Annotated in this window: 52 protein-coding genes and 1 other annotated feature (1 of these 53 running past the window's edge); of the genes, 10 read left to right on the top strand and 42 right to left on the bottom strand. The window is 28.6% G+C overall.

Going from position 1 to position 57,671, the window contains the following annotated elements; translation table 11 throughout:
- The 9 genes from L3B96_RS15480 to L3B96_RS15440 all read right to left on the bottom strand — a co-directional run.
- Positions 1-47, bottom strand: partial view of an NAD(P)-dependent oxidoreductase gene (locus L3B96_RS15480; RefSeq protein WP_238948016.1) — the 5' end (the start) only. It extends 1,195 nt beyond the left edge of the window; 47 of the gene's 1,242 nt are visible here — the first part of the coding sequence; it begins with the start codon at positions 45-47; the stop codon falls past the left edge of the window.
- 190 nt (positions 48-237) lie between these two features.
- Complete coding sequence (locus tag L3B96_RS15475; protein ID WP_017210043.1) at positions 238-783, bottom strand: histidine phosphatase family protein; 546 nt, start codon at positions 781-783, stop codon at positions 238-240.
- A 45-nt stretch (positions 784-828) separates the two neighbouring features.
- A complete protein-coding gene (locus L3B96_RS15470; RefSeq protein WP_238948015.1) occupies positions 829-2,610 on the bottom strand; it encodes a bifunctional homocysteine S-methyltransferase/methylenetetrahydrofolate reductase in 1,782 nt (593 codons plus the stop codon).
- A 190-nt stretch (positions 2,611-2,800) separates the two neighbouring features.
- On the bottom strand, positions 2,801-3,919 hold the full coding sequence (locus L3B96_RS15465; protein ID WP_238948014.1) for an anti-sigma factor domain-containing protein: 1,119 nt from the start codon (positions 3,917-3,919) through the stop codon (positions 2,801-2,803).
- A gap of 27 nt (positions 3,920-3,946) precedes the next feature.
- Positions 3,947-4,612, bottom strand: coding sequence for an RNA polymerase sigma factor SigI (gene sigI / locus L3B96_RS15460; protein ID WP_236894596.1), 666 nt, complete (start codon positions 4,610-4,612; stop codon positions 3,947-3,949).
- Between the two features lie 591 nt (positions 4,613-5,203).
- Positions 5,204-5,707: a J domain-containing protein gene (locus tag L3B96_RS15455; protein WP_236894598.1), complete on the bottom strand. Its 504-nt coding sequence runs from the start codon at positions 5,705-5,707 to the stop codon at positions 5,204-5,206.
- Positions 5,708-5,828: 121 nt separating this feature from the next.
- Positions 5,829-8,279, bottom strand: coding sequence for a DNA helicase RecQ (recQ, locus tag L3B96_RS15450; protein ID WP_238948013.1), 2,451 nt, complete (start codon positions 8,277-8,279; stop codon positions 5,829-5,831).
- Positions 8,280-8,362: 83 nt separating this feature from the next.
- Positions 8,363-9,232, bottom strand: a complete 870-nt coding sequence (locus L3B96_RS15445; RefSeq protein ID WP_238948012.1) for a methionyl aminopeptidase — start codon at positions 9,230-9,232, stop codon at positions 8,363-8,365.
- Positions 9,233-9,544: 312 nt separating this feature from the next.
- Positions 9,545-10,987 carry a DEAD/DEAH box helicase gene (locus L3B96_RS15440; protein ID WP_238948011.1) on the bottom strand — a complete coding sequence of 481 codons (1,443 nt, stop codon included), beginning with the start codon at positions 10,985-10,987 and terminating at the stop codon, positions 9,545-9,547.
- Positions 10,988-11,302: 315 nt separating this feature from the next.
- Here L3B96_RS15440 and L3B96_RS15435 point away from each other — a divergent pair, with 315 nt between their 5' ends.
- Both L3B96_RS15435 and L3B96_RS15430 read left to right on the top strand, forming a co-directional pair.
- Positions 11,303-12,511 carry a DEAD/DEAH box helicase gene (locus L3B96_RS15435; RefSeq protein ID WP_238948010.1) on the top strand — a complete coding sequence of 403 codons (1,209 nt, stop codon included), beginning with the start codon at positions 11,303-11,305 and terminating at the stop codon, positions 12,509-12,511.
- Positions 12,512-12,971: 460 nt separating this feature from the next.
- Positions 12,972-13,550: a hypothetical protein gene (locus L3B96_RS15430; RefSeq protein ID WP_238948009.1), complete on the top strand. Its 579-nt coding sequence runs from the start codon at positions 12,972-12,974 to the stop codon at positions 13,548-13,550.
- 136 nt (positions 13,551-13,686) lie between these two features.
- Here L3B96_RS15430 and L3B96_RS15425 read toward each other — a convergent pair whose 3' ends face one another.
- The 8 genes from L3B96_RS15425 to hisC all read right to left on the bottom strand — a co-directional run bounded on the left by L3B96_RS15425 (position 13,687) and on the right by hisC (position 22,435).
- Positions 13,687-14,430 (bottom strand): membrane protein, encoded by a 744-nt coding sequence (locus L3B96_RS15425; protein WP_017210052.1) that lies wholly within the window; start codon positions 14,428-14,430, stop codon positions 13,687-13,689.
- A 52-nt stretch (positions 14,431-14,482) separates the two neighbouring features.
- Positions 14,483-15,481: a permease gene (locus L3B96_RS15420; protein ID WP_011969141.1), complete on the bottom strand. Its 999-nt coding sequence runs from the start codon at positions 15,479-15,481 to the stop codon at positions 14,483-14,485.
- On the bottom strand, positions 15,478-16,146 hold the full coding sequence (locus L3B96_RS15415) for a GTP-binding protein (protein WP_238948008.1): 669 nt from the start codon (positions 16,144-16,146) through the stop codon (positions 15,478-15,480). Before L3B96_RS15415 ends, L3B96_RS15420 begins: the two co-directional genes overlap by 4 nt.
- A 42-nt stretch (positions 16,147-16,188) precedes the next feature.
- Entirely contained in the window at positions 16,189-17,151 is a 963-nt protein-coding gene (locus tag L3B96_RS15410) for a GTP-binding protein (RefSeq protein WP_238948007.1), read from the bottom strand.
- Positions 17,152-17,454: 303 nt separating this feature from the next.
- A complete protein-coding gene (locus L3B96_RS15405; protein WP_238948006.1) occupies positions 17,455-18,930 on the bottom strand; it encodes a leucine-rich repeat domain-containing protein in 1,476 nt (491 codons plus the stop codon).
- Positions 18,931-19,059: 129 nt separating this feature from the next.
- A complete protein-coding gene (locus L3B96_RS15400) occupies positions 19,060-19,716 on the bottom strand; it encodes an HAD family hydrolase (protein ID WP_238948005.1) in 657 nt (218 codons plus the stop codon).
- Between the two features lie 387 nt (positions 19,717-20,103).
- Positions 20,104-21,141 carry a M42 family metallopeptidase gene (locus L3B96_RS15395; RefSeq protein ID WP_011969136.1) on the bottom strand — a complete coding sequence of 346 codons (1,038 nt, stop codon included), beginning with the start codon at positions 21,139-21,141 and terminating at the stop codon, positions 20,104-20,106.
- A 229-nt stretch (positions 21,142-21,370) separates the two neighbouring features.
- Positions 21,371-22,435, bottom strand: a complete 1,065-nt coding sequence (gene hisC, locus L3B96_RS15390; RefSeq protein ID WP_238948004.1) for a histidinol-phosphate transaminase — start codon at positions 22,433-22,435, stop codon at positions 21,371-21,373.
- A 229-nt stretch (positions 22,436-22,664) separates the two neighbouring features.
- Here hisC and L3B96_RS15385 point away from each other — a divergent pair, with 229 nt between their 5' ends.
- A complete protein-coding gene (locus tag L3B96_RS15385) occupies positions 22,665-23,291 on the top strand; it encodes a VTT domain-containing protein (protein ID WP_011969134.1) in 627 nt (208 codons plus the stop codon).
- A 396-nt stretch (positions 23,292-23,687) separates the two neighbouring features.
- Positions 23,688-24,311: a manganese efflux pump gene (locus L3B96_RS15380; protein ID WP_238948003.1), complete on the top strand. Its 624-nt coding sequence runs from the start codon at positions 23,688-23,690 to the stop codon at positions 24,309-24,311.
- 93 nt (positions 24,312-24,404) lie between these two features.
- On the opposite strand, the gene L3B96_RS15375 is transcribed toward L3B96_RS15380, so the two are convergent.
- From L3B96_RS15375 to L3B96_RS15320, 12 genes are all read right to left on the bottom strand, one after another.
- A complete protein-coding gene (locus L3B96_RS15375; RefSeq protein WP_238948002.1) occupies positions 24,405-25,874 on the bottom strand; it encodes an ABC transporter permease in 1,470 nt (489 codons plus the stop codon).
- Entirely contained in the window at positions 25,865-26,602 is a 738-nt protein-coding gene (locus L3B96_RS15370) for an ABC transporter ATP-binding protein (protein ID WP_077854176.1), read from the bottom strand. Before L3B96_RS15370 ends, L3B96_RS15375 begins: the two co-directional genes overlap by 10 nt.
- A gap of 13 nt (positions 26,603-26,615) precedes the next feature.
- Positions 26,616-28,091: an efflux RND transporter periplasmic adaptor subunit gene (locus L3B96_RS15365; RefSeq protein ID WP_238948001.1), complete on the bottom strand. Its 1,476-nt coding sequence runs from the start codon at positions 28,089-28,091 to the stop codon at positions 26,616-26,618.
- Between the two features lie 2 nt (positions 28,092-28,093).
- On the bottom strand, positions 28,094-29,338 hold the full coding sequence (locus tag L3B96_RS15360) for a TolC family protein (RefSeq protein ID WP_171788470.1): 1,245 nt from the start codon (positions 29,336-29,338) through the stop codon (positions 28,094-28,096).
- Positions 29,339-29,657: 319 nt separating this feature from the next.
- The gene (locus L3B96_RS15355) at positions 29,658-30,356 is read right to left on the bottom strand and encodes a response regulator transcription factor (protein ID WP_065416538.1); all 699 of its coding nucleotides are present in this window, start codon (positions 30,354-30,356) and stop codon (positions 29,658-29,660) included.
- Between the two features lie 41 nt (positions 30,357-30,397).
- Positions 30,398-31,843 (bottom strand): HAMP domain-containing sensor histidine kinase, encoded by a 1,446-nt coding sequence (locus L3B96_RS15350; RefSeq protein WP_236894611.1) that lies wholly within the window; start codon positions 31,841-31,843, stop codon positions 30,398-30,400.
- Entirely contained in the window at positions 31,840-32,169 is a 330-nt protein-coding gene (locus L3B96_RS15345) for a hypothetical protein (protein WP_238948000.1), read from the bottom strand. Before L3B96_RS15345 ends, L3B96_RS15350 begins: the two co-directional genes overlap by 4 nt.
- A 217-nt stretch (positions 32,170-32,386) precedes the next feature.
- Positions 32,387-33,232, bottom strand: a complete 846-nt coding sequence (locus L3B96_RS15340; protein ID WP_238947999.1) for an RNA pseudouridine synthase — start codon at positions 33,230-33,232, stop codon at positions 32,387-32,389.
- Between the two features lie 48 nt (positions 33,233-33,280).
- Positions 33,281-34,036, bottom strand: coding sequence for a YdcF family protein (locus L3B96_RS15335; RefSeq protein ID WP_238947998.1), 756 nt, complete (start codon positions 34,034-34,036; stop codon positions 33,281-33,283).
- 140 nt (positions 34,037-34,176) lie between these two features.
- Positions 34,177-35,058 carry an Hsp33 family molecular chaperone HslO gene (hslO, locus tag L3B96_RS15330; protein ID WP_041895814.1) on the bottom strand — a complete coding sequence of 294 codons (882 nt, stop codon included), beginning with the start codon at positions 35,056-35,058 and terminating at the stop codon, positions 34,177-34,179.
- A gap of 26 nt (positions 35,059-35,084) precedes the next feature.
- Positions 35,085-35,822, bottom strand: a complete 738-nt coding sequence (locus L3B96_RS15325) for a class I SAM-dependent methyltransferase (protein WP_011969122.1) — start codon at positions 35,820-35,822, stop codon at positions 35,085-35,087.
- Positions 35,823-35,923: 101 nt separating this feature from the next.
- Positions 35,924-36,142, bottom strand: a complete 219-nt coding sequence (locus L3B96_RS15320; protein ID WP_011969121.1) for a small, acid-soluble spore protein, alpha/beta type — start codon at positions 36,140-36,142, stop codon at positions 35,924-35,926.
- Positions 36,143-36,584: 442 nt separating this feature from the next.
- On the opposite strand from L3B96_RS15320, the gene L3B96_RS15315 reads away from it, so the two are divergent.
- From L3B96_RS15315 to dapB, 3 genes are read left to right on the top strand one after another with little or no spacing between them, the layout of a single operon-like run.
- Positions 36,585-37,577 (top strand): aspartate-semialdehyde dehydrogenase, encoded by a 993-nt coding sequence (locus tag L3B96_RS15315; RefSeq protein WP_011969120.1) that lies wholly within the window; start codon positions 36,585-36,587, stop codon positions 37,575-37,577.
- A gap of 29 nt (positions 37,578-37,606) precedes the next feature.
- Complete coding sequence (gene dapA, locus L3B96_RS15310) at positions 37,607-38,485, top strand: 4-hydroxy-tetrahydrodipicolinate synthase (protein WP_011969119.1); 879 nt, start codon at positions 37,607-37,609, stop codon at positions 38,483-38,485.
- A 9-nt stretch (positions 38,486-38,494) separates the two neighbouring features.
- Positions 38,495-39,250, top strand: coding sequence for a 4-hydroxy-tetrahydrodipicolinate reductase (gene dapB / locus L3B96_RS15305; protein WP_238947997.1), 756 nt, complete (start codon positions 38,495-38,497; stop codon positions 39,248-39,250).
- Between the two features lie 234 nt (positions 39,251-39,484).
- Here the strand turns inward: dapB and L3B96_RS15300 are convergent, their stop codons facing one another.
- The 3 genes from L3B96_RS15300 to L3B96_RS15290 all read right to left on the bottom strand — a co-directional run bounded on the left by L3B96_RS15300 (position 39,485) and on the right by L3B96_RS15290 (position 41,654).
- Positions 39,485-39,793, bottom strand: a complete 309-nt coding sequence (locus L3B96_RS15300) for an MGMT family protein (RefSeq protein ID WP_077854189.1) — start codon at positions 39,791-39,793, stop codon at positions 39,485-39,487.
- A 302-nt stretch (positions 39,794-40,095) separates the two neighbouring features.
- On the bottom strand, positions 40,096-40,413 hold the full coding sequence (locus tag L3B96_RS15295) for a pyrimidine/purine nucleoside phosphorylase (RefSeq protein WP_238947996.1): 318 nt from the start codon (positions 40,411-40,413) through the stop codon (positions 40,096-40,098).
- Positions 40,414-40,508: 95 nt separating this feature from the next.
- Positions 40,509-41,654, bottom strand: coding sequence for an aminotransferase class I/II-fold pyridoxal phosphate-dependent enzyme (locus L3B96_RS15290; RefSeq protein ID WP_238947995.1), 1,146 nt, complete (start codon positions 41,652-41,654; stop codon positions 40,509-40,511).
- 155 nt (positions 41,655-41,809) lie between these two features.
- On the opposite strand from L3B96_RS15290, the gene dapD reads away from it, so the two are divergent.
- Positions 41,810-42,520: a 2,3,4,5-tetrahydropyridine-2,6-dicarboxylate N-acetyltransferase gene (dapD, locus tag L3B96_RS15285; RefSeq protein ID WP_011969114.1), complete on the top strand. Its 711-nt coding sequence runs from the start codon at positions 41,810-41,812 to the stop codon at positions 42,518-42,520.
- A 226-nt stretch (positions 42,521-42,746) separates the two neighbouring features.
- Here dapD and L3B96_RS15280 read toward each other — a convergent pair whose 3' ends face one another.
- Both L3B96_RS15280 and L3B96_RS15275 read right to left on the bottom strand, forming a co-directional pair.
- Positions 42,747-43,397 (bottom strand): single-stranded DNA-binding protein, encoded by a 651-nt coding sequence (locus L3B96_RS15280; RefSeq protein ID WP_011969113.1) that lies wholly within the window; start codon positions 43,395-43,397, stop codon positions 42,747-42,749.
- Positions 43,398-43,592: 195 nt separating this feature from the next.
- Entirely contained in the window at positions 43,593-44,378 is a 786-nt protein-coding gene (locus L3B96_RS15275) for a polysaccharide deacetylase family protein (RefSeq protein ID WP_077829203.1), read from the bottom strand.
- Between the two features lie 167 nt (positions 44,379-44,545).
- Between L3B96_RS15275 and L3B96_RS15270 the strand changes: the two genes are divergently transcribed.
- Positions 44,546-45,070 carry a DUF4364 family protein gene (locus L3B96_RS15270; RefSeq protein ID WP_011969111.1) on the top strand — a complete coding sequence of 175 codons (525 nt, stop codon included), beginning with the start codon at positions 44,546-44,548 and terminating at the stop codon, positions 45,068-45,070.
- Between the two features lie 243 nt (positions 45,071-45,313).
- On the opposite strand, the gene L3B96_RS15265 is transcribed toward L3B96_RS15270, so the two are convergent.
- Positions 45,314-46,192 carry a YncE family protein gene (locus tag L3B96_RS15265; RefSeq protein WP_238947994.1) on the bottom strand — a complete coding sequence of 293 codons (879 nt, stop codon included), beginning with the start codon at positions 46,190-46,192 and terminating at the stop codon, positions 45,314-45,316.
- 226 nt (positions 46,193-46,418) lie between these two features.
- Between L3B96_RS15265 and L3B96_RS15260 the strand changes: the two genes are divergently transcribed.
- A complete protein-coding gene (locus tag L3B96_RS15260) occupies positions 46,419-46,676 on the top strand; it encodes a TIGR03905 family TSCPD domain-containing protein (RefSeq protein ID WP_011969109.1) in 258 nt (85 codons plus the stop codon).
- Between the two features lie 128 nt (positions 46,677-46,804).
- Here L3B96_RS15260 and L3B96_RS15255 read toward each other — a convergent pair whose 3' ends face one another.
- The 7 genes from L3B96_RS15255 to L3B96_RS15225 all read right to left on the bottom strand — a co-directional run bounded on the left by L3B96_RS15255 (position 46,805) and on the right by L3B96_RS15225 (position 57,306).
- Positions 46,805-48,784: an HIRAN domain-containing protein gene (locus tag L3B96_RS15255; protein WP_238947993.1), complete on the bottom strand. Its 1,980-nt coding sequence runs from the start codon at positions 48,782-48,784 to the stop codon at positions 46,805-46,807.
- A 102-nt stretch (positions 48,785-48,886) separates the two neighbouring features.
- Entirely contained in the window at positions 48,887-50,200 is a 1,314-nt protein-coding gene (locus tag L3B96_RS15250) for a folylpolyglutamate synthase/dihydrofolate synthase family protein (protein ID WP_238947992.1), read from the bottom strand.
- 216 nt (positions 50,201-50,416) lie between these two features.
- Positions 50,417-51,268, bottom strand: a complete 852-nt coding sequence (locus L3B96_RS15245; RefSeq protein WP_238947991.1) for a TerC/Alx family metal homeostasis membrane protein — start codon at positions 51,266-51,268, stop codon at positions 50,417-50,419.
- Between the two features lie 271 nt (positions 51,269-51,539).
- Entirely contained in the window at positions 51,540-54,185 is a 2,646-nt protein-coding gene (locus L3B96_RS15240) for a valine--tRNA ligase (protein ID WP_238947990.1), read from the bottom strand.
- Positions 54,186-54,449: 264 nt separating this feature from the next.
- Positions 54,450-54,801 (bottom strand) — a binding site (T-box leader).
- Between the two features lie 379 nt (positions 54,802-55,180).
- Positions 55,181-56,371: a MalY/PatB family protein gene (locus L3B96_RS15235; protein ID WP_238947989.1), complete on the bottom strand. Its 1,191-nt coding sequence runs from the start codon at positions 56,369-56,371 to the stop codon at positions 55,181-55,183.
- A 40-nt stretch (positions 56,372-56,411) separates the two neighbouring features.
- Positions 56,412-56,792, bottom strand: coding sequence for a VOC family protein (locus L3B96_RS15230; RefSeq protein WP_011969103.1), 381 nt, complete (start codon positions 56,790-56,792; stop codon positions 56,412-56,414).
- 136 nt (positions 56,793-56,928) lie between these two features.
- Positions 56,929-57,306: a phage holin family protein gene (locus L3B96_RS15225; RefSeq protein ID WP_238947988.1), complete on the bottom strand. Its 378-nt coding sequence runs from the start codon at positions 57,304-57,306 to the stop codon at positions 56,929-56,931.
- Between the last annotated feature and the right edge of the window lie 365 nt (positions 57,307-57,671).

Here is a 57,671-nt window from a genome sequence, read left to right as displayed (position 1 = left end):
AGCAAGCATCTATTTGCTTCACCAATCAAATTATTATTATTTATCATATTTGTCTTCCTCCTTATCATCATTTGTATATAAAGTATACTAACTTAATTTAGTATTTATTTCAATAATATATATCAAAAAATATGCTATACTTTTTATAATAAAATATAGCATATTTTATTGACTCTGTCCTTATATTTCTTTATATTACATAAAGTTTTGTTCAAACATAAATTTATAGTTATTCTATTATTTTTTATATAAATATAGGATTCCATTTTTAGGGCTGTATATTAACTTGCCCGTAAAGCTCCTTTTCTTCAATTCTTTCTGAAGACTATACATAAAAAAACCATGCGTAACAATTAAAATGTTTTCTGTACCTTCTTTTCTCGCTTCATTTAATAATAAATCAACAAACTTCTCAGCTTTCTCTCTTGTAATAATCTTATTTTCTTGTTGAGATTTATGGTTGAAATACCACGCTATTCTTCCACTAATCGCCCAAAACCAATACGGAAGCTTTAAATTACTTTTAAATATTGGATCAATGATAGTTTCTCTAATTAGATCATTTTGAATTATATCATCCTTATATACATGTTGTGCTGTCGTTATTGCTCTTATAAGCGTACTAGAATAACATTTATCCCAATTTATCCCCATAAGCTCTACATCTTTTCTAATCACACCACTTATATTGTAATTTTCTTCCCAATTTTTAAATTCTTTTGATGTCATAAAAAAACTTTTACGGTAATCAACTTTAAAATGTCTGATAAGACCAACATTCATAAAAATCCCTCTTGTCTTTTATTATTCATATAAGAACTATAATGATTAGGCATTAATCTGCTTAATAATTTCAATTAACATATTAACCCTATTAAAAGGAGTAATGAAATATAATCCATCTGCAATACCTTTTAGTTTCTTTCCTATTTCCACAGTAATTTTTACACCGATTTCTTGCGCCTCTTCTTTGCTCATATTTTCTGAAAACATTTGTACATATTTATCTGGTATAGTTACTCCAGGAAGCTCATTATTTAAAAACATTGCGTTTCTATAACTTACAACGGGAAGTAATCCCGCTAAAATCTTTACATTATTCCTCTCTTTAATCATTTTCAAGAACTCTATAGCATTGTCATCATAGATAGGTTGCGTTAAAAAAAACTTTGCACCTTTTTCTATCTTCTTCATCATTCTATTATATTCTACTTCTTTATTTAAAACATTCAAATTCAAAGCACCACCTACATAAATACTATCTTCTTTGAATATTTCTTCATTCATGCTTTCTATTAATTCTATTAGCCTAAATGAATTTAAATTAAATACGCTTTTTGTTTCAACTTTACTAGCATCAGATATAGGGTCACCAGTAATTGCAAGGATATTTCTTATATTTTCAATATGAGATCCTATCAGACTCGACCTTATTGCATTAGTATTTTTATCTCTACAACAAACATGAGGCATAGCTTCAATTCCTATTTCTCTCTTGATTTTAGATGATATAATAGTTGAATCTGCCCTAACCTTCGACATTGGTGAATCCGGAACTGTTACTAAATCAATATTGTTTTCTTTACATATCTTAGCTCCATCTATAATTCTTGATATATCGGTATCAATTGGTGCCGATAATTCTATAGCTACAACAAACTCACCATTTTCGAGCTTATCTTTAAAAGTATTCTTAGCCTTTTTCTCAAAACTTTTAACTTTTGGCTCAGCTTTAGTATTAGCATTGACTACTTTAGAATTCTCATTAACTATTTGGGTTAGTTGTTTAATGTAGCTTGGATTTGTTCCACAGCATCCTCCTATAATAGAAACTCCAAAAGACCTTATTTCATTAACTTTTTTTGCAAAATATAACGGATTGTTTGGATAAACTGTTCTTTCGTGAATTATCTCTGGATAACCTGCATTAGGCAGCACCGAAACAATTTCATTTTCTATATTAATTTTTTTAACCATTTCCAATATATGTGCTGGGCCAGAACCACAATTAAACCCAAATGCATCTATATATTTTGTATTTCGCACTTCTTTAATCAATTTAGCTGCACTTAACCCATCTCTTGTAAATCCATCTGGCTTAACAGCAAACTGAGTAAGTATGAAACTATCTATATTCTTGTACTTAATATACTCGCCTATTTTTTTCAGGTAATTATAGTTGCTAAAAGTTTCGAATATAAAAATATCTATACCATTTTTTAAAAAGCAATCTACTATGTATTTATATTCTTCTAAAACTTCATTGCTAAATTCATCTAAATTATCTGTTTTAATAGGTCCAATACTTGCACCTATTAAAACAGAAGTATTTCTTGTTACTTCTTTAGCTAAGTTTATTCCTGACTTAATTATGTCCATTAATGTTTCTAACGATACTCCAAGATCATATGTATTAGCAGAAAAAGTATTTGTTCTAATTAGTTTAGCCCCTGCTTCAATATACTCTTTATGTATTCTTTTTATAGTTTCTTTATCATTTAAGTTACCAAATTCACAATAGGATACATCATTACCTGTTACTTCTGAATAATATGTTCCCATTGCTCCATCACATATTAGTATATCATTTTTTAATAGCTCTTTTATCATTTTTAATCTCCCCAAATCCTTGTTAATAATGCTTACTAGTAAGTATACTATAATTTTTTATTCTAGTCCTCTTTTTTAATACGATTTTCCTATTGATAAATTTATTTTTTAGCCAAATTACATGTAAAAATAAAAAGTAGATCTATCTTTGATACTATGCATCTAGATAAATCTACTCTTAAATAACTCATTAATTTTTAACAGTCTTATTAGCTGTATTCTCGTCAGTTTTTGGTACTTGTATAGTCTTATTAGGATCTTCCTGAATTTTTCCTGACGTAGGATTATTTACAATAGTTCCGTTATCTGGACCTATATTAATAGTATTGTCATCCTTTGTAGGACTTGTCACTGGTGTATTTCCCTTGTTATCATTCTCATTTTGTGCAGGAACCTCTGGTTGTAAATTTAACACACCATCATCCTTTTGTTCTTTTTTAGGGTTATCTGTAGCTTTCCCCGAATCCACATTAGGTAATGAATTATCAGCTGCTCCATTTATTACAGGCTTATCTACAGTTGTTTTTTCATGTTTTGCATCTGAATTTGAATTAGTAGCTGGAGTAACGACATCACTATTTTTTTCATCTTTTGCATCCCACTGAGTTACATTTTCTTTATCTTTTATACTTGCAGTAATTTCTTTTACTGGTGCTACATCTATTTTATTCTTTGTACTGTCATCTACCACTAGAGATGCTTCATATCTTCCTAAGCTTATTCCTTTTGTCTTAGCTTCATCAACATCTTCCTTATCACCTTTAACATAAGTAACTTTTTCCGTATTAAAGGTAGATTGAATAACATCCTTTATATCTTTCTCATAAGCACTGTTATCTTCATTTTTTATAAATGCAAATCCAACCAATACTTCCCTATTAGTATCTAAATATTTTTTTTCTATAAGTTTTTCCTTTATTTTTTGTATTCCTTCATCAAGATATATACCTTTAACATCTGTAAAATCTATATTCTTTCCATCATTGTTTACACCTTCAACTCTAATAATCTTCAATTTATTATCAGCTTCTATTTGTATACTAGGATTAATATCTAAACTAACAACTGCATATGCTGTATCAGATTTCATAGTATGAAAGAAGGTGAATACTATTAAAAACAACGCTGCAATTGCTCCAATTGACTTAATAAAGTTATTATACCTATAAGTCCCACTATTACTAGCCTTAATGAGATCATCTTCAAAATAAAATATTTTTTGCCCTATTTTCATATCTTTCTTAGGTGCAATCTTTTCCATTATGCCATTATCATTTAAAGCTATAGCATAACTTTTTTTAATTTCCATTATTATTCCCCTATTCATTCTTTTCACCTACTTTCTGATCCAATTTTTTAAAGCACTGAGATTTTTATCAATTATTATTACAACAGAAATTATAAATTTTTTGCTTCTTTTTATTACCTTTTCTGTAACTGAAAACTTTAAAACAATCCTTTTGATTGGTAATCTTTTCTTTAAATACATAAAAGATAAAAATTCTTCATCCTTTGATATTTCTTCTGATAAATTAATTGCATTCTTTCTCGTTGCTTGTTGTTTGGGAGCTTCATTCACCAAATCTTCCAAAGTAAAACCAAACGAACTTATTTCATTCTTTAAGGCAGTTATTTCTTCCAGCAACATGCTATTATCTTCCTTAGGCTCAAAATATTCATCCCTAAAATCCAAACCTTTGTCCACTAATTCGTCCAAAGATGAATGATTATGTTTATTTTCACCTTTTAAGTAATTCTTTATTCTACTTCCAATTACCAATTTTGCAAAAGATAAAAAATGTCCCTTTTCATTATCATATCTTTCAATTGCCTCATTAAAACCAAGTAATCCAACGCTAAGTTCTTCATCATTTTCGCAAGATACATAGCGACCTGTCACATCTGAAATACTTTTTATTATAAAAGGCATATGATTTTCAATAAGTTCATTTATACTTGTGTTCTTATCAACATTTAAATCTATTAAAACACATTCGAGCATGACATACGCTCCCTTCTCCGGTCATTATTATATACAAAAAAAAATATAGGTTTTGGTACTTTTTATTAAACAAATGTAAAACTTTAATTTCTAGGCTTAATTTAACATTTCATTAAAAATACTTTCGTAAAATCTAAAGTGATACTTACTATTATATCATGTATTAAATATATTTTTAACTTTGTTGGTTGAAAAATATATTTATAGAACTTTTTTTCTCTTATTAATGTAATTTCTGACACTTTTTTTATTAATTTAACAAAAGATATCATTCACATATTTATATTATTAAAACATAAATTTACTTTCTAATTTAATTACAGAATATTTTACTAAAACAAAAAGGAGCTTAGAGACCGGCGAAGGACACTCTAAGCTCCACATTAGCACTTTACGTACCAACTGCTTATTTAGAATAACATAAATATTTCAAAATTTCAACACAAATTATAAACTTTATCTATATATGTTAAATTTAAAATCCTAATATAGATATATATATGTTTTAATAAATAAATTTACATTTAAAACTCTAGTAAGCAAAACGCTAAATTAAGAGTAGAATCTTGAAATTTGATTACAACATATATACTAGCACATTCCCCCGTTACCACTACTATTATTATCTCCACCGCAAGCATTCATACTATTAGAATTAGGTTTAACATTTTTATTTGCATATTTTTTCATATAATCAATAACTCTTGCCTGCAATTTGTTTAAGCTGTCCAAATATTCATGGTTATTAGGATCTAATTCTACAGCTTTTTTCAAGTAATTAAGCCCACTGTCAAACCATCCCTTTTGAACAGATATAAAACCTTGAAGATAATTCCATTCTGCTGAATTCGCATTATTTATTAAGTTCAATTTTGCTTCAGCCTCAGAAAAGTTTTTATTATCGACTAAATCACGAATTTCCTTATATAGATTACCATTAATAATGAGCTCATATGCCGCACTAAGAACTAAAACTTTTTGTTTAGTGGTCTCATTTTGATTTTGTGTATATTCTTCTAAAATATCTTTGAATTTATTTTTTATTTCTTCTTCAGAAGCTGTTTTTTCAACGCCTAAAACCTCGTATGGATCCAATTTAATTACACCTCTTTACTATATCTTCTATTCCACTATTAAATATATTTAATAAAAATTAGTAATATTCTTACATGTAATTAATTTGGTCCAAAATAACCTAATAGATTTTATTAGTTGACTACAAATAGTACTTTTTTAAAATTACAGCTCTTATGCTTTCATATTTTATATGTGAAGGTAGTTCTTTTTTTAGTACATTTATCTTATCATATCCATGCTTTTGGCATTCATCTATTATTAGCTTTTCATCTTCTTTATTATAAAATTCTTCTAAATTTATATGAAATGCATTTTCTCCAAACTCTTTTATATAATCTGTTACATATCCTAGGATAGTTGAAATTGAGATCTCTAATTTTTGAGATACTTCATGTATAGTTATGTTCTGCTTAAGCATATCTATTGAGATTTGATCATTCTCCCTAGTCTCTCCATCAATTATAACCTTTCTTCTTTTTCTTTCAATCCATTCTACTTTTCTATCATTTTCTGACAAATATTCGTTTACTACATTTATTATCTTTTCTCCATACAAACTTATTTTCTTGGGTCCCATGCCTGTTATATCTTTTAATTCATCTAAAGAACTTGGGTATCTTCCGCTTATTTCCTTTAGAGTATTCATTGTCAATATTGCTTGGGGTAATGCTCTTTCTTTTTTGGCGAATTCTTTTCTTGCATTGTCTAATCTCTCGTATAATTCTAAGTCTGTTTTAACTTCTAATCTAGATTCTTCATCTTTATTTATGCTCTTTTGTTCGTCTAGCAAGCCTTCATCATAATCAGGTATCGCAATTTCATGTTCTTCTACAAAATTCCGTATTACATCTTCAAATACTTTTCCGTATTTATTATATTTAACTTCTCCAACTCCAGAAACTTTAAGCATTTCATATTTTGATATCGGATAATTTGCAGTCATTTCTTTTAGTGTAACGTCACCGAATATTATATATGGTGGAACATTGTTTTCCTTAGCCAGTTCTTGTCTTAAATTTCTAAGAATCTCAAAAAGTTCATTATCTTCACTAGCTTTCTTTTCTACTCTAAACTCTTTTAATTGAACTTTTTCTTGAGATGTTAATACTCTTCTTGATCTATCATTTAAACTCAACACTGGATATGTACCTTCAACCACATTAATATATCCATGAGAGATCAATGTATTAATAAAGTTTTTGAGATCTTCTGCTGAATATTCTTTCATCAATCCATAAGTAGAAAGCTCGTTAAAATGAAATTGAATAACTTTTTTATTTTTAGATCCTCTAAGCACATCTACAAGCATTCCAATTCCAAATTTAACTTTCATCCTGTATATACATGAAAGAACTTTTTGCGCTTCTATTGTCTTATCAACAAACTCTCCTTCACTCAAACAATTACTGCAATTATCACATTGCCCATTATATGTTTCTCCAAAATACTCCAAAACGTATTTTCTATAGCAATAATTGCTATATACAAAATCCATCATTTGTTGAAGCTTTCTATATTGATTGTTCTTTCTCTCTACATCTTCTATTGAGTTTTCTATTAAATACTTTTGGACCTGAACATCTTGAGGCGAAAATAATAATACGCATTCGCTCTTTTCTCCATCTCTTCCTGCTCTTCCAATCTCTTGATAGTAACTTTCAATATTTCTTGGCATATTATAGTGTACAACATATCTTATATTAGGTTTGTCGATCCCCATTCCAAAAGCATTGGTTGCTATCATAATACCAGCTCTATCATATATAAAATTTTCTTGATTTTCTTTTCTAGTATTTTCAGATAATCCCGCATGATAGCAAGTCACATTATACCCTTTCGCTTGCAAAGATTCATATAAATTATTGACTTCTTTCCTAGTTGCAGCATATATAATGCCTGAAACTTCTTTATTGTTTTCTATATATTTATATAAATATTCCTTTTTGTTACCACTTTTAATCACGCTGATAGATAAGTTTTCTCTATCAAAACCTGTTATAAAGACTTTTGGATTATTCAATTTAAGAAGATTTATTATATCTTCTCTCACTTCCTGTGATGCAGTTGCAGTAAATGCTGTTATTATAGGTCTCTTTTGAAGTAAACTTATAAAATTTGATATTTTTCTATAACTTCCCCTAAAATCATGTCCCCATTGAGAAATACAATGAGCTTCATCTATAGCTATTTGAGAAATATTACATTTAGAAATAACACTCAAAAACTCAAAAGATTCTAATCTTTCAGGAGCTATATAAAGAATCTTTATTTCACTATTTTCCAGATTGTTTATTACTTCTTTTTCTTCTATAGCACTCAATGTACTATTTATTAAAGCGCCTTTTATCCCCATATCTTTTAGCGTATCTACTTGATCTTTCATTAGGGATATTAGAGGAGAAATTACTATTGTTATTCCTTCTAGCATCAATGCTGGTATCTGATAACAAATTGACTTTCCTCCTCCAGTTGGCATTATAGCAAGTACATCTTCTCCATTTATTATTTTACTTATTATGTCTTCTTGCCCTTTTCTAAATGACTTATATCCATAATATTTCTCCAAATAATTTAAAGCTACATTATCCATTTAATAATACTCCTTAGATTAATACTTCCATTAAACAAGGTAGTCAAAATTGATTTAAAAACCACTTTTAACTACCTTATATATTACTTAGCTAAAATTTCTATTCCAGTCTCAGTTATCAACACTGTATGTTCCCACTGCGCTGATAATTTATCATCGGCTGTATAAATAGTCCATTCATTTTCTTCATCAACAAAAACATCATAAGTTCCTTGATTAACCATTGGTTCAACGGTAAGAATCATTCCAGGAACAAGCAACATTCCAGTTCCTTTCTCCCCTATATGAGGAACAAATGGATCTTCATGAAATTCATTACCTATTCCATGTCCACCTAATGCTCTTACTATTGTATATCCATTTTTATGAGCATGTTCCTGACACGCTGCACCTATATCTCCTAAGAATCCCCAAGGTTTTATAGCTTCAATTCCTTTTATCATACATTCCCTAGCTACTTCTACTAATCTTTTAGCTTCTTCACTAACATTGCCAATCATAAACATTCTAGATGCATCTGAATAATATCCATCTAAAATCGTAGAAACATCTACATTTATAATATCTCCATCTTTGATTATAATATTTTCATCTGGGATTCCATGGCACACTTCATTATTTATTGATGTACATACACTCTTTGGGAAACCTTCAAAATTCAATGGTGCTGGAATCGCCCCATGTTCTATAGTATAGTCATATACTAATTTATCTATATCAGCAGTGCTCATTCCTGCTTTAATTTTACTTGCAACTAAGTCTAAAACCCCATCATTAATCTTAGCGCTTCTTTTGATTCCTTCTATATCTTTTTGGCTTTTTATAATATCTCTTGGTGGGACTATATGGCCTTTTCTTTTAAAACTTTCAATTCTTTCATCAAATTCTAAATGACATTTTTTATATTTCAACCCACTGCCACACCAACATTTTTCATTTCTATCTAAGATCATTGTTTTTATAACACCTCTTTATAATACATTATTATTTATTAATATTTTAGTTTTTTGTCATCAAATATTCAGCTATATATATAATACACCTAAATCAATTTAAATGCTCATCTATATTCTTTCTCTGCCAAAATTTTAACATCTTAAGCTTAGCTTCCTTTAAGTAATATGGCATTTATAATTTTATAATGCAAAAGACTAGTAATCAATTTACTTTTATTTCCTATATTTAATAAGATTTCATATTCACTATCTATAATACCACTTAATATTATTTATGTTAACATTCTTTAAAATTTTATATTAACATACTTACTTTTTTGCTTTTTCAGCTTTAATAATTTTACCTTTTATAGTTATATTTTTTAACTCTTCTATAACTCTTTTTCCTTTTCCATTTAATATATCAACATAGGATACCGAATCCTGGACATCTATTATTCCAATATCTTCAGATCTAATGCCCTCTATTTTACAAATAGCACCAACTATGTCTCCAGGGCGAATTTTCTTTTTTTTGCCTCCATTCAAATAAATTTTTGTTATGTTATTATTTATATCTTTTGATCTTTGTTCTTTCACTTTAGGTCTACTTTTAAGCGTTTTAATACTCTCTTCTCTTTCTTTTTCAATTACCCTTTTATCAGGTAAATTATAGACAGGAATTTCAAACCCAATAAACTCTTCAATTTCGTTCAAAAGCTTATCCTTTCCCTTAACGCAGAAGCTTATTGCCTTTCCTTTCTCACCAGCTCTTCCTGTTCTCCCTATTCTATGTACATATGCTTCCTTCTCTACCGGAAGATCGTAATTTATTACATGAGTGATTCCTTTAACATCAATTCCTCTTGAAGCTAAGTCTGTTGATACAAGTATTCTAAAATCACCTGCTCTAAATCTATCCATAATGCTTAATCTTTCATTTTGAAGCATTCCTCCATGTATTTTATTTACAGAGTACCCTTTAGATTTTAACCATTGAAAAACTGTGTCTACATTATCTTTAGTTTTCGCGAATATGACAGCTGTCTCAGGTTTCTCCATTATTAAAATATCATTTAGTTTTTCTATTTTTTCTTCATAGTCAATATAATATAAACTATGGTCTATATTTTCGTTAGTGATTTCTTGATTTTTAATACTTATATCTATAGGCTTATTCATATGTTTATCACATAATACTTTTATTTCCTCTGGTATTGTTGCTGAAAACAACATAGTAACTTTTTTCTTTGGAAGTCTTCTAATTATTCCTTCAACTTGCCCTATAAATCCCATATTAAGCATTTCATCAGCTTCATCTATAACAAAATATCTAATTTTATCTACATTAAGGGTCCCTCTATCCAAGTGATCTATAATTCTTCCTGGAGTTCCAACTACTACGTGCGTCTTTTGCCTCAATTTTCTCTCCTGTTCAGAGATAGGCTCTTTACCAAAAACTGAAACAGCTTTTATTCTTTTAAACCTTCCTATATTAGTTATATCTTCGCTTACTTGAACCGCAAGTTCTCTAGTCGGTGTCAATATTAAAATCTGTGGAATATTTTCATTCCAATCTACTTTCTCACATAAAGGAATCCCAAAAGCTGCTGTCTTTCCACTTCCTGTTTGTGATTTAACTATGATATCTTTATTCATAAGTATTTCTGGTATAACTTTTTCTTGGACCTTTGATGGAGTTTTATACCCAAGCCCCTCGATTGACTTTAATATTTCATCACTTATGTTAAATTTAGTGAATTTATTGTTCATATATTAAATTTTCACCTCAGTTATTTTATTAAATTATATTAATTATAAATTATATAAATCTTTCTTATTATACCATTCTTATCTAGTTTTCAAACACTATTTGTTTGTTTATTTTTTCATTGTTTTAATGCAATTTATACTTTAAATCTAAATTTTGCTTTAGAGAGTAGTTTTTTTACATAAATATATAATCATTCTATATCAGATAATATATCTGTAGGATTATGTAACTTTAACTAGAAAAATGCACATAATAAGGATATAATTAATTAGCAATATATCAAAAAAATTATTCAACTATAAAAGGAGAAATTAATGATTAACTCATTTAGTGATTTAAATTTAAATTCAAGTATAATAGAAGGACTACAAAAACAAGGAATTAATATACCAACTTCAATTCAATCCTCTTCTATTTTACCTGCTCTTGAGGGCAAAGATATAATTGGTGAAGCCTTTACAGGAAGCGGTAAAACATTAGCTTATCTATTGCCTCTTTTTCATAAAATAGATACATCAAAGAGAGAAATGCAAGGATTAATATTGGCTCCAACACATGAACTTGTTAAACAAATAGAAGATCAAATTAAGCTTCTTGCTGAGAACTCATCATTCCCTATAACTTCACTATCTATTATTGGTGACGTTAATATAAATAATCAAATAAAAAAACTTAAAGAAATAAAACCTCATATAATTGTTGGTTCAACAGGTAGAATTCTAGATTTAATTCGAAAGAAAAAAATAACTGCCTATACTATAAAAACAATAGTAATTGATGAAGGAGATAATTTATTAGATCCGAAGAGATCTAATGTTACTAAAGACATTGTTAAATCAACAATGAGGGATAGACAGCTTATGCTATTTTCAGCATCTATAAAACCTGAAACATTAGAAACTGCGAAGTCTCTAATGAAGGAACCAATAATAATAAAAAGTGAAGATAAGCCTTTAATAAATCCTAATATTGAGCATATGTTTATCTTATGTGAAAGACGTGATAAGTTTGAAACCTTAAGAAAAGTTCTTGTGGCTGCGAAACCAGAAAAAGCAATCATCTTTGTTAATAACAATGAGGATATTGAATTAACAACAGCCAAACTTAATTATCATAGCAAAGATTGTTTTGCTATGACCGGAAAGATTTCTAAGGAAGATAGAAAACTTGCAATTGAAAGCTTTAGAACAGGTAAAATAAAAATACTAGTCTCATCAGATGTTACAGCTCGTGGTCTTGATGTTGCTGATATAACTCACGTTTTCCATTTGGATTTGCCATTAAAATTAAATGAATATCTCCATAGATCTGGAAGAACTGCTAGAGGAAACGCTCATGGTACTTCTATATGTATTTTAACTGTTCAACAGCTTAATATAATAAAAAAATATGAGAGAGAATTTAATATACAATTTAAAGAAAAGAAAGTTTTTGGCGGAGTTTTAGAAGATGCTAATTATAACTCTAGTTCAAAGCAATATGAGCAAAAAAATAAATCTTATAGTAGCAAATTTAACAAATAAAATTTTATTATAATACTTAATAAAACTTAAGCAAATTAGTATTAGGGATACTTATTTTTTCACCCAAATGATTAAAATGAGTATCCTTTCATTTTTATAATAAACTTAAATCTCTGCACACTCTTTTATATCTAATCTAATTATTCTCTATATAACAATTAGTTAATTATTTAATTATTGATGTGCCTTCACTTTAATTTATGATTTTCTTCCATTAATTTTATTAACGATAATAGTTAATAATAACTTATTATTTTATTAAAGTTTTCTTAAGTAAACAATTACCTAACTTAATCGGTGCTATAATCGGTAGTGATGTAACGGTATATATGTTCTAAGAAGTTCAATAAATGTTTATCATAAACTTATCAGGTATTTATAGAACAATGAACTATGTTATTTAGGACTTATATCAAAAAAACTCACTAAAATATACACATAATGTTGGAGGAAAATTTTTATGAAAAAGAAAATCATTAGTCTATTGTTAATTGCAGCAGTTAGTTCAACTGCATTAATATCTTGTGGAAAAACTAAAGATTCTGCAAATTTGAATAATGAAAATACAACGGAGCAGTCTTCCACAACATCTACAACTGAACAATCACCTCAAAGTAATTCTAAGATAGTTGGCGAAAATAACAAACCCACTGTAGAAGTTAAACAAATTGCTTCTTTGACTGATTTTAAAGATAAAGACAAAAGTGAAATTGAAAAACTTTTAGGAAAAGCTATTAGCGAGGAAGATGATAAGGCTACCTATGAAAAAGATGATTATAGTTTTGAAATAAAATATAAAGATTCAAAATGTAATGAAATTAAGATAATTCCTAAGTCAGAAATGAAATTCCCAGCTGATGGAACTAACATCTTAAAATTAATAGGAATAAACGCAGATGATTCGGATTCTACAATATCTCCAGCTGGACTTGAATGGAATAATAAATTTGATACATTTAAGATCAATGTAGTTTCTAATAATGAACCAAATGGTAAAATTTCTTATGTAACAATTATTTTATCAGATCCTTCTAAATAATGATAAGAGTTTGTGAATTTTGTATATAAAATACTACAGTATTAAAATTTAAACCAAATCATATTAAACGTATATTCATACTTTTTTACCTAACAAATTACTTTTATTAGTGATTTCCATGAATATACGTTTAACTTTAATTTTCTATCTCTAATTTTTCTATTTTTATAGATGGTATTTTATGCTCTACATTGCTTTCATCTTTAATCACCGAGCTACCTACTTCCCCTATAACTTTAATCTTATCATTTTCTTTTAGTTGATACGATTTATCATAATCTCCAACTATTCCAACGATTTTTGAATCAGCAGCACAGCATGTCATTATAATCCTTCCTATAATTATTTGATCTTTATTTAAGTAATTTTCTTTACATACAAATCCATGTATTTCTAACTTTTTCCCTATATATTTTTCTGGATTAATCCGTATATCATCAAGCATTGTAGGATTATGTTCGTCAATTCTTATAGTTTCTTCATTGTTTCTTATGTTGCTCTTATTAAAATTATACTCAAATTCATGTTCATATAATGACTTTCTATCAATAACACTTGTTTTGTTTTCTAAAATCTCTAAATTCAGCTCTGAATGTTTAAATGTTTGCTGCTTATTAATAGATATGAAACCTATTATTAAGGCTAGTATTATTGGAAACAATTTTATTTTAATATTCATGCTGCCTTTAGGTGTAAATATATTTTTTATTTGAAAAACAGTAATTATACTTATCATTATTATAGTAATATAAAAATATTTAATCATATTACTACCTATATAAAAACCTATACTTCCAGTAGATATTAAATATATTATAGAGAAATCTAACAATATAAGAACAATAAACCATAAAAACTCATCAAAATTAAATCTTTTCACTTATTTTTCAGCTCCTTTTTATATTTAAATTGCTATCATTTAAAGTGCATCTTTATATTCCGCACATCATGAATAAAAAGGAGATTACAAATACAACAACTATTGTACTTATACTTAATTTAAGTACAAAACTTTTTTTAAAGGCTCCAATAATCATAATAAGATTTTTCAAATCAAGCATTGGACCTAAAATTAAAAATGCTGTAACTCCACTAAGTGAATAGTTAGTTAAAAAACTTTTTCCTACGAATGCATCCACTTCTGAACAAAGAGATAAAAAGAATCCAAGCAACATCATTACAACTATTCCTAGAATCTTATTATTAGAAATAAAGTTTATTTCTCCATGAGATACTGCCACTTGAAATACGCTAGATATAAATGTCCCAAGTATCAAGTATCCCATTATATCCAAGAACTCTCTATTTGTATGTTCAATTATTGCTCTTAATTTGTTTTGATTTTCCACATATGAATTACATCCGCAGTTACAATAGCTATCATTATCTATAAAATCTATTACTAAACCTTTCTTATCTTTTTCAAGCGAATTTACTATCATCCCAATTAAAATTGCAGCTATAAATCCTCCAACTATTCTAAGAAGCACCATAATTTTTTTATCGTAAAATGCATAGTAAGTAGACATTATTACAACAGGATTAATTATAGGTACAGCAAGCATAAATGTTACTCCAAACCCAACAGGTACGCCTTTCTTTATAAGCCGTCTTGTTATAGGAACAATTGCGCACTCACAAACCGGAAAAATAAGACCTATCAAAGCAGCTCCTAAATATCCTAAAATATTTGCTTTAGGTATTATCTTAGCAATAATCCTTTCTGATATACATGTTTGAATTATAGCAGATATAAGGGAACCTATTATGATAAACGGCATTGCCTCAAGAATTATACTTGTAAATATACTTGCAAAATCTCCTATAACTTCAATATATATAAGGGTTGGATATTTATTGTAAATATATATTGATAGTATTACTACACTTATAATAAAGAAAGCTTTAACCTTCTTTTTATAAAGATTCATACATTTTCCTCATTTCCCTCATATTTTATGCTAGTACTTTTTTTGTAGTTTATCATTTTAATTTTTATCTTTTTTAAACACCCATTGTCCAATACCCTTGCTTCCCTAAGTGTAGAATTTAAAATATACTTATTACTAACTCGTAAAATAAATGCTTTAGGATTTATATTCTTAACTTTTTTAAAACCTTCATTTAAAATTTCTTTTTTGCAATAATCTATATTATTAATAACAATCATATTGGCGTTTTGTATAAAAGGTATTATAAAGCCTCCCATATTGTCAATATATTGCTTTAATGTCTTACCATCTGCAACAAAGAATATAGTCGTAATCTTACTACATTCTCTATAAATTCTTTCATTCAATATATCGAATAATTCTTTTAAATCAGAGGTTCCATTATATTCAATTATTATTCTGTTAGGTTTATATTTTTTTATTGAGTATATCATTTTTTCTTTTAAATCTTTAATATCTAAAGCATCCTGGATTCTTACAAAATTACTTATGTTACTAGAATGTACAATATTTTTTTCTCCTTGCTCTAATTGAAAAACCAGTACTTTTTCTCCATCAACTAAACTTTCTTTTAAAAGTGAATTTATAAATGACGTTTTTCCAGCTCCTAAAAAACCTGTCACAATCTCAATATGTATTTTCATAATTCCACCACCTCTCTACAAAGTTTTAATAATCAATAATTTTTATATTTGCCTAATAAATAACCTTTCTAATTCCTTTTTATTTAACTCACTGCCAATTATTGAAACCACTTTCTTATTTGACCATCTAATTTTCCTACTTTTAAATTCATTAGGTACATAATCAAATTGATAATATTCTCCGTCGTTTGCTTTAAAAACACCTTTAGCTCTTATTATTCTTCCGAACTTATCATTAGTTGAAATAAATTCGAATTTTTTTTGAATTTCAAGCATACTTATATTTTCTTCAAGATCTATCGGATAGCTTTCAAAAATTTCATTTGCACTATGATTTACTTCTCTTCTCATCTGCTTACTTGCGCTAGAGCTAATACTAGAATTTGCAGCAAAAATTTTTCTTTTTTCATTTATTATATTTGTACTAAGAAAATCACTTCCTTTTAATAAATCCCATGGTTTATATATTATTTTAGCTTTCAAATTTAACTTTCTTATAGAATCTATAGTTGCATTAATTTTTTTATTATCTACAAGTTGACTTCTGCTTAAAACTATAGTTTTTGCTCTTTTTATTTGATTCTCATAGAATTCCTTAAAATTTTTCAAATACATATCATAATTTCTAATATCAATTAAAGTAAAAATATTTCTAATTTCGAGCTCATGCTGAAACTTCTTTTCTTGGAGAATATTTAATATCTCACTTAATTTTGCTACTCCTGAGGGTTCGATTATTATATTGTTCGGATTATATTTACTTATAACTTCTAAAACAGCTTCTCCAAAGTTTCCAGATACCTGACAACAAATGCATCCAGAATTTATTTCCTTAATTTCAATATTACTTTCTTTTAATATGTCTCCGTCTATTCCAACTTCTCCGAACTCATTTTCTATAATAACCGTATTGCTATCATAAACCTTTTCTGACAATAACTTTTTGATTAACATTGTCTTTCCAGCACCTAAAAAACCTGAAAATATATCAACTTGAACTTTCATCAAACTTTTCTCCTTCCATTGCAACCATACATTATATTCATATTTTTATTTATACTATAATTGCTCAATATATATGAATAAAATTTATTTACAATTTTTCACAACAAAAAGGTCCTTATAATTAATAAAAAGTTATTAATTATAAGGACCCTCGCTATAGCATAAGCTAAATGAAATAATTAAATATGTTATGCTACTATTTTATTTAGATATATACTTTAACTTATAGCTATAAATTTATCTAGCATTTATAAAAATCCAAGAAAAATTCACATATATTTTCTATTCATATTAACAACAGAATTAATATGGATAGTAGAAGAAATGAGTAGCTCTATCTGTTGTCGCAGTATCTTGAAGAATAAGCCTTTTATGTAATACCGAATTTCCAAAGCTTGTCCCTTGGTTATCTACAATATAAGCATATCCATCTTTATCCCAACCCATAAAAATATAAACATGAGTATAATTATTTGTAAATACAATATCTCCTGGTTTAATCTGAGAGAAATCATAACTATAGACAAATCCCATATTCTTTAATATGTTCTCTAACTGATATGTATTTGCTGTTGAAGTTGGTATATTAACACCTATTCTTCTTAACGCTTCAGATGTAAAGTATACGCAGTTATTACTAGTAATTCCGTCATGCAATGCAACAGCAGTACTATCTACGCTTAATTGATTATTCACATTAGTCATATATTTAAACAATTGATAATTTGTACTTGAATGCGAATAATTAGAGGAAGTATTCACTGTTTCACCTCTAGGATTAACGTATGTATAATTATCTAGCCACACATTCTTAATTAATGAACCATCACTGGAAAATCTATATTTTTTACCGTTTATAACCGTATCCCCTGATGCCATTATACCTGACGTCCCATCCAGATAGTATATCTTATCATTTAAAGTTAACCATCCATATTGCATTGCTCCTGATCCTGAAAAATAATAATAGCTATTGTCTATCTTTATCCATCCAATCGCCATTGAGCCATTATCATTGAAGAAATATTTAATGCCTTTTATTGTTTGCAATCCTTTTTCCATTTTTCCATCTTTATCAAAATAGTACCAAATTCCAGATATCTGTTTCCAGTCATTCTTTATTACACCGTTCATTCTGTCATAATAGTACCAATTCTTATCCTTATCGCTTTCCCAACCATCTTTTACATTACCATCGTCATTGAACTGATATTCCTTACCATCGATAGTTTCAGTTCCTTTAAGTCTATTTCCATTTCTATCCAGATAGCACCATTTACCCTTTAAAAAATACCATCCCTTATCTAACCTAAACTTATTTCCTTCAACATCGCAATAAGTATAAGTACCATTTACTATCTTTTGAGTTATATTTTTAGGTAATCTCTTTAATTGATTATTTCCTAAATCTAAATAAGTTAATCTAGGTAAATCCCCTAAATAATCAGGAATATCTTCATATATATAGCACGAATTTAAGTTTAGATACTCTAGATTCTTTAACATCTTTATTTCTTCTGGTATATTATTACCAACTCTCTTATGGCTTAAATCAATTTTTTTGATATTCAAAAAATCTGCTTCTGTTAAGTTGTCCACTTTTTTACTTAACTGCTTGGCCACTTCTTCTGTAAGCCAGTTGTCATTAATTTCAACACCACTCTTTTCTACAACTTCCCCATTAATCCTTGCGTCTTTTGCATAAGTTATTACTGGAATACTATTAATACATAAAAATACTGCTAATATTGCTATTTTTTTTACTCTATTGCGTCGCATCTAATCGTCTCCCTTGATTTTTTTCATATAAATTATACCATTTTAGACGTATAATCTCAAATAATTTTAAAAAAATCAATTTAGGAAATTTAATAGTATCTGCTTTTTTCTCACTTATTCTATATACTTTTAAATTATATGATTTTCTAGAATATTACTTAAATCTATATCTCGAATTGAGTTAACAATCATATCTGCTTTAGATAAATCTTGATTTCCAGAGTTAATATTTTTAAATCCTATACAATTCATTTTAGCATCTTTTGCAGCAAATACTCCATTCCTAGAATCTTCAATAACGACACATTCTTTTGGTGATATTCCCAATTTTTTTGATGTTTCAATATAAATATCTGGTGATGGTTTTCCTCTTTCAACTTCTTCTCCGCTTATAATATATTTAAAGTATTCTTGTAATTTAAACTTTGATACAACTATATCAATTAAATCTTTAGGTGATGATGATGCTATTGCAGCAGGAATATTTCTATTCTTTAATCCTATTAACAATTCTTTGATTCCATCTATTGGCTCTAAATGAGATTCAATAATCTTCATTTTAGTCAATTCTACTTTATAGTCTATTATTTCTTCCAGTGATTTTTTTATATTGTAATTTTTCTTTATATCCGTATACATATATTCATTTGTTGATCCTACGTATTTTTCCAATTCTTTTTCTGAAATATCACAACCTAATTCTCTTATTGTTTGCATATCCACCTCAAAATGAATTGGTTCACTATCAATAATTACTCCATCCATATCAAATATAAATGCTTTCATAATATACCTCCAAATTAATAAAATACATAAACTTTACATCGCTTTAGAATTTGCTATAATGATCTAAACAATTCCTCAAACGTATCGAATTCAACTAAACCTTCATCACTAATCTTATCTTTTTCGCATGCTGTATAAATATATCTAAATGAACTAATTCCACTTAATATCTCATTAAATTCTTTTATTTTCTTTTAAAAAAACTCGCTTGCATTTTTAAATTTTCTATATCCATACTCCATCCCCTCCTTTTGCGTAATAGCATTATGCAAAAGTTACTAAAATCGTTTCTTAAATGTATCTATATCACTTATCTTTTATCTCAAAAGCTGCTTTATATAACATACATTTAATTTTGCAATCCTACTAATAGATTATGATTATTTTTTAATTAGTTAAGTAAAAATATAATAATTTAATAGTATTTTCAAAAGCACTATAATGAGTCCTTTCCATGCCATGAGATGCGTGGACGCCTGGTCCTATCAACGCTCCACGTATATCATTTCCACCTCTTAAAGCAGCCCCTACGTCTGAGCCGTACATTGGATAAATATCTACAGCATATTTAAGCTCATTATCCTTTGCAAGATTAATTAGCTTTGTTACTAAATTATAATCATATGGTCCTCCTGAATCTTTGGCGCATATTGATACATCATATTCACTGCAAGTTAAATCATCGCCAATACATCCCATATCTACTGCTATCATCTCAACTATATCGCTTGGTATATATGATGCTCCATGTCCAACTTCTTCATAAGTTGAAATTAATATTTTTGTAGTATATTTAGGAACTATTTTTTCTCTATTAAATAATTCCAATAAACCCATTAAACAAGAAACACTGCCTTTATCATCAATAAATCTTGACTTTATAAACCCACTCTCAGTAATTGTTGTTTTAGGATCAATAAATATAAAATCTCCTACACAAATACCCAACTTTTGAACATCACTTTTTGAATGAACCTCTTCATCAATTCTTATTTCCATATTTTTTGGATCTCTTGTTTTACTTGAGCTATCCTCAAAAACATGGGCTGCAGGACTTGTGCTTAAGAATGTTCCTGTATATTTCTTTCCTTCCCTTGTTCGTATTGTACAATATTCGCTGTCTAAAGTCGGAACAATTGGTCCTCCAAGTAAGGTAAACTTTATTTTTCCATCTGAAGTTATTGATCTAACCATGGCTCCTAACGTATCTACATGCGCAGATAATCCTAATATTTTTTCATCCGATTTACCCTTTATAGTTATTATTCCACAACCTTTATTGGTAGTTTCAAAACTATATCCTAGTTCTTTAACTATATCTCTTATTTTATCAATTATCTCAAAGCAGAAGCCAGTTGGACTATCAAATTCTAATATCTCCTTTGCAACATCTAAAACGTATTCTTTATTAACACATAATTCCATAAAATCAACCTTCCTTCAAAAATTAAAATCTCTTTGTTAATTCCAAAAATGCCTAATCATAAATTCAGACAAAAATTTCATTATATCAATATCCTTAACTCTTACTCTATATGACTAATAACATTCTCTAATAAGTAAAATTAGATACAATTCACTAAATAGGATTTCCAAAAGTAATCCTATTTAGCGCATTGCATCCAACTTTGCTATACTTTTATCATAATTCTTTTTAATTATTACTCAAAATAAATCTTAATTTTCCAATTAAAACATCCATTTCTTCATCGGTTCCTATTGTTATTCTCAAAAAATTATCTATTCTTTCTTTATCAAAATATCTTACTAGTATTCCTTGACATTTCAAATTCTCATAAATAAACTTCCCAGAAGCACTGTTATGACTAGCAAAAACAAAATTTGATTTTGACTTTAAAACTCTAAAATCTAATTTTTCTAATTCCTTGACCACTTTTTCTCTTGTTTTTACTATTTTCTTAGTTATTTCCTCAAAATATTTATTATCTTGAATAGCTGCTTTAGCCCCAGCTAAAGCCACTCTATCTATAGTATAAGAATTTATACTATTTTTAATTCTGTTTAATCCCTCTATTAAATCTTTATGACCTAGCGCAAATCCAACTCTTAATCCTGCTAATGAACGTGATTTTGATAATGTTTGAATTACTAAAAGATTATCATATTCATGTATATATTTAACCATTGACTGGCCACCAAAATCTATATAAGCTTCATCAATAATTACTACTCTATCTTTATTAGCTTCAATTAAACTTTTTAAGCTTTCTGTATTTATATATTTTCCTGTTGGAGCATTAGGATTTGGTATTATTACTCCACCATTTGTCTTTTTTAGCTCTTCCAATGGTATATCAAAATTATCGTCTAATTTTACTAATTCATAATTTAAATCAAAAAGTTCAGCATAAACCTTATAGAAAGTATAACTTATATCTGGAAATAATATTTTTTTGTTCTTTGAAAAGAAAGTCATAAACGAAAATGCCAAAATCTCATCCGAACCATTTCCTATAAATATTTCATTCTCATCTAACTTATAATAATTAGCTATTTCACTTATTAACTCACTACATGTTGGATCTGGATAAAGTTTCAAGTCACCATTAACTGCGTTCCTCATGGCTTCTAAAACTTTATCTGATGGTGGATACGGATTCTCATTCGTATTTAGTTTTATGTACTTTCTATCCTTAGGCTGCTCCCCAGGCACATAAGGCTCTATATCTCTAACTTTATCATTCCAATATTTACTCATACAACTGCCCCCTAGTATGTTATGTTTTTACTATATTATACCCTAAGTCTAAAATATCTTCTATTACTTTATTGTTATTAATAATTCTTAAAATAAACGAAAGATTTCCAATTTTTTAACATTTTCTTATAATTTATTGGTAAAATGGTTTATAGTAAGGTGGAAATATGAGTATTATAAGCTTTTTTTCTACGTCTCTAAGTTCAATATGAAAGGAGTGGTAAATTTAATGAGTAAGCTATTCAAGGGTATTGTTATTATATTTTGGATATCTATCTTATTTGTTTTTCTTAAATATCAATTATATAGTGATGGAGTTAATAAGATAATATTTTTTTTAAATACATATGGAAAATTCAGTGCAATTTTATTTTTCATAATTGCATCACTAAGAATTTTCACACTAATTCCTTGTACAATTTTTATAATTATTGGCGGAATATTATTTAATCCATATGAAGCATTTATTTTAACTGCAACAGCGAATTTATTAAGTGAAATTCTATTATTTTTCTTTGCAAGACTTACGTTTGGAATGAGTTACCAGAATAAAATAGTAAATAAATATCCCAAAATATACAACATGATTAAAAAAAATAATGTGCAACTTCTAGCTTTAGGGGTATCTTCACCAGTTGTTCCCACCGACATTATTTGTTTTTTTTCTGTATTAGCTGAAATTAGCTTTATTAAATATACTTTAACAATATTTTTTGCAGATACACCAATAATTTTGCTTTATACATTTTTAGGAATTAGTATAAAGTATTCGTTATACGTATTTGCTGTTATGCTTTTTATTATCATACTAGTTAATTATTTTAATTTCAAAAAATGGAGTAATCAAACTAATTAAACAAAGATAGCTATTGATTATGTTATTATATTTACATAATCAATAGCTATTATTAATATTTATCAAATTCTATCGTTTATATATGGATCTTACTTAAGCACATCTATAGGCGAATTTCCTATACCTTTATAATCTCTTACATATAGACCTTAAACACAACTTAATTTTCATGACAAATCCATTTCTTTATATGTTTGTCGCATCACCTAATATCAAACCTTTATGTTTATAAAATATTAAGCGAAATTTACAACATGACTTTTAATATTTAAATATCTCATTCTTTTTTCAATCAAATACAAAAAATATCTTAAATATCTTATAAATTTATGATATTACAATCTTTTTTTAAATAAAATGAATATATTATACTAAAATAATTTTTAGGAGTTCCATATGATTCTTATATCACCTCTTTTACTAGCTATTTCAACAAATATAGTAACATTATCAGTTTTTTTATCTTATGGAATTAAGAAAATACATTTATCTAAATCAAATAGTATTTTACTTGCAATAGTAACTTCTGCTAGTACATTTGTTTCTATGTATATTGGTAAATTAATTCTGCCCTTAATAGATCCTAAGGTCAGTAATATATTTGGTGCTATTCTTTTAAGTTATATTGGTATTTCTTTTATAGTTGAGAATATTCGCTTAGAAAAAAAACGTCTTGGTTACGATACTTCCTTTTATTATGAAAGTTCTTTTAAATATAAAAACCTCTTGGAGGATTCTTATATTCTAAATTTAGATAACTCTCATAATATAAATCTAAGAAAATGTTTAGCTCTTTCCATCTCACTATCTGTAAATAATATTTGTACAAATTTTGCTGCAAGTATAACAGGTGTTAATCTTAGTATAAGTGTATTTTTAAATTTTATTATTTCTATCTTATTTGTATATATAGGCTACTTTAATCGAAATATCAATTTTTCAAAATATTTGATTAGATATTCAAATTTTATTTCTGGAATTGTATTAATCGCTTTCGGAATTTATGAAATATTTATTTAATAGTAATATAATAATGCCATGGAGTAATAATGCAGAATATCTCCATGGCATTAAAAATTTTTTTTAGAACATTAGCTTATTCTAAAATCCATTCTATTCATATCTAAGTGCTTCTATAGGATCTAGTTCCGCTGCTTTCTTTGCCGGATAATATCCAAAGAATACCCCAATAAACATTGAAAATGAAAAACTTATTAAAATAACCAATGGCGATACCGTAGTTGCATATCCCATGGCTTTTGAACCAATTGCTCCTGCACCTAAACCAAGTAATATTCCTAAAATACCACCAATCGAGCATATTATAATTGATTCAACTATAAATTGCATCTTTATATGACTGCTTTTAGCTCCAAGTGCTTTTCTAGTTCCTATTTCTCTTGTTCTTTCTGTAACAGATACTAGCATTATATTCATAACTCCAATTCCACCAACCACTAGCGAAATTCCTGCAATAGCAGATATAGCCACTGCAACTGTAGTCATCATTGATGTCATTGATTCAAGCATACTTTCCATATTGCTTGCTTGAGCTTCAAACTTTGCATTTTTTGCATAAAGCTTAGATAAGTAGTCTGATAATTCATTAGTAAATGATTGAACATTCACTTCATCTTTTGCCTTTACTTGAAATGTCTGGTAATTTTTATTAGTTGCTGTCTTCTTTGTTACAGTAACAGGAATATATAGGTCAGTAGTTAAATTTTCATCAGATGTTGTTCTATTTCCTCCCGAAGCCTTATATTTATATACTCCAACTATTGTGTATGTGTAAATTGCATTTGATGTATAAACTTTTATATCTTGATTTATGGGATCTACATTTGTTCCAAATATCTTGGATACTAATTTATCTGAAACTACTGCAACATCTTTTGCTCCATCAATATCATTTTGTGAAAGATATCTACCTTCGGCCATTTCCAAATTTTTAACATCTTTATATCCAACATTTGTCCCTACTGTGCTTACATTAGAATACGTTGAATCATTTTTAACTTTACCTGAGCTACCACTTTCAGATACACTTATAGAACTTATTTCGTCACTAAAGTTTTCCTGTAAATCATTTATCTGTTCCATTGTCATAAGGTCAATATCTTTTGCAGTGCTACTTGATTTTCCTTGTCTTCCTGAACCTCCTGGAGGCATTCCTCCTCCGCTTGCTGCTTTCATGGCACCTGCACCTGGCACTCCACCCCCACCTTGTGGTGCGCCACCGCCTGACTTTGCGCCTCCACTATTATTTGGTGAATTACCATTTGAGTTTTTCGAATTTGAACTATTAGAATTTTTCGAACCTGAATTTTTTAAATTCGAATTATCGGAATTCAACGAATTTAATGTACTTGTAGTACTTTTTTCTTGCACGTTAACTGTAATATTAGTTGCACCCATTGAGGACATTGAACTTGTTAAAGAAGAGGTCATTGCATTTCCTACTGAAACAACACCAATTACTGACGCTATCCCTATTATTATTCCAAGCATTGTAAGTAACGCTCTCATTTTATTGGATTTGAGCCCTGCAACTGCAAGCATTATATTTTCTTTTATAAACATACTTTGTCCTCTTCTGGAAATCTTCTGTAGTACATATCATTCTTTTTTTCAGATATTATATTTCCATCCTTCAAAGTTATAATTCTTTCTGTTTCCTCTGCAAGTTCGCTGTTATGGGTTATAAATACAATAGTTTTGCCTTCCTGTTCATGAACTTTATGAAACAAATCCATAACCAATCTTCCAGTCGTTGAATCGAGTGCACCTGTGGGCTCATCTGCAAGTATTATACTTGGGTCATTAGCTAATGCTCTAGCAATAGCCACTCTCTGCTTTTGTCCTCCTGACAGTTCATTGGGTTGATGAGACATTCTATCTTTCATTCCAACAAGATCTAAAAGTTCTTCTGCACGTATTCTTCTATCTTTTTTACTCATTCCATAGTAAAGCATTGGCAATTCAACATTTTTCAAAGCTGAACTTCTTGGAATTAGATTATATGTCTGAAATACAAAACCTATTTGTTTATTTCTTACTTCAGATAAACCATTATCAGATATTTCATTGATATTTGTACCATCTAAAATATAGTTCCCAGAAGTTGCTCTATCAAGTGCTCCTATAATATTCATTAATGTACTTTTTCCAGAACCAGATGAACCAACTATTGCTACAAATTCTCCTTCTTTTACACTAATATCAATTCCTTTTAAAATATTTAATTGATTTGGAGTCCCAATATAGAAGCTTTTTGTAATGTCTTTCATTTCTATTATATTTTTACTCAAAGACACTCACCCCCTACTTTGTTTTTCGAGAACTTATTTGTACTGTATCACCAACTTTATAATTTGTTGGTTCGTTAAGTATGATTATTCCGTCTGAAAGATCAGAACCATCAATTTCAACATTTGCATTTGATTCTATACCTTTAGTTACAGGAATTTCCTTGACAATATATTTTCCACCCTGTTCAACTGCTGCATAAACCTCGTTTTGTCCATTATTATTAATTACTGCTCCATATGGCACTGAATAGATATCATTTTTTTCATCTGTAATAATATTTACTACTGAATTCATACCAACTTTCACCTTATCATTTTTACCTGTTAACTGTACCTTAACTGTGAAAGATACATCACTGCTTGTAGTGTTACCGGTAGAGCTAGTACTAGTGCTAGTTTTACCATTGCTAGTGCTAGTTGTACTTGTACTTGCACTTGCAGTACTAGAAACTGGTTCAACACTTACAACTTGTGCATCAATAATATCAGAACCTGATGCATCCGTTGTTATTTGAGCTTTTTGTCCCACCTTTACTTTTGCGACATCTGTTTCATCAACACTTGCATTAACAATTAAATTTCCTAGATCTTGAATTACAAATAATGCTCCAGATGCTTGTATACCTACTACAGCATTTACATTAGTTACAGTTCCATCTACAGTAGCTACAACCTGAGCATCTTGCAATTTCTTCTTCTTGTCTTCATATGCAAGCCTACTACTCTTATCATTAGCAGCTGCTTGAGCAGATTCATAAGCTGTTTTTGCTTCAGATAATGCTTGATCAGAATTAACTTTTGCTGCTTCTAATGCAACTGTTGATTTATCATAAACTCCTTTGGAATTTTCATAATTGGTTTTTGCTGTATTTAAATCTTGCTGAGAGATTTCGCCATTTTGAAACATGACCTTATCATATTCATAAACTTTACTCTTATCTTCCATATCGAGTTTTGCACTATCAACAGATTTTTCTGCATTTATTATATCAGTTTGTAAGTTATTATCATGTAAATACTGTAAATTGTCATATTTTTGTTTTGCACTTGTTAATGATAACTGATTTTTTTGCTCATTTGCATTTAGAGTTTGTTCTGCCTCAGCAAGTTGTTCTTGAAGGGTTGATGTATCTATTGTTGCAAGTACATCCCCTTTTTTTACTACATCTCCAACTGAAACATTAATTGATGCAACATTATATTCTAAATTTGAATATATATTGGTTGAATCTCCACTCTTTATAGCGCCTGATGAACTAATTGTTGTAGCAATATTGGTTTTCTTAAGAGTTGTATACTTAACACTGCTTTGTGTTGTTTTTGTCTTAGCAAATTTCACCTTATAAATACCGCCTCCTATTGCTACAACAAGTAATACAGCTACTAAACTTATAACTTTCTTTTTAGTAAAAAATTTTTTCTTGCCTGCTTCAGTTGTTTCTATAATTTCTTTATTAGCCAAAGTTTTTTTATTAAATAAAAGCTTCAATTTTAGTAACCCTCTTTCATTTCAATGTACTTTAAATAAGATAGATAGCATTGATTTCTTTTATTTATAAAATCCGCGTTATCATTATCTAAAGTCAATTTCGCAGCATCTACATCATTTTTTGAAACAAATCCATAATCATATTTTGTTTGCTCAATTTCATATTCTTTTTGTTTCTGGTTTATTACATCATAACTGCTTTTTATTGAATTGTAAGAAGTCATTAAATCATTATATTGTTTTTTAAAGCTTGTCTCAGTACTATTCATTAGCGACTTTAATTTGTTATTTGCTTCCTCAACTTTATTATCATAAATGTCTTTATTATCATAATCATCTTCAGCATCATCTAAATCATCAATCTCATCATTTTGAAGTTTTATATCAATATTATTTTCAAGCATTTTGCTCAAATCATCTTCATAATTAATTTTAGATATAACATCAAAATTTTTATCTATATCATTTTCAAATGTAACTTTACTCCCAGAACTTATTCCAAGTAAGTTGAATAGCTTAAGTTTATCAAGATCTGCTGTATTCTTTGACGAGTCCAAGTCGTCAACTGAAGTATTTCCTTGTAATAATTCAGTATATTTATTTTTAGATATAAAGCCACTATCATATTGAAGTTTATATATTTGTTCTTTCTTAGTATTAATATTCACTGTATCTTCTTTTATTTTTTCATTTGGTAAATCAGACAAATAAGTTATGTATGCCTGTTGAGCTGCGTAAACTTGATCTTCAATTTCCTTGTTATAATCATCCCTAGCTGTTTTAAAAGCATCTCGCTTTGTCGTTAAAGTTGTATCAGCATTATCATAAGCATTTTTCGCATCATAAGCTGCTTTGGCATTATCATAAGCTACTTTAAGAGTTTCTTTTTGAGTGTCATCTGTACAATTTTCATAGGCATTTTTTGCCGATTCATAGTTCGACTCGATATTCTCCTTATCACTATAAGCATCATATGCACTCTTTGCACTATCATAATCATCTAATGCATCATGATATTCCTCTTGCGCTATTTTTAAATTATTCTGCTTAATCTTAATATCTAAATTATTTTCAGTTATGATATCTCTTATGTTTTCTAACGATACTTTAATCGTCCCGCTATCAGACACTTCGTTAATTGTACTATTATCAGTAGTATCAGCATATGCACTTGGTATGTTAATCATTGATATACTACTAGAAGCCACTAAAGTTCCAATTAAAAAACTTATAAATATTCTTCTCAATCTTGTTTCCTCCTCAATTTGTCATTTAGTAATACTATTTCTACTCTAAATTCATTTTCTAATTATAATAAAGTATTGTAACATCTCTATTACACATATATAAACAGAATATAAACAAATGTTAAATTCATGTTAAATTTAATATTATAAATTAAAGCTAGAAGTGCAAGTAACTTTTGCATTTCCTTACAAAAGTTACTTGCACCTCTAGCCAACATTCATAATTGTTTTATTTTCCCATGATTTTTAAAATTTATAGTATAAATTCAAACCATTATTAAAATAAACATATTTTTATTCAATATCAATAATCATTAACTTATAAGTTAAATCTATATCCAGCTCCCCACACGGTTTCAATATACTCAGGATTGCTGCTATCTAACTCAATTTTCTCCCTTATTCTATTAATATGTACAGTTACAGTAGAGCTATCTCCTAAGGATTCTTCTCCCCATATCCTATCTAGCAATGTATCTTTTGAAAATACGATATTAGGGTTTGAAGCTAAAAACATTAAAAGTTCAAATTCTTTATTCGCAAATTTAACTTCATTTTCTCCTATATAAACTCTTCTTGCTTTAAGTAAAATTTTAATACGCCCAATAATTATTGAACTTTTTTCATTATCGCTATTTTTTTCAATAGTTGTGAGACGTTCATACCTAGAAATATGTGCATTTACTCTTGCTACAAGCTCGCTTGGACTAAATGGCTTTACAATATAGTCATCAGCACCTATGCCAAGCCCTTGTATTTTATAGATATCTTCCTTTTTAGCAGTCACCATCAAAATGGGGATTTCTTTAACAGCTCGTATCTCCTGACAAACTTTAAAACCGTCCTTTCCCGGCAGCATAACATCTAAAAGGATCAAATCAAATTCTTCATTTAGCGCAAGATCTAGTCCTTTATATCCATCTTGAGCAATTTCTGTTTTAAATCCAGTTATCTCCAGATAATCTCTTTCTAGTTCAGCTATACTTTCATCATCTTCTATTATCAATATCTTTTTCATTGACTATCCTCCCTACCTTATAATATATCTCCGTTTTACAATTATCTTTTAGGTAATGTTATTCTTATTGTAAGTCCATCATTATTAAAAGCTTTAATCTCTCCATCATGCGCTTCTATTATATGTTTTGCTATTGCTAATCCAAGTCCACTTCCTTCATTAGGCTTTGTGCGTGAAACGTCACCTCTATAAAAACTTAGAAATAACTTGGAAAGATCTTCATCGGTAACTCCTGAACCATTATCACTAATTTCTAATATTACAAATTCTTCATCTTCATACAATTTAATTTTTATTTTAACTTCATTCTTCTGCTTATATTTAACACTATTATCCAATATATTCAGAAGAACTCTATTTATTTCATTATAATCGAGTTTCACTAATGTTGAATTCTCACATTTACTTTCAAATGAAATTTCAACGTTTTTTCCATAAAACTCTTTCTTAGCACACCTGTAAAATCTCTCTATATATTCCTTAATGCTTACTACATCAAATTTAAATGGAAATCTGCCTGTATCTAATTTAGAAAAAAGGAACAGACTATCAACTAATACATCCATATCACACGCCTTAGTATAAATTGTGTCTAGATACTTTTTTTGTTTTTCAGGAGTATTTGCTACCCCATCACGTAACCCTTCCACATAACCTTTAATTGCAGTTAATGGTGTTCTTAAATCATGGGATATTCCTACCACTAGTTGCTTTCTATCTTCTTCATATTTTAGCTGCATATCGACCGAATGTTTTAATCTTAATCTCATTTCATCAAAATCACCACAAACTTGTCCAAATTCATCATCACTTTCATAATTCATTTCAAAGTCCAGATTTCCGTTTTTTATCTGTTCAGCTCCATAGCTTAAAAGTTCTAAAGGACGAATTAATTTCTTATAAATCTTACTTGATAGTATAACATTAGTTATCGTAACAACAATTAGTGAAATTATAATAACTATTATTATATAACTTATTACCAAAGTTGACATTTCATTTTTTATGTCAATCCTTACAGGTTTATATGATGGATTTATTGCAATAATATTTACTACTTTATTATCCTTAACAAAGCTATTTTTAACTAAGGATATGGAGTTCATCTCTAAAACTAATGAATTAGATTTAAAAAGTACATCATCCCCTATCATTGAAATAGCTTCTTTATCCTTATCTTCAATATTTGATGATACAATTTCCCCATCATATGTTATTATTAGGTGATATCCCTTAGGATCAAGAAATTTCTGTAATTGCTCTGGAAATTTATCTAAATCATTTTTATTTTCTATATTTTTCATATCTGGTTTTAAACTTTGTTGAATGAAATAAGCATACTGATCATGCTCCCTATAACCTTCAAATCTATTTTCATAGGCCTTTGAAAATGGAATATTCATTATAACCGCAATAATAAATATGATAATTACAGGTATAATTAACATGAATATATTTGAAATGGTTAGACGTTTCTTTATTTTCATAATAGTTCCTCAACCAAATTCTTAATAACATATAAACTTGATAAATTTATTTTATCTAGATTCGTCAAAAGTGAATAATCCTTTATCCATAAATTACCTTGAACTATTTTGCATTCTTTTATTTCTTCCGTTGGATCTTCATCATAAACTTCTTCCAATTCCTTTGTCTTAGTAAGTACAACTATTCTTCTGCATGCCTCTTCATGCTCATCGTAAATGTTAAAAAAGCTGTTATATGAATCGTAGCTTCTAACTGATGTCACTACCTTTAAAAATAAATTATACCTTTCTGCTGCTTCAATTGCTTTTATCAATTCTTTTTTCATACTATCTCTCCATGTGAATTAAAATATTTCTTCAAAACTATAGTGTTTTATATAATAAAAAGGCTAAATATTCCTATATTATAGAATTTACTTATAATTTTAACTATAACTCTACTATATTTAATTTAATTATCTCATAGGCATATATCCTTTTCAATAAAGTTTACTTATATACTTATCAATCTTAACCCAAAATTGATGTTAACTAAAATATGTTTTACCTAAACAACTCATTTTTAAGAATTTTCATTTCATTTTCTTCCAAGTACCTCCATTTTCCTATTTCCAGATCATTAAGCTTTATATTCATTATTCTAATTCTTTCAAGTTTAATAACCTTATAACCTAAAGCTCCGCTCATCTTACGGATTTGTTTGTTCATTCCCTGAGTTAGTATAATTTTAAATGTATTATCATCTACCCTTTCTACTTGACATGGTCTTGTTTTAACAAATTTATTTTGTTCGCGTTCTATGTTTTTCAATTCTTTTAACTGTACTATGGACGAGTCACCTGGATCTTCTTCCCCTAGTAGAACTTCTTTATCTTCTATTTTCTTATATAAACCTAATTTATCACTTATCCTTCTAACACCAGAACTTTTATTCCCTGTAATCTCAACTCCATCAGACATACTCTTTAAAAATTCATCATCAAAGTTTTTATTTACTTGAACTAAATATTCTTTTTCATGCATATTATCACTTTCTAAAATCCTATTAGCAACTTCACCATCATTAGTCATTAAAATAAGCCCTTGCGAGTCTTTATCTAATCTGCCAACTGGAAATATATAGTGTGGATATTTCATATAGGAAATTATATTATCACTAACTTTATTCTCTGCAGTACAAGTAATTCCAACTGGTTTATTCAAGACAATATATACTTTTTCCACCGTAGAAATTGGTTTACCGTCAAATATTACTTCATCTGAATCATTTACCCATTGTCCTTCAATACAATATCTTCCATTTATAATAATTCTCTTTTCTTCAATTAATCTATTTGTTTCCTTTCGAGAACAAATTCCATAGTTACTAAATAATTTATTTATCCTCATTGTTTACTCTATCCTTTCAAGCTAGTAAAATTCAATTGTATATTAATATTAATCAAATATTATACTTTTAACAATAGCAAAAGCTTCTCTTGTATATGTTATAGGAATTAAATACCATACAGTGCGACTAGAATAATTGCTATAATTTACATATCCATTTCTCTTTGCTAAGATACTGCTTCTAAGAGCATGAAAATCGCTTGTTACTATTTTAATATTAAGTTTATCTAGAGATTTCCCACTATTTTCTTCTATTTTTGCTTTTGAAAATTTAAGATTCTCATCTGTATTCCTTGAATTATCTTCAATTATTACTTTTTCCTCATCAACTCCTCTATTTAATAAATATTTTTTCATTGCATGTGATTCTGGCAGCTTCTCGTCCGATCCTTGTCCTCCTGATAAAACAATGAATCTATAATCACCTTCTTGTATGTATTCTAAAGCTGCATCCAATCTTCCTTGAAGGATTAAACTTGGGTTAGAGTTAGTATCAAGTCCTGCTCCCAAAACAATAATATAATCTGCATTCCCCTTATTATATTTAGGATAATTAATTATAAAAATTTCTAGTCCTAAAAAAAATATACCTCCTATGCAAATTAGTACTTTTAAAACTTTAAAATACCTATATATAAACTTATTATTTTCTATTCTCCTCTTAATAAAATGATATATTATTAAAGTAACTCCTAAAATAAAAATAGGAATACTAAATGAGATTTTAGAGCTGCTTATAATATTTATTACTGCAATATATACTATAATAATCATGCCAAGGATAATATCAAATTTTTTTTTCATAACATACACTCCTTAATTAAAATAAAAAATATTCTGTTATAATATTTATGCACGAAAAAAGAGAATAATCTGCTTTTTCATAGTCTTCCAAATTATTCTCTGTATCTTTTTATTATTTTTATTCTATAATTTTAGTATGTTTATCTACTATTATTTAATAATTCTCCTATTTCATCATTAGTAAATTCATATTTAGTATTGCAAAAGTTGCATACTATTTCCTCATTCTTTTTGTCATCATATATCTCTTGAAGAGTTTCCTTTCCAATAGATATTAAGGCTTTTTCAACTCTTTCTCTAGAACAATCACATTTATATTCTGGAGTTAAAGAATCTAATACTTTTAAATCCATTCCATCAAAAATATACTCCAAAATTTCTTCTATTGTTTTTCCTTCACTTATTAATGTAGTTATTGGTGGAATTTCTTCTAATCTATATGTTATAACATCTGCAAGAAGTTCATCTGCACCAGGCATCATTTGCACTATAAATCCACCTGCCGCCTTTATAGATAAATCTCTATCAACCAATACACCAAGTGATACCGCTGATGGTGTTTGCTCAGATGCTGTGAAATAATATGCAAAATCTTCTGCTATTTCTCCAGTTTGTATAGGCACTTGTCCAACATATGGATCTCTAAGCCCTAAATCCTTTATTACATATAAAATACCATCTGTTCCAATAGCTCCTCCAACATCTAATTTTCCTTTTTCATTAAGAGGCCTATCAACATATGGATTTCCAATAAACCCTTTAACAGATGCATCGCTATGTGCAGTTACTGTTATTCCATTTATTTCCCCATTACCATTTATTTTTAAAGTTACAACTTCTTTTTCACTTTTTAGTGTAGTTCCTATAAGTGTACCTGCAGTTAACATTCTTCCTAAAGCTGCTGAAGCTACAGGCGTACATTCATGTATTTTACAGCCCTCATTTACTAAATTAGTAGTAATCCCTGCTATTATTCTAACCATTCCATCCTTAGCTGTTGCTCTAACTATTTTATCTTGCATTTTTATCTCATCTCCTATTTCACGTCTTATTTACTTACTATGTAAAGTATTCTTTCACTATTTTCATTTACTTCCTCATCAGAATATCCTGAAAATTTATTTATTATTCTAAAGTTACATTTTTTTAATATATCTTCTATATAGCTTTCTTTATAAGCTCTCTCAAAATGCTCTTCTTCAAATTTTTTATATAGTTCATTTTCGGTTTTTACGAAGAATGTTAAAAACATATTTAATACATCATCTTCAAATGAATTTTCCCATGTATAAAAAATTTCTTCAGAACTGTAAGTGTATATATTATTTCCGAGAACGGTAGAAAGTTTATAATACGAATTTATATCAAAAATAAATATACCATTTTCTTTTAAATGTTCATATACACTTGAGAAATAATCAAGCAAATCTTCATCCTCAGTTATATAATTAGTTGAGTCAAGAACAGAAGTTATAAGATCAAATCTTTTATTTAAACTTAACTCACACATATCTTGACAAATTACTTTTGCTTTAATTTTATTCTTTTTAAATTTATCAAAAGCTACATTTAACATATCATCTGACAAATCTACTGCATAAACAGTTTTAAAGTATTTTGCTACATTAATCGAAACATTTCCAGTTCCACATGCTAAATCCAAATAATCTTCAAACTTTAAATTATTTTCTCTACATATATTTATAATCTTATCTGCAACTTTATCATAATTAATATCTTCATATATTAATTCATCATATATATTGGCAAACTCTTTATAAGCCATCTGCTTTATCACGCCCTTAACGTAAATTTACTAATTCATCTAGTATATTATATCGTAATTATTTACTTAGTCAAATTAGTAAAAATATAGAAGCTTGTCATTTACTTTGGCACTTTTTTTCTTTTAGCCATTATTCCGCCTATTCTTCCGGTCTCTCCAGAAGATAGTCCGCCCCATCCTTCTTTATTAACTTTATCGATTAAACCAAGTTCTTCTGCAATTTCATATTTAACTTTTTCTCTCATTTTTTCAGCTTCAGTAAGCTCTTTATTTGCTTTAAGTTTTGCTTTTATTGTCTTTTTCACAGATTTATTACCCATTCTTTATCCCTACCAATCTTAATAATTAGTTTTTTATTGATATTTCTTTATTTATGAAAAGAATAAAAGAAATAAAAAAATTCTAAGTTACTTGAATTACACTATAAAAATAAATTGTAAAGTTTATCTTTTCATCCAATATTATTTCCTTCTATCACTTTACTATTCTATAAAAATATATTTTTACAAAAATTACATTTAATTTATAATATTTTATAAGATTTATATGAAATAATAGCTGCTAATAATTATTTCAACTTCTTGCATATATATGCATAAATATACACATTATTTCATTACTCCCCTAATTAATGGAATAAATAATTCTTTATGAATAGTTTTTTTCAACTTATTTTGCTCATTGACTTGATATTTATTCAATATTTAACTATAGTAATTGTATGTATAAAAATATTAATAAATAAATTTAGGAGGGATTATTGTGTATAATATTGCAATAGTTGGGGCTACTGGAAATGTAGGTAGAAAATTTTTAGAAATCTTAGAAGAAAGAAACTTTCCAGTAAATAATTTATATCTTTTTGCATCAAAGCGATCTGAAGGAAGTACTCTGTCATTTAGAGGAAAGGATTATGTAGTTGAAGAAACTTGTGAAAAGAATATAAAAGATAAAAAAATAGATTATGCACTATTTTCAGCTGGCGGAGATGCTAGTACAGAATTTGCACCTATTTTTGCGCAATATGGGGCAGTAGTAATTGACAATAGCAGTGCATGGAGAATGGACCCTGAGGTGCCACTTGTAGTACCAGAAGTTAATCCAGAAGATATCAAACTTCATAAAGGAATAATTGCAAATCCAAATTGTTCAACAATCCAAGCAATGCCTATAATGAAAGCTTTACATGACAAATATGGAATTAAGAGAATAGTTTATTCAACATACCAAGCAGTATCTGGAGCTGGTGTCCAAGGTATAAGAGATTTAGAAGATGGTGTTAAGGGTGTTGCACCTAAGAAGTTCCCTTATCCTATTGCTGGTAATGTTTTACCTCATATAGATGTATTTTTAGAAGATGGTTACACTAAAGAAGAAGAAAAGATGATTAAAGAAACTAGAAAAATTCTTCATGAACCAGATTTAAGAGTAACTGCTACTACAGCTAGAGTTCCAGTACTTAATGGGCATAGTGAAAGCATCAATGTTGAACTTAATTCTGAATTTGATATAAAAGATATTTTCGAATTATTTGGAAACACTCAAGGTGTAACTGTATATGATAAAGTAGACGAATTAAAATATCCAACTGCTCTTGAAGTTTCAGGAAAAGACGACGTTTATGTTGGAAGAATCAGAAGAGATTTTAGTGTGGATAATGGTTTAAACCTATGGGTTGTTGGTGATAACATAAGAAAAGGTGCAGCACTTAATGCTATTCAAATTGCTGAAATAATGATAAAAGATAATAAATAGTTCTTAGTAATTAAGTTGGAGGAATCTGAATGTCAATATTTCAAGGCTCAGCTGTAGCTATAGTTACGCCATTTAATGAAAATGGAATAAACTTCGAATCACTTAAAAATTTATTAGAATGGCACGTTAAAGAAGGTACTGATGCCATTGTAATTTGTGGTACTACAGGTGAAGCTACTACGATGACAGAAAAAGAGAAAAAAGATGCAATTAAATTTACAGTTGATGTAATAAACAAAAGAATTCCTGTAATTGCAGGAACCGGTTCAAACAATACTGCTGCTGCTATTTCAATGAGTAAATATGCTGAAAGCGTTGGAGTAGATGGACTTCTTGTTATTACACCATATTACAATAAAACTACTCAAAATGGTTTGATAAAACATTTTAAAGCTATAAATGATGAGGTTAATACTCCTATTGTACTTTATAACGTACCGAGTAGGACAGGTGTTAATATTGCACCTAAAACTTTAGCTAAGCTTGCTGAATTAAGCAATGTTGTTGCGATAAAAGAAGCTAGCGGAAATATCAGCCAAATACTTCAAATGAAGGCGCTTTGCAGAGATTCTATAGATATTTATTCTGGTAATGATGATCAAATTGTATCTATAATGTCTATTGGAGGTATAGGCGTAATTTCAGTTTTAGCTAATATAATTCCAAGTAAAGTTCATGAAATAGCTGAAAAATGTTTAGCTAATAAATTTAAGGAAGCTTTAGATATCCAATTAGACACTTTATCTTTAGCAAATACTTTATTTTTAGAAACGAATCCAATCCCAGTTAAAACAGCCATGAATCTTATGGGCCTCGATGTTGGTCCTTTAAGACTTCCTCTTTGTGAAATGGATAATAACAATGAGGAAATACTAAAAGCTGCTTTGCTAGATTATAAATTGATATAAGGTGATAATATGATAAAAATAGTATTAAATGGTTGCTCAGGTAAGATGGGTAAGATGATTACAGAGTGCGCTGATAAATTTAAGAACTTAGAGATTGTTGCTGGAATTGATAAATTTCCAAGTAATGCTCCATATCCTATCTTTGAAAGCACTGAGAAATTAAACATCCAATATGATGTTTTATTAGATTTTTCAAGAGCTGATGCTCTTCATAGTCTATTAGAAATAACAGAAAAAACTAACAAACCATTAGTAATATGTTCAACTGGCTTTACACCAGAAGATTTAGCTTTAATAGATGAAAAGAGTACTACTCTTAAGCTATTTAGATCAGGCAACATGTCTTTTGGTATTAATTTAATTAATTCTCTTTTAAAGAAAGTAACTCCTCTACTCTATGGAAACTATGATATTGAAATAGTTGAAAAGCATCATAATCAAAAGGTGGATGCTCCAAGTGGAACTGCAATTATGCTTGCTGATTCCATAAAAGACTCTATAGAAGATACAACAAAGTACATCTATGGAAGAGAAGGAAATTCCAAAAGAGAAGAAAATGAAATTGGAATCCACGCAATTAGAGGTGGCGGAATTATTGGTGACCACGATGTTATTTTTGCTGGAACTGGTGAGGTAATAGAATTAACTCATAAAGCAATTTCAAGGGAAGTTTTCGCAGTTGGCGCTCTAAAAGCATGTGAATATATGGCTTCTGTGACTAATCCAGGATTATATGACATGAGTGACGTTATAGGAATTCAATAAATTAGTTGCTAACCAAAATAAATAACTGTATTCTTGTTTCTAGGAATTTAGATGGATTATTCTAAGAATAATAACCATCTAAATTCCATTGGAACATATTATAAATGCTTATATTACTTATTTTTAGTGATATAAGCATTTATAATATTACCATCTACTTGTATCATTAAATATTCTATTAAAGCGAATCAACCTAATTTAAATAATTCTGTTCATTGTTCTTGCGTCTCCACCCTAATATTCCCACTTATTTTTCTTCATATCAACATGATTACTATCTTTAAAGGATACACCTTCTTCTAATAGCAGAAATCGTTGTTCATCCCACCCTGGAGCCAATCTTCCAGCATGATTTACCACACGATGACATGGATATTGCCCATAAAATTCTGCCTGACTAAGAATCTTCCCAACAAGCCGTGCATTTTTGTCTCTGCCAATAAGAATAGCAATTTGTCCATATGTAGCTACCTTCCCTTCAGGAATTTCTTCTACCACTGAAAGTACTTCATAAATTAATTGTTCATTCATTATCTTTTTCATACATTCACCTTTTATAATAATCCTTGCTTGAAGACATTTCGATATTTTGACCATATTTTAATATTTAATCTTCTGTTTTGATGATATAATACTAACAAAAAAATAAATATTGTGTCAACGTAACACAGTGAAAAGTAGTTATAATGAATTACATGCTAAATTTACTTAAGCCTATTTCGGATAGTTATTGAGTTTTTCTTTGTTTAGCAAGTGCCCATGCTCGGCACACCATGAAGAAAAAGGCACCTGTAAAAACAGATGCTTTCATATCTATATCTTTATAAGTCTTTTTAATACCTTAACTATTCTTTAATATAAGAGCAACAGTAATCTGCCACTTCTTTTACTATTAGATTGAATTTAGAGTTTGCAGGTACTATAAAAGTATCTCCTTCTTTGTATGTATCAAATTTATCTGAACCTGGTAATTTTACATCCATTGCCCCTCCTAGGATCTCCATTACCTCTTTATCTCCAGTTCCAAATTCGTAATCCCCAGGTAACATTATCCCCAAAGTTTTTCTTTCACCATCTTCAAATATTATAGTTCTGCTAGTTACCTTTCCATCAAAATACACATTAGCTTTTTTAACTGCTGTTACATTTTTAAATTCACCCATTGTGCCGCCCCCTATATATTTTTATTTATATAAAGACTTTATAAAAATGAAAAGTTAATAAAATTTACCCCTTCATTATTTTTAAAATTCTTTAATTAGAAATTTGGAAAATTTAGTTTTAAAAATCTTTCAAATCTATCAAATGCCTCTTTTAAAATTTCATCACTATAGCAATATGAAATTCTCATATATCCTTCCCCTAAATCACCAAAGGCTGTACCTGGTACGCAAGCAAGCTTTCCTTCATTTAATAACTTTTCACAGAACTCTTCAGAAGACATATTGAACTTTTTAATTGAAGGAAATATATAAAATGCTCCCTTAGGTTCTGCAACTTCCAAATTAAGATCCCTTAATCTATTCAAACAGTAGTCTTTTCTTCTTTCAAAGGTCTTTCTCATATTTTCTACATCATTTAAAGATTTTTTTAGCCCTTCAAGAACTCCATATTGTGCAATAGAAGGTGCACACGAAACACCATATTGATGTACTTTCATTATTTCTTTCATGTACTGTTCACAGCATGCAACATAACCTATTCTAAGCCCTGTCATAGAAAATATTTTAGAAAAACCACTTACATATATGACTTTATCTTTTATTTCCTTTGCCTGTGCTACTGAATAATAATCATCAAAAATTATAGACGAATACATTTCATCTGTTATTACTATAATATTTTTATTTTTTATTAATTCAACAAGTTCGTTTCTTTGCTCCTTAGATAAAATTGCACCTGTAGGATTTGATGGAAATGACAACATTAATACTTTAATGTTTTCATTCTCTAATTTTTCTCTAATTTTATCTAAATTTAATGTAAAATCTTCATTTAAAGGATATGTTACTACATCTGCCCCTATCATTATAGAAATATTTTCATAAGCTGGATAAGCAGGTCCAGGTATTAATACTTTATCTCCTGAATTCATAACAGCAAATAATACTGAATATAATCCTTCACTTCCACCAACTGTTATGCATATTTCATCTTTATTATATTCAATATCAAATGTTCTTAAGTAATTACAAATTTCTTCTCTAAGTTCGTCAACACCTGCATTTGATGTATAAACTGTTTTATTATCTCTTATAGCCTGAATCATAGCCTCAGATATATCTATTGGCACAGGAAAATCTGGCTGTCCGATGGTTAGTGATATTGCTCCTTCAACTTTCTTAACTTTCTCGGCAAATCTTCTTATTCCCGAGATTTGTATTTTCTCTACTTGTTTATTCATAATTTATGCGCCCCCGTTTTGCAATATAAACTTATTTTACCTCATTAATAAAATTGATTCAAACTATTTGTGTTTTTTTACTTATTCCCCTTTTAATTGCGTTCAATCTTTATTATAATAAGGATGATTGCGAAAATAATGGAAAGGGTGATATAATGTCATATAATTTAACGGATCCTTATGAAATTGCTAGATTTATTAAGGAATCAAAAAAATCTACTCCAGTAAAAGTCTATGTTAATGGAGATTTAAGCAATGCTGAAATGAATGATGTAGAGTGGTACGGTTCTAACGGATTTTATATACTAATGGGAGAATCTGATTCTATAACTAAAATAGTTTTAGATAATAAACATCTTATAAAACACTTTAGAATAGAAAATGATAGAAGAAATTCTGCTATTCCAATGCTAGATTTACTTGAAGTTGACGCTAGAATTGAGCCAGGTGCTATCATCAGAGATAAGGTTACTATTGGTAAAAATGCAGTAATAATGATGGGTGCAGTAATAAACATTGGTGCTGAAATCGGAGATGGAACTATGGTTGACATGAATGCTGTAGTTGGTGCTCGTGGGCAATTAGGTAAGAATGTTCATCTAGGTGCTGGTGCTGTTGTTGCTGGAGTATTAGAACCACCAAGCAAAGAACCATGTATGATTGGCGATAATGCCTTAATTGGTGCTAATTCTGTAATCCTTGAAGGCGTTAAGATAGGTGCAGGTAGCGTTGTAGCTGCTGGTTCTGTTGTTACAGAAGATGTTCCAGACAACGTTGTTGTAGCTGGTTCTCCTGCTAAGATAATCAAGGCAGTAGATGACAAGACAAAAGATAAAACTCAAATATTAGATGACTTAAGAAAGTAATTATTTTTTATTAGAAATTCAAAATTACATAATATATTATTGAGAAAGTACCTATCAGATGTATAAAGTTAATATACTGGTTATTTCTCATAATTAAATAAAAGGTTTCAATAAATCTATATTAATTGAAACCTTTTTATTTACCAAAAAAAATACTATATTTATGTTACATAATGCTTATAGCTTTTTCGAATTTAGAATATTTATTTTAATTAAATAAATAATTCTATACTGCGCCCTCTTCTCCAGTGCTCTCTTCCTTATTAGCTCTTTCCATTTTTGAGATTGATACCTCATATGCAATCTTTTTCACAACTTCACTATCAGATACCTTTTTTTGATATTCTCTGCTTTGAAGTCTTCCCCATACCTTAATATTATCTCCAACATTTAAAGTTTGACAGAATCTTGAGTTCCTTCCCCAGGCAATAGTTGGAATATAATCTGATTTATTGTATGCTCTATTTACGGCAAGTAATACATCTGCAATCTCACGTCCAAATGGTGTAGTTCTATAAATAGGCTCCTTACAAATGTATCCATCTAAAAATATTTCATTGGGATTTTTACTTCTTTCTAGACATGGTTCAATGTTTCTTGCAAAAACAGTAAGTATTAGCTTGTTAGATCCATCAATAAACTTGTTATAAGATCTAAGTTGACCTTCAACAATTATTTCCACACCCTCATCAAGCTTTATGTCACTTAGTAATCTTTCTGAAACAGTAATATTTAATTTATCTACTGAATCACTTAATCTCATTACATCTAAATCAAAAGTGTAGAAACCCTCCCCATACATTTCATGACTAAACTCTAATCCAGATGTTACCTTGCCTTCAAGGTAAATTTTGTTATTTAACATCAAATTATCCATTGTAATCCCTCTCTCCATCGGAAATTATTTTATTTTGTGTAATATATGCTCCCACTAGCATATATTACCATTATAATACAAAAACTAGTTTATTTTCAATAAATATTAATTATTTTTATCCGATGACTAACTGCCCTTAGTAAATCACAATTTTAAAGATAGTAGTAAGTGGCACTAGTCCCTGGATAAGTTCGTCTAAGATTCAGCCCCAGCTGAATCAAGTTTCACTTTATGTTGAATCCCTTGATTGTCTACGCTATAGTTATCTGAATATATCATTTGACCTACTGATTTAAACTCATATCCTTTATCCTTTAGTTCTTTAATAATTCTATCTAAATTATTTGGAGTATACTTTGCATTATTATGAAAAAGAAGTATAGATCCTGGTTTAACGTTTTTCATAACTCTGTTATATTCAGTTTCTTCAGATATCTCTTTCCAATCTACAGAATCAACACTCCATTGAATTGGTACATATCCTAGGTTTCTTACTTTTGAAAAAGCCTCTTTATTATAATCTCCACTTGGAAACCTAAATAGCTTAGGTCTTTCACCTGTATATTTTTCAATTGTATCATTAGTCTTTTCTATCTCCTCTTTCATTCTATCTGCTCCTATTTTAGTGAACATAGGATGTTTGTAGCTATGATTACCTATTTCATGCCCCCTCTCCTTTATTGCCTTAAGCTTCTCCACATTGTCCTCGCTGTAATTTACCCATCCCCCCATTATGAAGAATGTTCCTTTTACATTATATTTGTCCAATATGTCTAATATTACATTCAAATTATCTTTTTCTGCCCAATTTATATCAAATGTTAAACTAATAACTTTTTCATTAGTATCAACACAATATATAGGATCTTCTTCCTGAATATTACCCATTGCCTGTATCGCTTTGCTAATCCCTATAGATATAAATACTAAAAAGATAATCAAAAATATGTCAATACCGATTCTCTTTTTCTTCCACGTCACTTTCCATGCTCCTTTTAACTTTATATTTTATATTTAAACTATATGCATTACATATTTTTTTATGCTATTAAGTAAACTTAAACTTATAAATTATGATATACTCCTATTCACTAAAAAAAAATTTGTGTTATAATAAAAGGAGATTTTCATCAATTATGGAGGTAATTATGTACGAAAGTTCATCAGAATTAGCAGAAAATAAGTTATTAATGTTATATGTTTTAAAATCAATAAAAAATCCTATATCAAATACTCAGCTTACTGAAATAATTCTTGAAAATAACTTTATTAATTATTTTACATTCCAGCAATATTTATCAGAGCTTGAGGAATCTAAATTCGTTGAATATCATGATGTAAATGATAAAAAATTATTGATATTAACAGAAAAAGGAGATAATGTTCTCTCTTTATTTAAAGATAGAATATCCCCTTCAAAAATGTCTACTATTAATGACTATATAAAAGAAAAAATAGAGTCTATAAAAAAGGAATTAACTATACATTCTGATTACACATTAGGTGCAAACGATAGTTTTATTGTTAACCTTAAAGCTGTAGAAAACGACTCGTTATTAATGGAATTAAAATTATCAGTTCCATCCAAAAATCAAGCTACTTCAATTTGTGCTAAATGGAAAGAAAATCCTTCCGAAATTTATACCAATATAATAAGTTTATTAATTAATTAAAGTTACTTTTATCGATTTAAGACATAATCAAAAAAATAATATTTCCATCGGCCACGCCTATTTTCCACAATTGGAAGTTTGACTCGCATGCGCTCACTGAGTAAGCGATTCACACCAAATCATAGATTTGGGTTCTCTTTTTATCAGCGGAATGCCCTAATAGCAGGCTATGAGGCCATTCTACTTCCTTGCCTGATAAAAAATAATCATGGTATTTTGGACTTGTTATTTTCTTTCATATGTCTAAGTTAAAGTCATACCATTGGGTTCATTTCCTATTGGTATGGTTTTTATTCTCCTATTTTTCATATCTATTATATTCAGTACTCCATTCAAAAAATCTCCAACAAATATGTTATCTCTAGATTTCACTATTCCTCTAGGCATTCCGCCAACATCAATTTTTTCCTCTTCTTTAAGTTCATTTAAATTTACAATACTTATAGAACCATCACATAAATTAGAAACATATAGGAAGCTGTCTTCTTCAAATAAATCTACTGGCGAGTGTCCAACTTGAATTTTATTTATTAATTCAAGAGTATTTAAATCTATTATTCCAACACTACCATTTTTATCACGCCCAAGATAACTCATACATACGTATAAATATTTTTTATTTTGTGATACGCTTATCTTTGCAGGAGTATTTTCTACTTTAATTCGTTTTATCTCCTTATTATTTATATAGTCAATTATAGATATACTGTCATCTCCCATATTACTTATAAAAACTAAATTTCTATCTTTTAATAATGTGATATTATGAGGAAATCTTCCTGTTGGTATTTCGAAATTAATCCTATCATTTAGCAAATCGTATATTATTAAAGAGTCAGATTCTCCGCACGAAACATAAGCAATATCATTATAAGCCACTATATCATTTGGATGCGCTCCTACATATATATTGCCTTCTTCTTTAAAACTATTAAAATCTATCAACGATATGCTATTATTATAGTTATTTGCAACTAATAGCTTATTTTTATATAATGATAATCCATGAGGGCCAAATGGACCTTCACCAATAGATAAAACTATATTTTGAGTATTTAGATTCTCAGTGTTTATTTTATTCAAACTATCTGAACCAGTATTGCATAAAACAATATAACTCACTCCATTCCCCCCTTTTAAGATAATCATTCTACTATCTATAATATATTCTGAATATATATTATTGGTACAACTTATTAACTTCATTATCTTTATTTATTGACAAATTTCTTGTATAATAAAATGAGCTTAACTAATTACATTTTCAAAGTAAGTAATTTTGGAAAATTCTTTATACCTGCTTACTTTTCATGTATATAGTTATATTTTATCTTAAGGAGTGTGTGGAATGTTTTCATATAAAACAACTGGTGTTTGTTCATCTACAATAAATCTTGAAATTGAGAATAATATTCTTAAAAATGTAGAATTCGTTGGAGGATGTGCTGGAAACTTATTAGGCATTGGTCAATTAGTTAAAGGTATGCCTGTGGATGATATAATAAAAAGATTAGGTGGAATAGATTGCAGAAATAAAGGAACATCTTGTCCTGATCAGCTATCAAAAGCACTATTAGCTTGGAAGAAAGAAAATTCTATAAACTAAAAATAGATTATAAATTTCTAGCAATAATTTATTCAATTTTGCTAACATAAAAACCATGCATAAGTAAAGAAACTCTTCTTTCTTATGCATGGTTTTTATGTTTTATTGAACTTCAATCCGTACTATTTTTATTGCAAATAGTCTTCTCTCTCCCCAGATAGTAATGATAAAGTATTTGTTATTTCCTCAATTACATCTTTATAACTTAGATATATTTGAATTTTTATAACACTATAATCTTCACTTATCTCTTCTACTCTTCCATAAAGATATTTACCTTTATCTATTAAATTCTTTAATATTAAATTATTGTCTTTTGGAACATACCCCATTACAAATCCTTCTGTTGTTATAACTTCAATTGCATTTTTATCATATTCATTATCAAAATCTCTTTTTAAATATACAATATCCTCTTCCAATAATTTATTGTATATTTCACTCATATCAAAGTAGATTGTTCCAGCAATATTTACACTGGTTAAATATATATCTTTAACATGAGCATCAATATGCATATTCTCATCTATTTGAACATATTTTTTATTCTTTTTGCTACTTGATTTAATCAAAAGTGAATTTAATGCTCTTCGTACATCACTAACAATCTCTGTGCTAATAGCGTCCTTAATAGTTTCTTTATCCAATGAATCAAACTCGTCTTTAAATCTTTGAAGATTTGCAGCCGCTTGAATTCTAGTCTCAATTAAAGGTGATTTTAGCGCCTGAAAGTTAATATCCTTATATTCATCTATAAAATCTTCATATTGTGCATATTTTATAATTATAAAGAAACAAATTTGTGCTATATCCTCATAAAGTAAATTTTCTATTTTTAATTCATCCTGTCCGCTTAATATTTCAGTCATTGGTAATTTTTCCAACCCTAATTTAAAAGCACATTTTTTTATAGCCTTATTTCCAATGGAAAATGCATATTTATATAAAAGTGCATTTGTATAATCTCTTTTTATAATTAATTCAAATTCACTTTTCTTTAATCTATACTTCGTTCTATCTGCACAACTTATTAATACACTACTTTCAATTTCTATATTGTGAACTTCATTCGCAATTACATTATACCACAACTCTTTCTTGCAAATTTTTTTACAATTATCTACTATTTCTTTATAATCATTATTTAACTTATACGAATTTGAATTTCCTTTATTCTTATATTCATCAATAATAATAGCTTCTATTGAATATAATATTGAAATTACAGCATATAACGAATATATGCCACCACTTATATTATCAATAATTTCTAATAACTTATTGCAAACTTTTGTTGAATACTTAATATCATCCAAACTATAGTCTGAAAGCAATGTACTGAAAGATTTTGCAAAAACTTCAATCTCTTCTTTTGAAAATTTTGTATCCTCCAAATAGCTCAGAAGATCTAATGAAAGCATAGTGTAAGATAATAATTCCGTAATGCCAACACTATTATCACAACCTTTTTCAATCATCCATTTTTTTATCTCATAAGTTGTAGGAGTAAGATTCATTATACAAAATATCTTCCCATATCCTTTAGATCTTTTTGAAATCTCAAAAATTATATTATTACAACTTCCAATATATTCATATGACTTGATTGTATAGAAAATATATTCATTATGAATAGAAAACACATTTAATATATCCTTCAAGTTTTTAATGCTACATATAGGCGAAAGTAATATCCCTAATTTCACCGCTTCTGAATACGAACTCTCTTTAAGTAAATTATTTACTCTCTTGCTCATTGCTTGTAACATCTCTTTATTATTCTCCATCGAATCTTTGAAGATTTTAATCAAGTTTTCATAATAACCGATGATTGGATTTAACGTAATATAATCATGGACACTTGATAATTTTTCTTCATCCAAAGCATAATTACATAAATGTCCTACTAGCTCACTAGCTAGCCTATTCTTTTCATAATCCTGAAGTTTACGAACTTTGTTCGTAATAATCTTAAATTCCCTTCTTCCAGCCACTTCAAAGTCTTGATAGCTATATAGTGTATCTGGATTTCTATCACGAAATTCTTTTAAATCATAATAGATTGAGTTCTTATTATTGATGTAATTTTCTATTTCTATCTTAACCATATAACTTTCACTACTCCTTTTAATCAAAATTCCGAAGCTTGCCTCGGAATCTTTTGATTTATATTCTTTTAGACTAATTCGGAAAATATATGTGCCCCAATTCTACTTATTAGGAAATTTATTTCTTATAATTTTTCTCATATCTCCAATCATGTATAATGATCCACTAACTACAATTAAATCCTCTTCCTTAGCTTCTTTTAACGCTAGAGAAAAAGCCTCCTCATAACTTTCTAATGCAATAGTATTTGAATTATAGTTTAATATTTCCTCTTTCAAATTTTCACTAAGTTCAGCTCTTTCACTATGTGGTGTAAGTGCATAAACTTTTTCAGCTAATGGTGTTATTTCCTGTACCATTTCTTTTACTTGCTTATCTGCTAAAATACCAAGCAATAAGTATAATTTATTATATTTAAAATACTTTTCTATATTTTTTCTAAGAGCTTTAATTCCATCTATATTGTGTGCCCCATCAATTACTATCGTAGGTTTCTTTTTTAAGACCTCAAGTCTTCCTATCCATACAACTTCCTGTAAAGCTTTCTCAATTAAGCTTGTATTTAATTCTATTTTTTCATTCTCGCATAATACCTCTATTGCACTTAAAGCAACTCCCAAATTTAATATTTGATGTTCTCCAAGCAAAGGAAATTTAATCTTATATATATTTTTAATACTTTTAACAACTACATTTTGATAAAAATCATCATAATTGATATCAACCAATTTTCCATTTTCCTTATTTACAAAATATACTTTTGAGCTTTTTTCTTCTGCTATCTTTAATATTACTTCTTCTGCCTCTTTTTTTTGAGGATAAAGTACAACTGGTATATTTTCTTTTATAATTCCGGCCTTTTCTTTTGCGATATCTTTTAAATTATCACCCAATATATTTATATGATCTAAACTTACTGATGTTATTACACTAACCTTAGGCGTTAATACATTGGTAGAATCTAATCTTCCACCAAGACCAACTTCAATTACTCCATAATCTATTTTTTCTCTATAGAAATGCAAAAACATTAATGCAGTTATGATTTCAAACTCAGTAGGATGTTCATATCCTTCTTCAATTACTTTATTAACTACTAATTTAATTTCTTCTACTAAGTCTACTAATGATTTCTTGCTAATATTACTCCCATTTATCTGAATTCTTTCTTCAAATTCTTCTAAATATGGAGATGTATACATTCCTACTTTATATCCCATTCCAATCAATATTTTTGATATCATAGCTGTAGTTGATCCCTTGCCATTAGTCCCTGCAATATGGATAAGTTTAAGTTTTTCATGTGGATTTCCAAGTAACTCTAAAATTCTAAAAGTTCTTTCAAGTCCATAATTAGATCCAAACTTCCCCACGCTTGTAATATAATCCATTGCGTCTTTATAAGTCATGCTCATTTTTCTTACCTCTTTGTCTTTTATGTTTTTCTATAAATGCAAATTCTAAATAGTATGTATTTACTTTACATTATATCTTAATTCTAGTGAAATGACTAATTAAAAGCTAAACAAAAACATCTCTGTACTAAATTTATTCCATAATTCTTCAAGAAGAAACTCGAAGGCGACTGTGGTTAAATTCCGTATTGTGGCTTTGCGCCCTTTTCATAATATCTATGATCTTCTTTTACACCAATTTCTAAACTTATTAAATTCACTCAATAATAGAGATATTAATATACTCGCTAATAAAATAGACAATATAATCAACACAGAATTTGTAACTGAAATTTCAATTTTCCAAAACAATATTACTAATTTTATTCCTGTAAAAATTAATATGCATCCAACTCCATATTTCATGAACTTGAACATATTATTCATCTTTTCTAATATATAGTACATACTTCTAAGTCCTAAAATCGCAAAAATATTAGAGGTATAAACTATGAAAGTATCCGTTGTTATAGAAAAAATAGCTGGGATTGAATCTATTGCAAAAATAATATCTGAAAATTCTATTATTAAAAGTACTATAAAAAGAGGTGTAGCATAAATGATCTTATTCTGCCTAACAAAAAATTTATTTCCATGCAAAACATTTGTTATAGGCATTATCCTTCTTAAAATCTTAACTGCCAAATTATCATGAAATTGAATATTATCATCTTCCCTAAGAAATATTTTTGCACCACTAAGTAGCAATAATACTCCAAAGATAGATAATATAAAACTAAATTTATTTACCATAGCTACGCCAAGTAAAATGAAAATTAACCTTAATACCATCGCCCCTATAACGCCATATAGAAGTATCCTTTCCTGGTATTCTTCCTGTATTCTAAAACTTGAAAATATCATCAGAAATAAAAATAAATTATCTAAACTTAACGACATTTCTACTATGTAACCACCAAAGTATTCTATTGCTGATGTTTCACCTCGTGTGTAATATATAATAATATTAAATAAAATTGATAAGGATATCCAAAAAATTAAGTTAAGTAAATGCCTTCTCGCTTTCAAAATTCAAACGCCTCCATATATATTATTCTAGAATTATATATATTAATAATCCTCCTATTATATCCTTACCTTGCAAAAATTTTTAACTTTTTTCATTTTACTAACTATACAATAATTGAAATTATTATGAGGTTAATAATTCAATGCATATTGGGTTATATGCTCTAATAGCCTCTTTATCTTTCAGCGTAATATGAACCTAAAAAAATAAAAAGATATTGCTAAGTTCCAAGGAACTTAGCAATATCTTTTTTACTGAATTTCATTAAAATTATTTTAAAGCTTCAATTCTAACTTTAACAGCTTCTAACATTTCAACATACTTAACTCTCTTTTCTTTTTCAGCATCAACAACTGCTGCTGGAGCTTTAGCAACGAAACCTTGATTTCCTAACTTTTTATCTATTCTATCAATTTCCCCTTCTAGTTTCTTTGCTTCTTTATTTAATCTATCTAATTCCTTATCTTTATCTACAAGATCAAGTAGTGGCATGAATAATTCCCCACCTTTAACAACTAGAGATACAGCATTTGCAGGAACATTAGCCTTATCACTTATAAATTCTACTTCTGATGCAGACGCTAGCTTTTCAATGTATGCTACACCTGAGTTAAATGCTTTTTTAGCATCCTCAGCTATATAGCAGATTACTTTTGCCTTTCTTGAAGGTGGTACGTTCATTTCAGCTCTAACATTTCTTAAACCTTTTATAGCTTCAATTACAAATGCCATATCATCTTCTGCTTCTTTATTTACTAAAGCTTCATCAAATTCAGGCCAAGCTGAAGTTGTTATTGTTTCTTCATCACTTAAGTGAGTGAATATTTCTTCTGTTATAAATGGCATAGCTGGGTGTAATAATTTTAATCCTGTAATTAAAACTGTATTTAATACGTTATAAACTATTCCCTTAGCTTTCTCATCTTCTCCATAGAATACAGGTTTAACAAGTTCTATATACCAATCACAGAATTCAGTCCACATAAAGTCATAAACTTTTTGCATAGCAATTCCAAGTTCATATTTTTCCATGTTTTCTGTTACTTCTTTTATTAAAGTATTCATTTCTGATAATATCCACTTATCAGCTAAAGAATATTCTTTGCAGTCTTTATATTTGTTCATTACTTCTTTATCAAGGTTCATCATAACAAATCTTGAAGCATTCCAAATCTTATTTGCAAAGTTTCTTGATGATTCAACTCTTTCAGGATAATATCTCATATCATTTCCTAGAGCATTACCAGTAGCTATCATAAATCTTAAGGCATCAGCACCATAAGTTTCAATTACTTCTAGTGGATCAACACCATTTCCTAAAGATTTACTCATCTTTCTACCTTGAGAATCTCTAATTAAGCCGTGAATAAGCACCGTATTAAATGGAGTTTCTCCCATGCAGTGAAGTCCTGAGAATATCATTCTTGCAACCCAGAAGAAGATAATATCATGTCCTGTAACTAATGTACTTGTTGGATAGAAGTATTCTAAGTCTTCTGTTTTGTTTGGCCAGCCAAGTGTTGAGAATGGCCATAATGCTGAAGAGAACCATGTATCAAGTACATCATTATCTTGTTTAATATTGGAGCTTCCGCATTTAGTACATGCCTTTGGAGCATCTTCAAGTACCATCATTTCTCCGCAATCTTGACAATAATATACTGGAATTCTATGTCCCCACCATAATTGTCTTGAAATACACCAGTCTTGGATATTTTCCATCCAGTTGAAGTATATCTTATCAAATCTTTCAGGAACAAATTTAGTTTTGCCATTCTTAACTACTTCTACTGCTGGCTTTGCAAGACTTTCCATCTTAACATACCATTGTTTTGAGATTATAGGTTCTACCGTAGTTCCGCACCTATCATGAGTTCCAACATTATGAGCGTGATCTTTTATCTTAACTAAGAGACCTGCTTCTTCTAAATCCTTAACTATAGCTTTTCTTGCTTCATATCTATCTAGACCTTTATATTTACCACCTTTTTCATTGATAATTCCCTTATCATCCATTACTCTTATGATTTCTAAGTTATGTCTTTTACCAACTTCAAAGTCGTTAGGATCATGAGCTGGAGTCATCTTAACTGCACCAGTTCCAAATTCTAAATCTACATATTCATCGCCAACTATAGGAATCTCTCTATTAACTAGAGGAAGTATTACAGTTTTACCTATAAGGTGTTTATATCTTTCATCATTAGGATTTACAGCTACACCACTATCTCCAAGCAATGTTTCAGGTCTAGTTGTTGCTATTTCAATAACCCCGCTTCCATCAGCTAATGGGTAATTGATATGCCAAAAATGCCCTGCTTGTTCTTCATATTCAATTTCTGCATCTGATAATGCTGTTTGACAGTGTGTACACCAGTTAGTTATTCTATTCCCTTGATAAATCAAACCTTCATTATAAAGCTTAACAAATACATGTTTTACAGCAGCACTAAGGTTTTCATCCATTGTAAATGCTTCTCTTGTAAAGTCTGCAGATACCCCAAGCTTTTTAACTTGGTTTCTTATTGTAGCTCTATACTTGTCACTCCATTCCCAAACTTTTTCAAGGAATGCTTCTCTTCCCATTTCTTTTTTATCATAACCTTGTTCTGCTAACTGATTTGCAACTTTAACTTCTGTCGCAATTGACGCATGGTCTTCTCCAGGTAACCATAATGTACAATATCCTTGCATTCTCTTAAATCTAATAAGCATATCTTGAAGAGTATCATCAAATGCATGCCCTAAGTGAAGTTGACCTGTTATATTTGGTGGCGGCATGATTATTGTATATGGTTTTTTATTCTTATCGATTACTGGAGTAAAGTATCCCTTCTCCTCCCAATTTTTATAGATCCTATCTTCAAATTCTTTTGGATCATATGTAGTTGATATATTTTTTATTTCTTCTGACATTTTAATTCCTCCAAACTTAGTTAAACTAACAATTAACTTGTTAACTTTTTATATTCTAAACAATAAATATTGTAAAGAATATTTATTCCTAAGAATATATATTCTTTAGAATATGCACTGCAATTGCTGTGTCTTAATAAGTCAAATCCGACTCACATTCAGTCTCTTTGGGCTTTCGAATAAGCGAATATAAAATACAGACTGTGAAAGTTCCAAGAAGCAAATATAAAATTTTGATTCTCAACGCAAAAAGAGCCTTCATCACAAAAGGACGAAAGCTCGCGGTACCACCTTTATTTCCACATATACAGAATTACTGCATTAATGGACTCTTAATTTAAATAACGATTCAGACAAACCGTCTTTAGCTACTATTATTTCACTAAAGAAGCTCAAAAGCTACCTTCAAAATTTCTTGCATAAGGGTTTTCAGCGCCTCCCTCTCTCTTCCTAGTTCTTGCTAGTTCTTTCTAAATCTATGATTTAGCTAAAGAACTGTACTCCTCAGCTCGTCTGAGTGAGTTTCCTTGCTAAAAGAACCGTACTCCTAAACTCTCCTGAGTTAGTTTCCTTTTAATGCTCAAAAATTTCTACTCCTCTTTTTCATTGCTTTTATATATTATATTATTACTTTAACTCACATAAACTTCATGATTAACTTTAAAGTGTTAATCATGAAATTTGAACTCTCACTTATGATATCTTATAGTATAATTTTTGTCAATAATAGTTTTCCAGTACTTTTTCTATGATAGTCTTCCTTATAATACTTTTTCAAGACCATTATAAGTTTTATCCTATTTAACCCGCATTATTCCTATAAATATTTATATATGTTCCTATGTATATAGAAACATATTTTTCTATATACATAGATAAATTTAATCATATATTACTTTAAAACTATATTTCTATAAATAATTGTTCATATAAATATAGTTTCATTTTTATTGAATTTAAATAAGATAATTACTTAAGGATGATATTTAGCATGTCTATCTGTAGCACCTTTCTACAGCTTCTAATAATCTATCCAATGCTTCTTTAAGCACCTTTGTCGGACATGCTAAATTTATTCTCTCGAATCCTTTACCCTCATCGCCAAAAACATAACCTTCATCTAAGAAAAACATCGCTTCTGTTGTCATAAATTTTTCTAATACCTTATGATCCTTCTCCAATGTTCTAAAATCTAGCCATTGCAAATAAGTTCCTTCTAGGTTTATTATATTGACCTCAGGAATATTACTCCTAAAAAAGTCTTCTACAACTTTTCTATTCTTATTTATAGTCTGTATAAGTTCCTCAAGCCATTGCTCGCATTCATTATAAGCAATTTCACATGCTTTATATCCAAAAATATTAAGACCTAAATTTCCTGTAGACTTTCTACGTTCATACCTGACTTTATCTCTTATTTTTTTATTTTTAATAACAATATTAGAAACTTGAAGACCTGCTAAGTTAAAAGTCTTACTTGGTGCTGTACAAATAACTGAATTATTCGCAAATTCTTCAGATATATTTGCAAAAACTGTATGTTTAAACCCTGGCATTATTAGATCAAAATGAATTTCATCAGATACTACAATAACATTATTATCACAACATATTCTACCAATATTTTTTAACTCCTCTTCACTCCAAACTCGTCCGACTGGATTATGCGGATTACATAAAATTAGTAATTTGGTCTCCTCTAATTTGGCTTTCTCTTCGAAATCTTCAAAATTTATTTCATAATGATCTTCATTAAGTATTAATTCACTTTTTATTATCTTTCTATTATTATCTGTAATTGCTTTATAAAAAGGATAATATACAGGTGTCATCACTAAAACATTATCTTCCTCTTTAGTAAGCGCTCTAACAATTGTATATAGTGCTGGCACAACACCTGAGAATTCAGTAATCCATTCTTTCTCTATATTCCATGTATGTCTTCTTTCCATCCAATTGCATACTGCTTTATAATACTTATCTGTAGCTTCTGTATATCCCATAATACTAGAGTCTATATATTCTTTAAGCCCTTCAATAATTTCTGGTGGATTTTTAAATTCCATGTCTGCAACAGAAAAAGGCACTATAGATTCACTAACATCATTATTAATTTTTCTCATCAAATTCCATTTACTTGCACCTACATTATTTCGAGATACTAGTGTTTCAAAATCATACTTCATTAAAAATACCCTCCTTAATAATTTTTATTGCCTCATGTGCTTATTCATGTAATTCTAAGGGCAGACCATCTGGATCACTAAAAAAAGTAAATTTCCTATTTGTATATTCATCTATTCTAATTGGCTCTGTTTCAATCCCTTTTTCATTTAACTCTCTTATTACTTCTTCAATATCTTTTACATGAAAAGCTAAATGTCTCAGTCCACATGCTTCTGGATATGATGGTCTCTTAGGCGCATTTGGCATAGAGAAAAGTTCAATTTCACTACTTCCTATCTTTAAATCTAGTTTATATGAATCCCTATCTTTCCTATAATTTTCTCGTATTATTTCAAATCCTAATATATTTACATAAAAATTTTTTGATACTTCATAATTAGACGCAATTATCGCAATATGATGTATATGATTTATATCCATAAAATTCTCCTTTTTAAGCACTAAATTATATAAAATTATATATTTATGTTTTATAAAAAACAAGATGCAAAATTATAGGGATGATTATAAAATAATCATCCCTAATATTGTGAAAATATTATTACTTATTAAATACTTACATTACTTTCCCGGGCAATATTGCATCTAATACTCCAATAACTAAAGCAGCTAAAATTGCTCCAATGATAGATACTGCCATAGTTGGAACAAAAAATTGAGCCACATATAATATTATTGCTGCTATGAAAAATCCTTTTATACCTCTTCCAAAAGGTGATGCATCAACACCCATGAACGCCTCTACTAGATAATCTATTACACTTATTACCACCGCAGCTATTAAAAATGACCACATTCCTGTAATAGTAAAGCCAGGTGTTAAGAAAGATGTTATGCCTAAAACTACAACTGTTAAAACCAATCTTATAATCCATCCACCTATGCTCCTGTTATTAGAACCCTCTTTTGCTGAATGTTCTTTATCATGTACCATAAATAATTACCTCCTTAAATTAAAAAATTAATTTTATTTGGGTGTAATTATATTGTTCCCACCTTATAAAAATATATTATGTTTTTTATATGTAATATTAATTAGTATATAAATGATACTTCCAATACTGTATAAATAATCAAATTAAACAAATTTCCCTTGCTAAGGTTTCGCAATTTCATAAAAATTATCTATGAGATATTTTAGATGTTCTCTCAATTCGCTCCCTTCCATGGGCTTTCCATGACTTGGAATTTCCAAATTAGGTTTTAACTCCCAAAGTAAAATAACTAACTATAATAGTGCATTTTTACTTGAATAATTTTACAGTTAAATAAAAAAGCCGATTCCTAAACTATTTTTAA

Source organism: Clostridium sp. YIM B02569, from assembly GCF_022320765.1.
GTDB lineage: Bacteria > Bacillota > Clostridia > Clostridiales > Clostridiaceae > Clostridium > Clostridium beijerinckii.
This window is presented reverse-complemented; position numbering and strand designations above follow the sequence as displayed.

Excerpts from the sequence above, each read along its gene's own strand:
- L3B96_RS15475 (WP_017210043.1), bottom strand. The coding sequence starts at position 783 with ATGAATGTTGGTCTTATCAGACATTTTAAAGTTGATTACCGTAAAAGT.
- L3B96_RS15470 (WP_238948015.1), bottom strand. The coding sequence starts at position 2,610 with ATGATAAAAGAGCTATTAAAAAATGATATACTAATATGTGATGGAGCA.
- L3B96_RS15465 (WP_238948014.1), bottom strand. The coding sequence starts at position 3,919 with ATGGAAATTAAAAAAAGTTATGCTATAGCTTTAAATGATAATGGCATA.
- sigI (WP_236894596.1), bottom strand. The coding sequence starts at position 4,612 with ATGCTCGAATGTGTTTTAATAGATTTAAATGTTGATAAGAACACAAGT.
- recQ (WP_238948013.1), bottom strand. The coding sequence starts at position 8,279 with ATGGATAATGTAGCTTTAAATTATTTGGAGAAATATTATGGATATAAG.
- L3B96_RS15445 (WP_238948012.1), bottom strand. The coding sequence starts at position 9,232 with ATGATCTTAGATAGAAATGAAAAATGTTGGTGTGGCAGTGGGTTGAAA.
- L3B96_RS15440 (WP_238948011.1), bottom strand. The coding sequence starts at position 10,987 with ATGAACAATAAATTCACTAAATTTAACATAAGTGATGAAATATTAAAG.
- L3B96_RS15435 (WP_238948010.1), top strand. The coding sequence starts at position 11,303 with ATGATTAACTCATTTAGTGATTTAAATTTAAATTCAAGTATAATAGAA.
- L3B96_RS15430 (WP_238948009.1), top strand. The coding sequence starts at position 12,972 with ATGAAAAAGAAAATCATTAGTCTATTGTTAATTGCAGCAGTTAGTTCA.
- L3B96_RS15420 (WP_011969141.1), bottom strand. The coding sequence starts at position 15,481 with ATGAATCTTTATAAAAAGAAGGTTAAAGCTTTCTTTATTATAAGTGTA.
- L3B96_RS15415 (WP_238948008.1), bottom strand. The coding sequence starts at position 16,146 with ATGAAAATACATATTGAGATTGTGACAGGTTTTTTAGGAGCTGGAAAA.
- L3B96_RS15410 (WP_238948007.1), bottom strand. The coding sequence starts at position 17,151 with ATGAAAGTTCAAGTTGATATATTTTCAGGTTTTTTAGGTGCTGGAAAG.
- L3B96_RS15405 (WP_238948006.1), bottom strand. The coding sequence starts at position 18,930 with ATGCGACGCAATAGAGTAAAAAAAATAGCAATATTAGCAGTATTTTTA.
- L3B96_RS15400 (WP_238948005.1), bottom strand. The coding sequence starts at position 19,716 with ATGAAAGCATTTATATTTGATATGGATGGAGTAATTATTGATAGTGAA.
- L3B96_RS15395 (WP_011969136.1), bottom strand. The coding sequence starts at position 21,141 with ATGGAATTATGTGTTAATAAAGAATACGTTTTAGATGTTGCAAAGGAG.
- hisC (WP_238948004.1), bottom strand. The coding sequence starts at position 22,435 with ATGAGTAAATATTGGAATGATAAAGTTAGAGATATAGAGCCTTATGTG.
- L3B96_RS15385 (WP_011969134.1), top strand. The coding sequence starts at position 22,665 with ATGAGTAAGCTATTCAAGGGTATTGTTATTATATTTTGGATATCTATC.
- L3B96_RS15380 (WP_238948003.1), top strand. The coding sequence starts at position 23,688 with ATGATTCTTATATCACCTCTTTTACTAGCTATTTCAACAAATATAGTA.
- L3B96_RS15375 (WP_238948002.1), bottom strand. The coding sequence starts at position 25,874 with ATGTTTATAAAAGAAAATATAATGCTTGCAGTTGCAGGGCTCAAATCC.
- L3B96_RS15355 (WP_065416538.1), bottom strand. The coding sequence starts at position 30,356 with ATGAAAAAGATATTGATAATAGAAGATGATGAAAGTATAGCTGAACTA.
- L3B96_RS15350 (WP_236894611.1), bottom strand. The coding sequence starts at position 31,843 with ATGAAAATAAAGAAACGTCTAACCATTTCAAATATATTCATGTTAATT.
- L3B96_RS15345 (WP_238948000.1), bottom strand. The coding sequence starts at position 32,169 with ATGAAAAAAGAATTGATAAAAGCAATTGAAGCAGCAGAAAGGTATAAT.
- L3B96_RS15340 (WP_238947999.1), bottom strand. The coding sequence starts at position 33,232 with ATGAGGATAAATAAATTATTTAGTAACTATGGAATTTGTTCTCGAAAG.
- L3B96_RS15335 (WP_238947998.1), bottom strand. The coding sequence starts at position 34,036 with ATGAAAAAAAAATTTGATATTATCCTTGGCATGATTATTATAGTATAT.
- hslO (WP_041895814.1), bottom strand. The coding sequence starts at position 35,058 with ATGCAAGATAAAATAGTTAGAGCAACAGCTAAGGATGGAATGGTTAGA.
- L3B96_RS15325 (WP_011969122.1), bottom strand. The coding sequence starts at position 35,822 with ATGGCTTATAAAGAGTTTGCCAATATATATGATGAATTAATATATGAA.
- L3B96_RS15320 (WP_011969121.1), bottom strand. The coding sequence starts at position 36,142 with ATGGGTAATAAATCTGTGAAAAAGACAATAAAAGCAAAACTTAAAGCA.
- dapA (WP_011969119.1), top strand. The coding sequence starts at position 37,607 with ATGTCAATATTTCAAGGCTCAGCTGTAGCTATAGTTACGCCATTTAAT.
- dapB (WP_238947997.1), top strand. The coding sequence starts at position 38,495 with ATGATAAAAATAGTATTAAATGGTTGCTCAGGTAAGATGGGTAAGATG.
- L3B96_RS15300 (WP_077854189.1), bottom strand. The coding sequence starts at position 39,793 with ATGAAAAAGATAATGAATGAACAATTAATTTATGAAGTACTTTCAGTG.
- L3B96_RS15295 (WP_238947996.1), bottom strand. The coding sequence starts at position 40,413 with ATGGGTGAATTTAAAAATGTAACAGCAGTTAAAAAAGCTAATGTGTAT.
- L3B96_RS15290 (WP_238947995.1), bottom strand. The coding sequence starts at position 41,654 with ATGAATAAACAAGTAGAGAAAATACAAATCTCGGGAATAAGAAGATTT.
- dapD (WP_011969114.1), top strand. The coding sequence starts at position 41,810 with ATGTCATATAATTTAACGGATCCTTATGAAATTGCTAGATTTATTAAG.
- L3B96_RS15280 (WP_011969113.1), bottom strand. The coding sequence starts at position 43,397 with ATGGATAATTTGATGTTAAATAACAAAATTTACCTTGAAGGCAAGGTA.
- L3B96_RS15270 (WP_011969111.1), top strand. The coding sequence starts at position 44,546 with ATGTACGAAAGTTCATCAGAATTAGCAGAAAATAAGTTATTAATGTTA.
- L3B96_RS15260 (WP_011969109.1), top strand. The coding sequence starts at position 46,419 with ATGTTTTCATATAAAACAACTGGTGTTTGTTCATCTACAATAAATCTT.
- L3B96_RS15255 (WP_238947993.1), bottom strand. The coding sequence starts at position 48,784 with ATGGTTAAGATAGAAATAGAAAATTACATCAATAATAAGAACTCAATC.
- L3B96_RS15250 (WP_238947992.1), bottom strand. The coding sequence starts at position 50,200 with ATGAGCATGACTTATAAAGACGCAATGGATTATATTACAAGCGTGGGG.
- L3B96_RS15240 (WP_238947990.1), bottom strand. The coding sequence starts at position 54,185 with ATGTCAGAAGAAATAAAAAATATATCAACTACATATGATCCAAAAGAA.
- L3B96_RS15235 (WP_238947989.1), bottom strand. The coding sequence starts at position 56,371 with ATGAAGTATGATTTTGAAACACTAGTATCTCGAAATAATGTAGGTGCA.
- L3B96_RS15230 (WP_011969103.1), bottom strand. The coding sequence starts at position 56,792 with ATGGATATAAATCATATACATCATATTGCGATAATTGCGTCTAATTAT.
- L3B96_RS15225 (WP_238947988.1), bottom strand. The coding sequence starts at position 57,306 with ATGGTACATGATAAAGAACATTCAGCAAAAGAGGGTTCTAATAACAGG.